The following is a 57,671-nucleotide window of genomic DNA, read 5'->3' on the forward strand; positions in this document are numbered from 1 at the left end:
TTATCACCGCCTCGAATTCCGGGGTGCAATATGATGCCGGGATGATCGCCTATGCGGTCACGAAACATGCCGCGGTCGCCATGGTGAAACAGATGGCGAAGGACTTCGCGAAAGACGGCATCCGGGTCAATGCGCTTTGCCCCGGTTTCATCGACACCCCGTTCAATGCCGGGTTTGAACGCCAGATGGGCGGGCGGGCCGGGCTTGAGGCCTATATCTCCACCGCGATCCCCGCCGGGCGTTTCGGCACGGTCGAAGAGGTCGCGGCGGCGGTGCTTTACCTCGCCTCCGACCAGTCGCGTTTCGTCACCGGCCTCGCGCTGGTCGCAGATGGGGGGAATGTCTCTGACAGGGCACTGAAGACATCGCTGAGCGGGACCGGTTTCCTGTTGCGGCTGCTTTCGGCATTCCGCTTCGGGTCCCGTGATGGCGGACGGATTGCTGTCAGACTGGTGTTTTCCTGTCATGCGGCCCGCCACCGGGGCAGTCGGACGATGGTGTTGGCAGTCATCGTCAGGATAAGCGCAAGCGCCCCCGTTCGATGCCGCGTCCGAGAGCCTGTACAATGCCGCCGACGATCATGGTTCGGCCCAGGGGCTCTTCGATCCGTTTGCGCGGCCTGACCGACAGAACACCGCTTTTGTGCCTGGACTTGCAGCCATCGTCGCCGCATATCGCGATCTCTGCGCGACATGCAGCCCGGCGCAGGTCGCGAGCGGTTCGGTAACGAACGCGGCCGCATCTTACCAGGGGCAGCCACTAGGCAGATCCGGGGCGAATGGCGGTGTCTCATCTCGCATGCCGCGCCTTTCCCCCTTCCACTGGCGCGGGTGGGGTCGCCCTCAAAGATCGGGCCCGGGCGCTTCTCCATCAGCACCGTCGTCGGGGGACCTCCTCGACAGCCGCGCATCCGGGCCGTGACCGGGCCATGGATTTCTTTCCCCGGCTTCTGGCCACGAAAGTCGGCTTCAGCATTGCGGCTCTTTCGGGTGGAGCGAGGCATTGGGGACCAGTCTGTTCGGCCTGTGGTCTGATGAGCCTGTCTGGGCCGGGTGGATTGCCCGGACCCTCATGGGGTTGACTATCATCCGCCCTGGACCGGAAAGGCTTCATCGCGGCCATTCGCCACCGGACCTGAACTGGCGGCGTCTCCCGGAACGCTTTCGGGAACGCCCAGGTATCCAGCCTGCCGCCAACCGATAAGGGATCGACCAATAGCAGCGGAGCGACCTCGTGGTGGCCCGGCTGAGGAAGATCAGCTACGGTTCGGGGCACTGTTTGCCTGAAGAGACGGCCATCCCCTTGCGCGACATCGCTTCCGACCTGAACAGGTTGCGGGTCTTCGTGCACACGGCGGGCACTCCTTCCGGAGCGTCGATGCCAGGGCCTGGGACCCAACGGAACAGAGGGTATACCATCTCCTCCACCAACGGCCGCTCAGAGCGTATCGGGACCAGGATCTGTATATGAATCGCGCGGGTTATGCCGGAGGCTCCTACGCGTGGGGAAGCTAAGGCATCATGAGCAAGCAATGAACAGGCTTTTTCGCAAAATGCGGGAAAGCGCCATGCGCCTGGTCCTCGATGATGAGGGGCAGCGTGGGTCGCGCTGACAGGCGGTCATGTCGATTGCCGCGAAGATCGGCTGTGCGCCTCAGATGTTGCATGACGGGGCCCAGAAGACCGAGGCTGATAGCGGCAAACGCCCGCGTGTACCCCGGCAGGAACGCCGGGCAGATGGTGGATTTGAAACGAGATCCTGATCAAGGCGTCAGCGTAATTTGCGATCGCGGAGCTCGACCGCAGGTCGAAGGGATGGTGGCGGTTCATTGACTCGCACCGGGATGCGCTCCGGGGGCGAGCCATGGTCACGCCATTGGTCCAGGAGACCATGGCGACGGCCGATCTGGGCGGTTCTGCAGGTCACGCCTTTCGCATGATACAATCACCCGGCCAATCATGCCAGGCCTCACTTGGCGCTCCTCCGTTTGAGCTTTCGTGACGAAAACCATTGGCGACAATCTCAGCCACTGGCTTCGATCTCCGATCCTGGCATTCATGTGTTCAGTCTCGCCATCTGGTGGATCAGGTTAAGGATGAATCTGTCAGGCTCTGATGTCCAGATCTTGCAGATGTGTTCGTAAGGTGTGAGTCCTCGGAAGGTATTGAGCCTGCGCGCGAAACTGTATGCCGCCATTTAGTCTGCGAGCTTCGTTCGCAGTTGGTTGTGACTGTCGTAATGAAAGCTTTTGACGGTGGCTTCCAAGATCGTGCGGTTCATCCCTTCGACCTGACCACTGGTCCATGGATGGTTGGGCCTGGTCGGCCTGTGCTCAATCCCGTTTGCCTCGCAAATCATGTCGAAGCGCACCGGCCTAGAATAGATGGTATTCCGGTTCCGCGGTAGCTCTGCGAACTGGATTCGGTTGTCGGTGAGAATGATATGGACCGAGGTCAGGGCACGACTTCGAGCATGTGCTGAAGGAATTCCCAGGCACTTTTTCTGTCGGCTTTGTCGAAGAGTTGGGTCACAGAGAACTTGCTCGTCCGGTCAATGCCAGCGAACAAATATAGTTTGCCTTCAGCGGCTTGCACCTCTGCGACGTTGATGTGGAAGAACCCTAAAGGGCAGCGCTTGAACTTCGATCGCTTCGGCTTGTCGCCCTCCATACCAGGGAGGCGCGAGATGCCATGCCGCTGCAGACAGCGGTGCAGTGCTGATCGCGTCAGGTGGGGGATCGAAGGCTGCAAAGGATAAAGGCAATCGTCTGTTGGCAGCAGCGTATGGCGCCGGAATGCCACGACTATCGCCTCCTCAGCCTCCGTCAGCACGGTGGATCGTGGCTCGGATAGCGTGCGTGGTCGTGGCGCTGCCATAGCGAACTTGTCCCAGAGGGCATCCTTCCATTCCAGAGAAACGATCACACCATCAAACCGTGGGATCAAACACCTGGGACCGGACCGTCTCATCGTCCACTTCCACCGCAGGCTTTTGCCGCCATGCTCGAAGATCTCCGCCGCCCTGTTGAGCAGCGATTTCTTTCCCTGATGGAACAACGCCGGATGCACCCGGTATTCGGCGGCCAGATCCGACACCGTGCACTCGCCTTTTACAGCACGCGCGCCTGGAAGACCGCGTCATGGTTCTTGCGCTTGCGCATGCCTGATCTCCTCGTCCTTCGAGACAAGCAAACGTCAGATGGTAGTTTTCGTCACTGTCCGGCTTTCGGCGCATAGTTCAGCGGGCGGTCAGTGCCGGAAGCGCGAACAGGAGTTGAATATAATTGAAGCAGTCATGAAAGCTTGCTCTTGTCAGACCCATGACGTTTTCGAAGATGAAGGCTTGCGGGCGGGCTTCCAGAGGCGAGATCCTCGCTTCCGTCGTAGACGGTGAAGTCAACGTAGCGCAGGTCGCCTTCAGTCAACGTCCAGTCTTCGCCACTCTTTGACAACGTGGATTGGTACGGCGGGACGGTAGCGCAACACCATTTTTTGAACCAGCAACTGCCCTTGGTCTGCGGCCGGCCTCAGCCATGCCGACGCCAGGGCCGCTGGCCCAACTGAAAAGTTCCAGTGGCAACCCCGACATGCTGATGCTCTTCCAGTCTGTCCCATATTTTGCAACATCCGACCGAAGCGTTCAGGATCCGTTATCCTTGACCAGTCTGTTGCTCGACTTTGCCGCATTGCTCCGGCCTCTGCCCTGCGGCAGGCAGGTTGACATGACACTGGCGGTACCGTGTATTGCGCCAAAATCTCCGGGGGCAACTCAATGGATCGCAGACGCCTGCCCCTTAACGCGCTTCGCGCCTTCGAGGAAGTCGCTCTTCAGGGCAGCTTCCGCGCCGCCGCCGACAGTCTGAACGTGGCCCAAAGCTCGTTGTCACGCCATGTTGCCACGCTCGAACATGCGGCGGGAGTGTCTTTGTTCGAACGCCATCCCCGCGGCATAGAATTGACCCCTGCGGCGGAAAAGCTGCTGAGTTCGGTGCGCAAGTCCTTTGACCGGCTGAGCCTGACGCTCGACGAGATTGGGGCCCAGAGCACCGAATTGCGCGTGTTGAGCGTCTACTTCGCCCCGAGTTTCGCGAGCCTTCTGGCGGTATCGGCGCTTAAGGATTTCAGGCAGCTCTGCCCGGGGATCACGCTGGATATCAGTTGCCTGACGCTGCCACAGCATCAGAACAACCCGCCCGATGCGGCCGTCATCTACTCCCGCCCGATCATCAGCGATAAAGTGATCAATCTGCTCTGGCAGGTAGAAAGCACGCTGATCTGTCATCCTGACCTGGTGAGCGACAGCCCGCTGGACAGCGCCGAAGCCCTGGATGCCTTTCTAGGCCGCAACGAACTTTTGCACGTCCGCGTCGATGACGGTGACCGCTTTTCGCTTTGGAAGCAGTTTGCCGGCGTGCACGGGCTGCGCGGCCCTGTCGCGCGTGGACTGACCTTTGACACAGCCGAGCTGGCGATCCGCTATGCGCAGAACGGCAATGGGATAGCCTTGCTGGACCCGACGCCGTTTCAGCCGGAAATCGTTGCGGGAAACCTGATCTGTCCCTCGCCGCTGCGTCTGACACCGGGCTACGGATACTACCTCGTCTGTGATGCCGAAGCGCTTGAGGATACAGCCGTTGTGCTGTTCAGGAACTGGCTGATCCAGCAATTCTGCAAGTCTGACCGGGTAGCAGGTCTCTGAGCGGAACCAGGCTACGGCTCGTCTGAACCAACTCCCGCTGCCACATCGCCGCCAGATCTGCCGCACGCCGGGCGGAGATATCAGCTCCTGATGTTGACGTGCTGCGCCCCTACCCTGCCGCCCGGGGAATATGGCAGGCCCGCGCATGCCTGAAATGAATGTAGTATATTGTTTTAAAAAACTTAAATCTGATGTGCTTTTTATAGATCCCCCGATCTCATTACTCTGCTTGTGGCTGCGCAAATGTTGCACCTAGGTTGCAGCAATAAGCGGTGCCGCTGCAGCCATCCCCGTTTTTGCAGCGGCAACCGACCCCAAATCAAAAAATAATTCGCCAACAGGAACGTCATGACCATTCTCAAAATGAACAGCGGAAAACCCCTTCACCCGGAAGTGGAAGATCTGTGTCAGAAATATACGAACAATGGCCTCGACCGGCGGGCCTTCCTGCGCACGATGTCCTGGCTCGGGGTCTCGGCGGCTTCTGCGGCGGCCTTTACCGGGATCGCCGGCGGGGTGGCACGCGCTGATGAGGCAAAGCTGCCGGTGGCGGGCGGCGAATTGCGCTTTGGGATGACGGTGCAGGAAATCACCGACCCGATGCTGACCAGCTGGACAGAGGCATCAAACCTCTTCCGCAACAGCCTTGAATACCTGACCTATGTTGACAGCGAGAATGTCACGCATCCCTATCTGGCCAAAAGCTGGACGCCGTCAGATGATCTGAAAACCTGGGATTTCGAGCTGGATGAGCGCGCAAAATGGTCAAATGGCGATGCATTCACCGCCGATGATGTGGTGTTCAACATCGCACGCTGGATCGCGCCGGAGTCGCAATCCTCGAATAAAACCGCCTTTTCGGCGATCGAAAAAGTCGAAAAGACCGGTGAGCACTCGCTGCGCCTGACGCTGTCACGCGGTGTCGTTTCGCTGCCCGAACAGCTTTACGCTTATAATTGCCCGATGCTGCATCGGGACTTTGAAAAAGACGGTGCCAACTGGCCGGCAAATCCGGTCGGCACCGGCCCCTTCGCGCTGAAAACCTATGAAGTCAGCCGTCAGGCGGTCTTTGAAAAGCGCGCCGATTACTGGGGAGAACCGGCCTATCTTGACCGTATCACCTATGTTGATGTCGGCGCCGATGTGACCACGCAGCTTGCGGCGCTGGCCAGCGATCAGATCGATGTGATCTTCAGGGCCGCAATCACCGATGTCGATATCATTTCCAAACTTCCCGGTGTCAGGCTGCTGCGGTCTGAACCCGCGCATACGATCGTGATGCGGATGAAGACCGATGAGAAACCTTTCGACGATATCAGGGTGCGCCAGGCGGTGCAGCTTGCCGCCGACAATGATCAGATGCTGGCAATTGCCTATCGTGGCGAAGGCGTGGTGGGCGGCAATTATCATGTCTCGCCCAAGCATCCCGATCATTTCCCGCTGCCCCCCATTGCGCGTGATGTCGAAAAGGCGCGGGCGCTGCTGGCCGATGCCGGCTACCCGAACGGCATCGATCTGGAACTGGTGCTGGGCAATACCCAGGGCAAATGGGAACAGGATACCGCCCAGGTTCTGCAGCAAAACCTGGCAGAGGCCGGGATCCGACTGACGCTGAATGTGCTGCCCTCGACCCAGTACTGGCCGGTCTGGAACAAGGTGCCCTTTGGTCTGACCTATTGGGCGCACCGGCCTTTGGGGGTGATGACGCTCAATCTTGCGTATCGCAGCGGCGGCGCCTGGAATGAGAGCGCCTTTGCCAGCCCCGAATTTGATGCCGCGCTCGACAGGGCCATGACGATCATCGACCCGGTTGAGCGCGCGGCCGCCATGCAGGAGGTCCAGACCATTCTGCGCGATGCCGCGGTAATCGTGCAGCCTTTCTGGCCCAAGGAATTCTCGGCCTGCACCGAGCGGGTGCAGGACTATGATTTCCACCCCTCGCATTACTACCGGATGGACCGGGTCTGGGTCACCTCCTGAGACCACCATGCCCGCATCAGACGCAATGATCTGAACCTCCGGAAAGAACAGGACGCGAATGACCGCTTTTTTATTCCGCAAGCTCGGCTGGGCTGCGGCAACAATGCTGACCGTCTCGATACTGGTCTACCTTGCGCTAGAGGTGAATGTCGACGATGTCGCCGCCAAGGTGCTGGGGCAGTTCTCGACCGAAGAACAGCGGGAGGCCTGGCTTTTGGCCAATGGCTATCGTGACCCGCTTGTGCTGCGCTATGGCCGCTGGCTTGTCGCGTTCCTGACCGGTGACTGGGGCCTCTCCAGTCACTTCCGGGCCCCGGTGATCGAGATCATTCCGGCAAGGCTGGGCGCCTCGCTGCTGCTGGGCGCCTGTGCCCTGCTGGTGATGGTCCCGACCGCACTGCTGCTGGGGGTGCTTGCCGGCATGCGGCCCAATTCGGTGATGGACCGCGTTGTTTCGGTATTTGCGATCCTCTCGACCTCGGTGCCCGATTTCGCCTCGGCGGCACTGCTCTCGGCCATCTTTGTGTTCTGGCTTGGGGTATTGCCCGGCACCAGCACCATGCTGACCGGATTTTCCCTCAGCGAGCTGGTGCTGCCGGTCACCGTTCTGGCGCTTTACTCGACCGGTTATCTTGCGCGCATCACCCGCGCCGCAATGGCCGAGGTCATGGCCTCGCATTATGTGCGCACCGCCCGGCTGAAAGGCGCGGGCACCTTCCGGATCGTGTTTCACCATGCGCTGCGCAATGCGCTGATCGTCCCTGCCACCGTGGTGATGATGCAGGTGCCCTGGCTGCTTTCGGGCGTGATCGTGGTCGAGGTTTTCTTTGCCTATAAAGGCTTCGGCTCGCTTCTCTATGATGCGGCGCTGAACAGCGATATCTATCTGATCGAGGCCTGCGCCATGGTCAGCGTCGTGGTTGTCGTGCTGTCTCAGATCCTCTCTGACCTCGCCTATGTCTGGCTCAATCCCCGCATCAGCCTCTCTGGTGCTGAACGCAGCGCGGGGGTGGCAGATGCCTGACAGCAAACTCAAAGCCTATCTCTGCCACCCTATGGTGCTGATCGGGGGCGGCATCTCGCTCGCCTGGCTGCTCATCGCCCTGCTGGCGCCTCTGATCGCCCCCTATGATCCGCTGCGCATGCTGAAGCCGCTGGCGCAGCCGCTGACCCCGGATCCGGCTGGCGGGATGTTCTGGCTGGGCACCGATCTCGTGGGACGCGATATCCTGTCGCGGCTGATCTACGGCGCCCGCACCGTGGTGGTCTATGCAACGCTGGCCACCCTGACCGCTTATGCAGTGGGGATCAGTGCCGGACTTGCCGCAGGCTATCAGCGCGGTCGCACCGATATGGTCCTGTCTTTCATCGCCAATGTCGTGCTCTCGTTCCCGGTTCTTGTGCTTTACATCCTGATCATCGTGGTCATCGGTCCCTCGCCGCTCAACATCATCCTCGCGGTGACATTTGCCAGCGCCCCGGCGATCTTTCGTATCGTGCGCGCGATCAGTCTCGATATCTCCAGCCGCGATTTCGTCGCCGCTGCCCGAACCCAGGGCGAAAGCCCCTGGCGGATCATGCTGGTGGATATTCTGCCCAATGCCACTGGGCCGCTTGCCGTCGATTTCTGCCTGCGGATCGGCTATACGGCGATCAAACTGGGGACCCTCGGGTTTCTCGGGCTTGGCCTGCCTCCTCCTACACCGGACTGGGGTTCCATGGTCAATGAAGGCCGCGCGATGGCGATGGCATTTCCCTATCTTATCATCTTTCCATGCCTCGCAATCTCTTCGCTGATGCTTGGTCTCAGCCTGCTGGCCGATGGTCTGAAAGACGTATCCGGCCGGATGGAGCGCCAGTCATGACCGATCCTGTCAATCCCGGCGCCATCACAGCTCCGCGGCCGGTTCTGAAGCTTGAAAACCTCAGCATCAGCCTGCCAAAGGGCGCAGACCGGTCACTGGCGGTCTCGGACGCCAGTCTTGAACTGCACCCGGGCGAGATCCTCTGTCTCGTCGGGGAATCCGGCTCCGGCAAATCGGTCCTTTCCGCCGCCGTGATGGGGGCGGTGCCGCGTGGTCTTGACGTTGTGACGGGGCATATCCTGCTGAATGGCACCGATCTGACCGGGCTGAGCGAGCCACAGCTGCGGCAAATGCGCGGCCGCGATATCGCGATGATCTTTCAGGAGCCGATGTCCTCGCTCAACCCTGCAATGACCGTCGGGGAACAGATCGAGGAAGTCTTTCTGCTGCATTCCGATATTGACGCAGCCGAGCGCCGCAAGCGCGCCCGCGCCCTGATCGAGGCAATGCATCTGCCGGATCCCGACCGCATCCTTGCCTCATTCCCGCATTGCCTGTCCGGCGGCCAGTGTCAGCGGGTGGTGATTGCGATGGCCCTGGCGCTTAACCCCAAAGTGCTGGTCGCCGATGAGCCGACCACCGCGCTTGATGTGACCACACAGGCGCAGGTGCTGAAACTGATCCGTGAATTGCGTGACGTCTATAACCACGGGATCCTCTTTATCACCCATGATTTCGGCGTGGTTGCCGATATCGCGGATCGTATCGCCGTGATGAAAGACGGGGTGATCGTCGAGCTTGGCCCGGCGCGCGCTGTGCTGGAGGCGGCAAGTCATCCCTATACGCGCAGTCTGATTGCCGCGATCCCGGGCCTGGCGCCGCGCCTGCGCCCGGCGCCGGAACGCAGCCAGATCGCGCTGAAAGCCGCCGGGCTCTGCCACAGCTTCGGGGCCATGCGCGCGCTTGATGAGATCAGCCTTACCCTGTTTCGCGGTACCGTGCTCTCGGTTGTCGGAGAATCCGGCTCGGGCAAATCCACGCTGGCAAAGGCGCTGATCCGCCTTATCGAACCAAAAGCGGGCCGGGTCGAGGTCGGCGGCACCGACATCCTTGCGCTGCCCCCGCGTGATCTGGCGCAGTGCCGGCGCCGCATCCAGATGATCTTTCAGGATCCTTTCGAATCCCTCAACCCCGACGGCGGGTCGGTGATATGATCGCGCGGGCGGCCATTCTCGCCGGCACGCCACCGCGTGAGGCGCGCGGCGTTGCCGAAGAGCTTCTGACCCTCGTGGGCCTGCAACCCTCGACTTACACGCGGCGTCCGGCGGCCTTTTCCGGCGGGCAGCGGCAAAGGATCGGTATTGCCCGGGCGCTGGCGATGCGGCCCGATGTTCTGATCGCCGATGAAAGCCTCTCGGCGCTGGATGTATCGGTGCAGGCGAAGGTGCTGGACCTGCTGCGCGATCTCCAGGCCCGGCTGGATCTGGCGATTCTCTTCATCACCCATGATCTGCGTGTCGCGGCCCAGATCAGCGATGACATCATCGTCATGCAAAAGGGCCGCATCGTCGAGCAGGGGCGGGCCGCCGCGATCCTCAGCGATCCGCAGCATCCCTATACAAGGGAGCTGCTGGCGGCAGCGCCGGGTCGCACCACGCTAAGCACTCTTTCTGCCGCAAACTGACCCCCAGGACCGAAATGCTCAATATTACCTTCATTCAGCCCGATGGAAGCCGCCGCGAGATCGAAGCCATGCCGCATGAAAGTGCTATGGAGGCGGCGATGCGGCATGATGTCGGGGGGATCGTGGCGGAATGCGGCGGCTCCTGCATGTGTGCCACCTGCCATGTCTATGTCGATGCAGCCTTTCTCGGCATCGCCGGTGCTGCCGGTGATATGGAACAGGGTATGCTGGAAATGGCGGCGGCAGAGCTGCGGCCCGAAAGCCGGCTGGCCTGTCAGCTGATCATGGCGCCTGAAATGGACGGGCTGATCCTGCATGTCGCGGAAAGGCAGATCTGATGACAGCCGGGACGATCATCATCGGCGCCGGTCATGCCGGCATTCAGGCCGCCGCAAGCCTGCGGCTCGAAGGCTATGACGGGCCCATCCGGGTGATGACCGATGAAAGCAGCCTGCCCTATCACAAGCCACCGCTGTCAAAGGCCTTTCTGAAGCAGCCCGAGCCCCGGCCCCAGCTTTTGCGGGCGGAAAGCTTCTATAGTTCAAATAAGATCACGCTGGAGCGTGATGTCCGTGTCGCAGAGATCCGGCCGATGCCCATCGGATACGGCTGCGCTGCGGCCGGGAAGAGGCCTATGACAAGCTGATCCTCGCCACCGGCGCCAGGCCTCGCCCGCTCGTATTGCCGGAAGGTTCCGGCCTTCAGGACGCGCAGATCGCAGCGTTGCGCACGCTTGCCGATGCCGAAGCGCTGCGTGCGCAGATCGCCGCCAGCCGCAGTCTCGTGATTGTCGGGGCCGGGTTCATCGGGCTGGAACTGGCGGCTACCCTGGTCGCTCTGGGCAAGACCGTCACTGTGACCGAAATGTCCGACCGGGTGCTGGGCCGGGTCGTGGCACCGGCGGTTTCGTTCCATATCCTGGAAACGCTGCGGGCCGCAGGCGTGACCATCCATCTGAACTCGGGCCTGAGCATGATCGGCCCGGGTCGCGGGCATCGTCACGAAGTGCATCTCACGGGCGGGGAAAGGATCGGGGCCGATCTGATCCTGAGCAGCATCGGGGTCGAGCCTGATACCGGCCTGGCCCACGCGGCGGGCCTGCGCTGTGACAACGGCATCCTGGTGGACGGGCTGATGCAGACCTCTGACCCCGACATCCTCGCGATCGGTGACTGCGCCCGATTTCCGCACAAGGCCAGCGGCCGGCTGCTGCGGCTGGAATCGGTTCAGGCGGCGACCGATCAGGCCAAAACCGCAGCCGCAACCCTCTGCGGGCGCGCAGCGCCCTATGCGGCCCTGCCATGGTTCTGGTCGGATATCGGCGATCAGAAACTGCAGATGGCAGGCCTTTCGGCCGGGGCTGACCAGCAGTTCCTGCTCCGCTCGGGTGAGGATGGCGCGTTTTCCGTCTGCCACTTCGCGGGCCGCCGGCTGCTGGCGGTCGACTCGGTCAACCGGCCTGCCGACCATCTTCTCGCGCGCAAGATGCTGAACGCGGGCTTCTCGCCACGCCCCGAAGATATCGCCGCAAACCGCCTCGCCGAAGCCTTTGCCGCCTGGCAAAGCACGCCGGCCATATCGGCAGATCAGTAGACATTTCGGAAATACGAAAGAGAGTTCGACGCTCATGACTGAGGTTCACCCCCGGCAAAGCCGCTTCCGCCTGAAAGCGTGGATTGTGATGTTCATCATCCCAACCCGACCACCGCCGATCTGCTGCCCTATCTGCCCGAGGTCTGGCAGGATCTGATAACGGCGCGGGGAATTCTGCAATTCGACAGCATCGCCTATCCGAACAATGCCCCCTGACCTGCCGCCCGGACTGGCGCGACAGCACGGGCGGGCTGCGCAATGATGCCGCGCGGCTTGGCGCGACTGTACTGGGAGAATTCGGGGCCGGAACCGCAATCCTGAACAATCTCTGCGGTGTGCATATGGTCTATGACACCGATATGGCGATTGCCCTGACCCGCGCCATCAACGACTGGACTCGCGCTGAATGGCTGGACCGCCATCCCGGACTGCGCGCCTCGATGCTGATCCCGCTGCAGGACATGGAGGCCGCTGAGGCTGAAATCGAGCGTTGTGCCGCCGATCCGCGCTTTGTGCAGATCCTGCTGCCGGCGGCAGCGCATGTGCCCTATGGCAACCGCTCGTTCCGCCCGCTGTACCGCGCTGCCGTCCGTCACCGGCTGCCGGTGGGCATCCATGCCGGCAGCGCCTATCACCACCCGGTGACCTCGGTCGGCTGGCCGAATACGGTGATCGAGGACTACGCCGCCCAGGCGCAGATCCTGCAATCGCAGTTGGCAAGCCTGGTGTCAGAAGGCGTTTTCACCGAATTCCCCGCGCTCAGAGTGGTGTTTCTGGAATCCGGTGTGAGCTGGCTTCCGGCCTTCATGTGGCGCTTCGGGAAATTCTGGAAGGGCCTGCGCTTTGAGACGCCCTGGGTCGACCGGCTGCCCGCTGAAATCATCCGCGACCATATCCGCTTTACCACCCAGCCTTTCGATGCGCCGGATGATCCGGACATCCTCGCCCGGCTGATCGACCAGATCGGCTCGGATCAGGTCCTGCTCTATGCCTCGGACTATCCGCACTGGCAGTTCGACGGCAGTAACCCGCTGCCGAAATCCTTCGATGCGGCGCTGATCCGCAAGATCGCTTTGGAAAATCCCCTTGCCACCTATCCCCGCCTTTCGGAGAAAAGCTCATGACCGCGCCGGCTGGAATTACGACAAAAGATCAGGCCGTTGTGCAGAAGGTGATCGACTGCGACGTGCATCCGAAACTGTCATCGGCTGAGGATCTGAAGCCATTTCTCAGTGCCGAATGGGGGGCGCATCTCTCCACCTATGGGCTGCGCTACCGTATGGGCTATCAGGACGGCAATCCGTTTCCCAAGGCGGCGCCTGCCTCATCGCGCCGCGACACCTGGCCCGAACAGGGGCTGCCCGGGTCTGATGTCGGGCTGCTGCAAAGCCAGCTGCTCGATCTTTACAATATGGAATTTGGTATCATGAATCCGCTCTGGCCCACCGGCCAGGGGGTGCTGGGCGATGCCTTTTCCGCCGCGCTCTGCCGTGCCACCAACCTGTGGCAGCTGGAACTTTACAATCGTCCTGAGCCGCGGCTGAAATGCTCGATCTGCGTGCCTTATGAGAATGGGGATCTGGCCCGCAAGGAGATCGAACATTACGCCGGGGATCAGCGTTTCGCCCAGGTGCTTCTGCTCAGCCGCACGGCGGAACTGCTGGGCCAGCGTCGCTACTGGCCGATCTTTGCCGCAGCCGAAGCGGCGAACCTGCCGGTCGGCATCCATGTGTTTGGCTATTCCGGCCATGCGATCACCCCGACCGGGTGGCCATCCTATTACATGGAAGAAATGACCGAACATGCGCCCTCGGCCCAGGCCATGCTGTCGAGCATGATCTTTGAAGGTCTGTTCGAGGCTTATCCCGGCACAAGAATCGTGCTGCTTGAAGCCGGTTTCGCCTGGCTTCCGGCTCTCGGCTGGCGGCTTGACCGGCTTTGGGAGCGGATGCGCAGTGAGGTCCCGCATGTGAAACGGCCGCCCTCTGAATACCTGCGCCAGCATGTCTGGGTTGCCACCCAGCCGATGGAAGAGCCGGAAAACCGGCGCCAGCTCGTCGATGTGCTCGACTGGATCGGACATGACCGGGTTGTTTTCTCATCGGATTATCCGCATTGGGATTTCGATGACCCCCGCTTTTCGCTGCCGCCGCATCTGAGCCCGGAGCTGAAACGTGCCATTCTTTATGAGAATGCAAAATCCCTCTACGGAGCGCGCGGATGACACGTTTCAGGGTTGGCACAACCGACTGCATTGCTGAAGGCGGCCGTCTGAAGATCGAAATCAATGGCAGGCCAGTGGTGATCTTCAATGTCGAAGGGCGCTTCTATGCCCTCTCGGATCGCTGTCCGCATCAGGGCGGGCCGCTGTCCGGCGGCGATCAGATTGGCGAGCTGCGGGCAGAGCGGGTGGGCGAGCATCAGTATTGCCGGCGCAATATGACGGTGCGCTGCCCCTGGCATCACTGGGAATTCGATATCGAGACCGGCCGCTCACGGATTGACCCCGCCCGACTGAAAGTGCGCTCGTTTGAGACGGCGGTGGAGAGCGGCCCGGACTGCGATGAGAATGAGGTGCCCAACGCGACCACCTATCAGACAGTTGCGGATCAGGGCGTGCTTTACGTGATCATGTAAACAGTCGCGCGCAGTCAGAGATCCGCCGCAGCGGAGATTGCGCGCGTCATCTCAAACGCGCACCGGCACGGGCGGCCCCCTGAACCATAAATCTGCGGATGGTCAGCCCGTCCTCCGGTCATACCTGGTGCAACAGCACAGCGCTGCCCGGCTTGCGCTCTTGCTCGGCAACTGCACAGTCCCACAGAACGGCCCACAGAACGGCCCGCAGTACAGCCTGACTGCCAGCGACGTATATCGTATCATCAGCATCCGGGGGCAAACCCCTGTCACGGGTGATCTCAGCAGTCTGCCACTCCCACTCGCCCAGAGCCTTCCTGCACTTTCTGCAATGGCGGCATTTGATAAATGAATTATGCGCCCTGGCATCCCTGCGGCTACGGAAAGGTGTAAGTAGGGAGTAGATTATGACAGGCACTACGACTGGCACCTGGGTCATTGCGGTTTCTGTTGCCGAGCTGGATGACGGCGACGCAATGCGTTTCGATCATGAAGGCCGCTGTGTCGCGGTCTATAATGCTGGCGGCACGTTTTACGCTTCGGCCGGCATTTGCAGCCATGAACATGCCTTCATGTCAGAGGGCTATCTCGATGGTCATATCATCGAATGCCCCCTGCATCAGGCGCTGTTTGATATCCGTACCGGCGCCAACCTGTCACCTCCTGCGACGAAATCCCTGCAGACCTATCCGACCCGGGTGGAAAACGGCCAGGTGATGGTTCTGCTGGGCTGATGAGGCACGGTGCTGCGTCGGAGGAGACGCGCAGCGCCGCAAAGAAAAATCAAGGGAGGAACGAATGAAACTGACACGCCGCAGCGTGCTTGGCAGCGCATTGGCATCGACGGCTCTTGCAGTCATACCCACCGGAATTCTGCCGCATCTCGCGCAGGCTCAGACTGGCGGGGGGGTGCACAGCGTCCTGAACGCCCTGATCGCGCAATATGCAGCGGCCGCCGCCGAAGGGATGAAGAACGCCTCTGTCGCCGCCCTTTATGACCGCGACGCTTTCGCCGATTACCTCGACGTCTATCCGGTGGCCGATCTGGTCGATGGCTTTGACTGGAAGCCGGGCATGGGTGCAACCTTTACCGGGCCCTATAGCAAGCTCGAGATCAAGGCCCCGTTCACGGATTACATTCCGCTTCCCGAGGGGCCGGTGCTGGACCCGGCGAAGACCTATAAGATCGGCTTCGTCTTCCACGGCTTCAACCATCCCTGGCTGATTGCGCTTGCAGATACCGCAGCCTGGGAGGCGGCGCGTCACCCGAATATCGAGATCGAAGTCGTCGATGCAGAATTCGATGACAACAAGATGGGCCAGATCATTGATACCTGGGTGACGCGCAAGTTTGACGGGATCGTCCTCTGGCCCTCGCGCGAGGCGCCGATGGGGCCGCCGGTGGATCGTGCCATTGATGCCGGCATTCCGGTGGTCAGCGTTGACCGCCGCACCTCGTCGCAGAAGATCAGCTCGGAAGTTCTGGGGAATTTTTACGCGAATGGTCTGCAACAGGGGCTTTATCTCAAGCATTCCGGCCGGACCGGCAAGATCATCCTCAACCGCAAGGATCTGGGCAGCACCGCCGATTCCATCCGCACCGGCGCATTCCTCCAGGTGATCGGCCAGGAAGAAGGCTTTGAGATTGCGGGGAATTACCACACCAACAGCCAGCGTTCGCTTGCGTTCCAGTCAACCGTGGATGCGCTTCAGGCGATCCGCGATGTTGCGGTCAGCTTCAATACCGGCGGCGAAGAGGCAATGGGCGCACTCGATGCGATCCGCGAAGGCAACCGGCTCGATTCCGCGCCTGACGGCAAGCGTATCGCCATCCTCGCCAATGATGATGCGAAAGAGGTGCTGCATGAGGTGGAACAGGGCAATATCGCCATGGTTTCCCCCTACACGCCGCTGATCGGTGATATCGGGATCCGGACGGTCCTTCTGCATATCGGGGCGAAAGAGGGGCTGAATGATGCGCCGCCGCGCCTGGTGCTGACCCCGAACCTGCCGATGATCACCCGTGAAAAGATGACCATCGAAGGGGTCGAAACCATGACGCCGGCCGAATGGCCCTATGCTTACGGTCCGGCCGTCGCCTGAGCGGGCCCGGATCCGACGGCGGCTTCTGGCTGGCTTTGCCACCCGGAAGCCGCCGGTTTCCTCCGCAGCCCTTGCCAACGGAGACTTCCTTTGTCTGATATCCAGAAAACTCACAGCCCCGCAGTTTTTATGCGGGCCGGGCCCCGTCTTGCCCGGGCCTTCGGGAGCGCTGGCGGTGACCTGAACCGCCTTTTCGTGCTGATCGCGCTGCTGGTGAGTGGCGCGCTGCTGTTTCCCGGATTTGCCAGCCCCGGCAATGCAATGGTGATCCTGACCTCGGTTGCCGGGGTCGGGATCCTGGCCCTTGGCATGACCATGGTGATCATCACCGGCGAAATTGACCTTTCTGTCGCGGGGATTGCGGTGCTTTCGACCGTGATCGGCGGCGTCCTGCTGCCAGGGGGCTCGCCGGTGATGGTGATCGGAGCGGTTTTGCTGACCGGGCTCGTCCTCGGGCTGATCAACGGGATCCTCGTGGCCGCGCTGCGGCTGTCTTCACTGATCGTGACCCTGGCCACTATGGGGATCGCCAGCGCGCTGGCGAATATCATCTCACGCGGACAGGCAAGCTACCCGAATGCGATGCCGGAATTCCTCTGGTTCGGGCGCGGCGCAATCGCCGGCCTGCCGGTGCCGGTTGCCCTCTTCCTGCTGGCGGCAGCTGTCGCGCTGGTGCTCACCGGATCGGCCAGCTTCGGGCGCAGGCTTTATGCCACCGGCGGCAATGCACGGGCCGCGGAACTGTCCGGTGTTCAGACCTGGAAAGTCCGGCTGACGGTTTTCGCCTTGTCAGGCCTTGCGGCAGCGCTGGTCGGCCTGATCGAAAGCGCGCGTCTGGGCTATATCAATCCTGCCGGTTTTGTGGGGCTGGAGCTGAAGGTTCTGGCGGTCGCGGTCCTTGGCGGAGCAGCGCTTTCCGGCGGCGTCGGCTCGGTCCGGGGGGCGGTTCTTGCCACGCTGATCATCGGCTGCATCAACAATCTGCTGAACCAGGCCGGGGTCAGTTTCTACATGCAGCAGGTGGTGACCGGGCTGGTGATCCTTGCGGTCGTGGCCCCTGGTTTCAGCAAAAGGATTGATGTTCGATGAGCATTGCAACGACGCCCCGCCACAGGGGGCCTGCGATCATACCCCAGCTGATCGGCAACCCGCTTTTGTGGCTGCTGGTGCTGATCCTGGCCCTGGGCCTGATGACCAGCCCGGTCTTTCTCAGTGGCAATAACATCGCCAATGTCCTGCGCAATGCCGCAGTGGTCGGGCTGCTGGCCACCGGTTTTTCGGTGGTGCTGCTGACCGGGCGGATCGATCTGTCGATTGCCTCGGTCATGGTCTTTTCGGTGATTGCAGGTGTGCTGCTGACAACCGAAGCCGGGCGATATCTCGGATTTCGCTGGATGGTGCGCGGCAATACATTTGCCGGTCCGGAAGCGCTGGCCATCGGTCTCTGCCTGGCAAGCGGGGCGCTGCTCGGGTTGCTGAACGGGCTTGGCTCCGTCGGGCTGAAGATCACCTCTTTCATCTTCACCCTGATCACCATGACCGCGCTGCGCGGCGTCAGCTATCTGATCACCAATGGCGCGCCGGTCTATTATTCGGAAGGGCTGATGCGCTGGCTGGGCGAGGCCGTGTTCTTCGGCCTGCCGGTGGGCTTCATTCTGTTCCTTGCCATGGCGGTTCTGCTGCATCTGACCCTCAGCGGAACGGTTTTCGGCCGCAGGCTGATGGCTATAGGCGGCAATGAAAAAGCCGCGCGTTACAGCGGCATCAATACCGGGCTGATCGTGATTGCGGCCTTTGTGATCAGCGGATTTTGCGCGGCACTGGCGGGTGTGCTGTTCACTGCCCGGCTGATGTCGGTCGAGCCGGCCCTGGCGCAGGGCTATGAGCTGATCGCCATCACCATCGCCGTCATCGGCGGGATCAGCCTCGCGGGCGGCACCGGGTCGATCCCGAATGTCCTGCTCTCGGCGGTGACATTTTCGGCGGGGCTCAATCTGCTCGCGATCTGGGGGATCGCGACATGGTATCAGAACCTTGCCATTGGCATAGCCCTGATCGCAACCGTGATCCTGACGCGGGTGCTGAACAAGGCAAAACCGTCCTGAGCGGCGGAGATAACGGGAGGAGACAGTAATGAACGGACATCTGACGCTTGGCGTCGATATCGGCACGACCAATGTCAAAGCATCCATCCTTGACACCCAGAGCGGCAGGATCGTCGCTTTCGGCTCACAGGAACATCCGCTTTTTCACCCGCGTCCGGGCTGGGCCGAGCAGGAGGCCGATAATTACTGGTCGGCTGTGGTCTCGGCGATCCGGCAATGTCTGGAACAGGGAAATTTCGCAGACCGGATCGCGGGGGTCGCGATCTCGGGTCTGGTTGGCGTCACCCTGCCCGTGAATGACAAGGGCCAGCCACTGCGCCCGGCGATGATCTGGATGGACAGCCGGTCAGAGGCCGAATGCGACGACATCCGCCGCCGCGTGGGCGAAAGCGAGATCAACCGTATCAACGGCAATCGCGTGGCGCCCTGGTTCATCGACCCCAAGGCGCTGTGGATGGCGAAACATGAGCCGCATATCTTTGCGGCCACGCATAAATTCCTCTCGCCATCGGGCTATTGCACCTTCCGCATGTCGGGCGCCTTTACCATGAACACAGGCGATGCGGGTCTCTGCTATGCCTATGAATATCAGAAAGCCGCCTGGAACGCCAAAGCCGCCGAGGCGATCGGCATTCCGATCGAAAAGCTGCCCCGTCTCTATCAGAGCCATGAGGTGGTCGGCGAAGTGACGCGCCGCGCTGCCGAGGAAACCGGTTTGCGGGCGGGCACCCCGGTCGCGGCGGGCGGCACCGATATCAGCTCTGCGGCGCTCGGGGTCGGGGTCACGCGGCCCGGTCAGGCCTTTTATTCGATGGGGACCGGATCGAACCTCGGGGTCATCATTCCGACCGAGCAGCGCCTTGATGAATTCCGCGTCCTGAAATGGCCGCATGTGCTGCCGGGGCTGACGATGTTCGATGCGCCGATGGCCTTTACCGGCGCCTCGCTGAAATGGTTCCGCGATCAGTGGGGCGACAGTGAATGGCAGCTGGCCGAGCGGATGGGCGAGAATGTCTTCGACCTCTTTACCGCCCAGGCCCGCCATGTGCCGCCCGGCGCGAACGGGCTTTTGTATCTGCCCTATCTGGGCAATTCGCTTGCCCCGAACTGGAACAGCAATGCGACCGGCGTCTTCTTCGGTGTGCGTCCGACCACCGGCCGCGCCGATATGATCCGCGCCCTGATCGAGGGTGTGGCCTTTGATCTGCTGTCGAACTTCCGCATCGCCACCGAAGCCGGGGCCGAGATCGACACGCTGGTGCTGAATGGCGGCCCGACCAAAAGCCGGTTCTGGAACCAGATCACCGCCAATGTGGTGAACCGCCCGCTGCAGGTGCCGGATATCGGCGAGGCCGCGCCCGTAGGCGATGCGGTTCTGGCAGCGGTTGCTGCCGGGATCTACCCCGATCCGGTCACGCCGCTCGCCGATATCGTCCGCATCCGCGAGACCATCGACCCCGACCCCGCCGCCCATGAACGCTATTTGGAGTTCTTCTCGATCTGGCAGGAGGTGTACCAGAACCTGCGCCCGACCATGGACCGCCATCGCGGCCTCATGGAACGGCTGGAGGGCTGAGCATGGATATGTCTGCGCCCTTGCTGGAACTGCGCGGGATCGGCAAGTCCTTTCCCGGCGTGCGTGCGCTCCATGATGTCAGCCTTGATCTGCAGGCGGGCGAGGTCCATGCGCTGCTTGGCGAGAACGGCGCAGGCAAATCGACACTGCTCTCCTGCATGAACGGGTTGTTGCGCCCGGATGAGGGCAAGATCCTGATCGCAGGCCGCGAGGTGCAGTTCGCGCGCCCTGCGGCCGCGATTGCGGCGCGGCTGGCTATGGTTCACCAGGAGCTGGTGCTGTGCGGCAATCTGAGCGTGGCGCAGAATATTTGGCTGGGCCGTGAGATCCGGCGGGCCGGCGGCAGGATCGACCGCGCCGCTACCCGGGACCGCACCCGCGAGCTGCTGGCCATGGTCGGACTGGATCTGGATCCGGACTGCATCCTGGGCACTCTGGGCCTGGCCGAACAGCAGATCGTCGAAATCTGCAAGGCGCTGGCCAGCGATCCGCGCATCATCGTGCTGGATGAACCAACCGCCTCTCTGGATGACGACCAGGTGCAGCGCCTGCTTGGGGTGGTGCGCCGCCTCAGAGATCGCGGGCTGGGCATCATCTATGTCTCGCATCGTCTGAACGAGGTGCTGGAGCTTGCCGACCGCATGACCGTGCTGCGCGACGGGCGTCATGTCGTCACCCGTGACCTGAACGGTATGACCGAAGAGGGGATCGTCTCTTACATGGTTGGCACCAACCGCGCGGGTGACGGGTTCGCCTGGTCAGCCCGACCGATCGGCGCCCCGGTGCTGGAGGTCGAGCGCGCCGTAACACGCGGCAGGCTGAAAGATGTCTCATTGCGGGTCCATGCCGGCGAAATCGTCGGGGTCGCGGGGCTTCTGGGCTGCCACCGCGAGGAACTGGCCCAGGCGATTTTCGGCACTGTGCCGTTGCAAAGCGGGGCGATCCGCATTGACGGCAACAGCCCCCGCCTCACCTCGCCTATGGCGGCGATCCGGGCGGGCGTGGCCTATATGCCGGCGGACCGCAAGGAACAGGGGCTCGTCCTGGGCATGTCGGTCGGCGAGAATATCACCATGACCGAACTTGACCGCCTGTCGCGGCTCGGCCTGATCCGGCGCAGTGCGGCGCGACGGATGAGCCTTGATCTGATGCGCCGTCTTGGCATCCGCGCCAGCGGACCGGGTCAGCGCGCGGGGCAGCTTTCGGGCGGCAATCAGCAAAAGATCGTCATCGCGAAATGGATGACGAAGCCCGGCCGCGTGGTGATCGCCGAAGATCCCACGCGCGGTGTCGATATTGGCGCGAAAAGTGAGATCTGGGGCGCCCTGCGCAGCCTTGCCGAAGAGGGGCGCGGGCTGCTGGTTATGACAACCGAGCTGCAGGAAATGATGCAGGTCTGCGACCGTATTGTTGTGATGAGCCGCGGCCGCATCACCGGCGAATTCACCCGCGATGCCTTTGATGTGGAACGGATCACGGCCTGCTTCTTCTCGTGAAACATGCCGGGCAGATGCCCGGTCGGGGTGAAAGCAATAACCCCATGCAGAACATGAATTTAACGCCTGAAAGCCGGCCCTGTAGCCTGACAGAGGCTTAGTCTGAGAGGAGGATTCTCGAATGGATGGAAACGGCTCTGCCAGCTATGCTGGCATTGGCGGGATCGGCAGCAATGTCTGGCCGCTCACTGGCGCGGAAATGATTTCGCGCAGCAAACTCAAAGAGTTGCGGGCACGCAGCAATGGGCCTGGACTGGTCAACCTTGCGGTGCATATCTCGGCGCTGGCGGTAACCGGTTTTCTGGTCTGGCTGGCCTCGGGCAATCTCTGGCTGCAGATCCCGGCCATGGTGCTTTACGGCACGATTATCGTGCTGACTTTTGCGCCACTGCATGAATGTTCGCATGGCACGGCCTTCAGATCGCGCTGGCTGAACTACCTCGTCGGCATCGCCATTGCGACGGCGACGCTCAGGCCCTTCCTTTACTTCAAATACCGCCATGCCGCGCATCACACCTATACGCAGCATGATGATCTCGACCCAGATATCGTGCCCTTCCCCACCTCGCTGCGCGAGTATTTCCGTCTGGTACTGGGCGCGTCTTTCTGGCCGAAACTGCTGGGCACTTTGTGGCGCGGCGCGACCGGGCGCTATAATGAGGAAGAGAAAAGCTTCCTGCCCGAAAGCGTGCGCGGCCGTGTTTCGCTGGAAATCCGGCTTGATGTTCTGCTTTACATCACGATTGCTGCGGCCTCGGTCTATTACGGCAGCATGATTGCGCTGACCTACTGGCTGATCCCGCGCTTTCTGGGCGAGCCCGTTCTGCGCGCCATCCGCATGGCCGAACATACCGGTGCCGAGGAAAGCCCGGACCTGCTGGCAAATACCCGCACCACGCTGGCCAATCCGATCTTCCGCAAGCTCTACTGGAACATGCCCTTCCATGCCGAACATCACCTGGCATCCTCGGTCCCGTTCCATGCGCTTGGCCAGTTGCATGACCATGTGCAGCCGCATCTGAAACATGTCAGCCGCGGCTATATCCAGGTCCATCGCGAGATCCTGGCCGAAGTGCTGCGCCTTCAGCGCGAGAAAAGGCAAGCACGATGAGCATGGATGCGGGCCGGATTGCCGGAACTGCCAGAATTGTCGTCATCGGGTCCGGCCATTCGGCCGGGCGGCTGATCGGACAGCTGAAATCTCTGGGGCACAGGGGTCAGATGGTGCTGGTCGGCGAAGAGGCCCATCCGCCCTATGAGCGGCCCTGGCTCTCGAAATCGATGCTGACCGAGCCGGTGGAACCAGCGCTGCCCTCTATTCTGCCTGATCTGGAGGGCGTGGAGTTCCGCCCTTTGCGTCAGGCGGTCGCGATTGACCGCAATGCGGGGCGGGTGCGGCTGGAGGATGGCAGCGACGAGGCCTATGACATTCTCGTCCTCGCCACCGGTCTGGCCCCACGCAGGCTGGCCCTGTTTGACGGAATGGAAGACCGTGTGCTCTGCCTGCACAAACTGGACGAGGCGCGCGCATTGCGTGCCCGTCTGCGCCAGGAAACCGGCGCGGGCAGTGTCGCGCTGATCGGGGCAGGCTTTATCGGACTGGAAGTGGCCTCATCCGCCCGTCAGCTGGGCTGCGCCGTCGATATCATCGAAAAGGCACCCCTGCCGCTGATGCGCGCCCTGCCAGAGGCCCTTGGCCGACAGATCGCCACCTTGCATGAGGCAGAGGGTTCACGCCTGCATCTCGGGACCGGGGTGGCTGACGTCGCAGCAGAGGGCGACGGCGTCCGGCTGAGTCTGGAGAATGGCAGCCATATCTCGGCAAAAACCGTTGTTCTGGGCATGGGCGGCACACCGCGTGACACGCTGGCCCGGGAGGCAGGGCTTGATCTTGCCGACGGGATCCTGACCGACGCGGCTGGCCGCAGCTCTGACCCGCAGATCTTCGCAATCGGCGATGTTGCCCGCCAGCGCTCCGGCACGGCAGAAATGGCCGGCATCAGGCTGGAATCCTGGCGCAACGCCGAAGACAGCGCCATTGCCGCCGCCGCTGCTATCCTTGATGCGCCCCCGCCCCCGCCCCCGGGCGCACCGTCTTTCTGGACCGAGCAACTGGGTCAGCGCATCCAGTTCATCGGGCAGCCGGTCGCAGATGGCGAGCTCTGGCAGTCGGGTGAGGCCTTCCGCCCCGGCTATGGGGCCTTTCTCATGCGCGACGATTGCCTGCATCAGGCGGTTTTCGTCAATGCCCCCAAGGTCATGCGCGCCGCCCGCGAGGCCTTTCGCCGGGATGGCAGAATTGCCGCCGACACCCTCTCTGCGCTTGGTTTCCGGCGCATCTGATCCCTTCCAGTTCTTTACGGAGACGCAAAGATGATCCGTTCATCCGCAGCGATTTGCACTGCGGCGGGCCGCCCGCTGGAGATTGCCGAAGTCATGGTCGCCCCGCCCCGCGCTGGCGAGGTTCTGGTCGAGATCGACTATACCGGCCTCTGCCATACCGATCTGACTGCGCTTGAAGGCGCGAATGCCACGGCGGTCTATCCGCTGATCCCCGGCCATGAAGGCGCGGGACGGGTGGTGGAAACCGGCCCGGGCGTCACCGGGCTGAAGCCTGGCGACCATGTCATCCCGCTTTACGGGCCTGAATGCGGTGACTGCACCATGTGCCGGTCAGACCGCACCAATCTGTGCTGGACGATCAAACCCACCCGTGACCGCGGCGTGATGCCCGAGGGCAGCGCGCGCTTCAGCCGCGATGGTGAGGTCATCCACCATTTCATGGGCACCTCGACCTTCTCGCGTTATACGGTCGTGCCGGAAATCGCCCTGTGCCGGATCCGCCAGGATGCCCCCCTGAATGAGGTCTGCCTGTTCGGCTGCGGCGTCACCACGGGTGTCGGGGCCGCGCTGTCTGAGGTGCGGCCAGGCGACCGCGTTGCGGTTTTCGGGCTGGGCGGTATCGGCATTAATATCATTCAGGGCGCGCGTATCGCCGGCGCCAGCCAGATCATCGGCATCGACCTGTCCGACAGCAAGACCCCCTCGCCCAGAGCTATGGCATGACCCATTTCATCCGCCCGGACCCGGCTGGCCGCGACACGGTCACCGAGATCCGCGACCTGACCGGGGGCGGCGTCGACGTGGCGTTTGAATGTACCGGCGTGCTTTCCGTCATGCGCCAGGCCCTCGATGCGGCGGTGCCGGCCTGGGGCAAGGCGGTGCTTCTGGGGGTAGAGCCGCCCGGGTCTGCCCTTTCCGTGCCGCCGGTCCAGGTGCGTTACGGCAAATCGCTGCTGGGAAGCTATTTCGGCGGCATCAAAGGCCGGAGCGGGCTGGGCGCGCTGATCGACCGCTATATGGCGGGTGAGATCGACCTGAAAGGACAGATCACCCACCGGATGCCCCTCGCCCGGATCAATGAGGGGTTTGATCTGATGCGCGCCGGGGCATCCGTGCGCTCTGTCGTCAGTCTGGTCTGAACCATGGCACACGAAGATGAAGCGGATTGGGTGTTTCGTGACCGCCATCCCGAGCGCGGCGAGGTCTATGCCCGGATGGACAGCGAAAGCGAGCGGGCCTATGCGACGCTGAAAGTACAGCGCGGCCTGCACTATGGTGACCATCCGCGTGAAGCGCTCGACCTTTTTCCCGGCCAGCCGGGGGCGCCGCTGGTGGTCTTTTTTCATGGCGGGTACTGGCAGTCTCTTTCTCGCGAACGCTTTGCCTTTGTTGCAGACCCCCTGGTCCGCGCCGGATTCAATGTCGCCCTGCCCGGCTATCCATTGGCGCCAGAGGCTTCGCTGAGCGCAATTGTTGCCGCAGCCAGTATCGCAGTGAAAGCCGCCACAGAGGCCGCAACTGCGGCTGGCCTTGCCCCCTCGGGCTGGATCGCCGCAGGTCATTCTGCGGGGGCACATCTGGCACTGATGACCGCGCTTTCACCGCAATCTGTTCCCTTGCGTGGTGTGGTCGCCATCAGCCCGATCTGTGATCTTGATCCCTTGCGCGGCACCAGCCTCGACAACGCGCTGAAGCTGACCCGCCAGGATGTCCGGAGCCTGAGCCCTGCGCGGCTGCCGCTGCCATCCGCAAGGGTGCAGATGATTGTCGGGGCGGATGAAAGCGCAGGGTTCCGGGGTCAGACCTTCAGCCACACCGCCCGCATGGTGCAAGCCGGCCATGATTGTTCCTGTCGTGAGCTGCCCGGCCTCAATCACTACACGATTCCCCTTGAGATTCGTCGCCCTTACTCGTCGATCATGGCTGCAGTCATCGAGCTGACCGGAACACCGGCAGGCCAGGGAGGAACAGGACTATGCTTACAAGGGAACGTCTGAATTACATCAACTTCAACCAGCTGCGCTCTTTCTTTGCGGTGGGGCGCGAGCTGAGCTTCACCAAAGCGGCGGATCTGCTGTGCATCGGGCAGCCGACGGTCACCACCCAGGTGAAATCGCTTGAAGAGACATATGGCAGGCAGCTTTTCTTGCGAACCCCTTCCGGCGTCGAGCTGACGACAGAGGGCGATGCACTGATGCTGATCGCCCGCCAGATCTTTGCGCTGGAACAAAGAGCCCATGCATTGCTGACCAGCCGGCCCGAGATCGCCGGAAGACTGCATATCGGGACTGTGGGGCCGTTTTTCGTGATGAAGCTGCTGGCAGGCTACAGTGACAGGTTCCCGCTGGTCCATGTCACGCTGGAAAGCGGCAGCTCGGACCGGATTTACCGTAAGCTGATCGACTACAAGGTGGATGTTGCGATCCTCGGGCGCGATTACGCGGATCCCCGGCTTGATGATGTGGCTCTGGGCGAACATGAGGTCATGCTGCTGCTGCCGGTCGCGCATCCCTGGGCACAGCGGCAGAAGATCATGGTCGAAGAGCTCGACGGGGTGCGCATGATCTGGCGCGAAAGCGGCTCCATGACCCGGCGTGCCTTTGAGGGGATCCTCGAAAAGCGCAGTGTCCGGCCCTCGGTGGTTATGGAACTTGCGCGGGATTCCATGATCGAGGCCACCGCTGCCGGTCTGGGCATCGGGATTATTTCGCGCACCGAATTCGACAGCGATCCGCGGCTGGTGAGCCTGCCGCTCGCCGGAGAAAAGCCGGTGACCCATTCCTATGCCGCCTGCCTGAAAGAGCGCCGGTCGATCGGGTCGATCGATGCCTTCATGACCATGGCGCGCAGTGCCGCCGACACTGCGCAATCGGCACCGGCCGAGACCAATACAGACCGCCCGCAAGGCAATCTCGTCGACATCAGGCGGGCGAAGCAGAAAACAGGATGACAGATGGCGAAGCCGATAGCGGATATGTTGATTGTGGGCGGTGGTGTGAACGGCTGCGGCATCGCGCGGGACGCTGCGGGGCGTGGCCTGAAGGTTATCCTTTGCGAAAAGAACGATCTCGCTGAAGGCACGTCGTCGCGCTCGACCAAGCTGTTCCATGGTGGGCTTCGCTATCTGGAATATTTCGAATTCCGTCTCGTGCGCGAAGCCCTGCGCGAAAGGGAGACCCTGCTGGCGGCCATGCCCCATATCGCGCGGCCGATGCGCTTCGTCCTGCCCTTTCACCCGTCGATGCGGTTCGAGGGGGGCACGCCAGCGTCGCGTTTGCTGGGCCGGTTCATGCCATGGCTCAGGGATCGTCGCCCCGCCTTTGTGATACGACTGGGCCTTTTCCTCTATGACCATATGGGCGGGCGCAAGATCCTGCCACCGACCCGTCGGCTTAATCTGCGAAAGGATGAGGCGGGCGAGGCGCTGAACGGCGCGTTCCGGAAAGGATGGGAATATTCGGATGCGGCGGTCGATGATGCCCGGCTGGTCGTGCTGAATGCGCGCGATGCCCAAAGGCTGGGCGCGGACATCCGGACCCGCAGCGAGGTCGTCGCCGCAAGGCGTCAGGCCAATTTCTGGGAGGTCGATGTTATTGGCCCGAAAGGGCCGGAAACACTGCGCGCGCGGCTGGTTGTCAATGCCGCCGGGCCTTGGGTCGCCGGGATCAGTGCAAAACTGTCTCCGAGGTCCGAGCGCGGGGTGCGGCTGGTGCGCGGCAGCCATATCGTGGTGCCCCGCATCTTCGGCCATGACCGCGCCTATATCTTGCAGGGCCCTGACGGCCGCATCGTCTTTGCCATTCCCTATCATGAGGATTTCACGCTGATCGGCACGACGGATGTCGATCACCGAGGCTCGCCTGATCAGGTGGACTGCTCGGATGAAGAGGTCCGCTATCTGTGCGATTTTGTCAGCCGTTGTTTCGAAAAGCCGGTCCTGCCCTCGGATGTGGTCTGGCGTTATGCCGGGCTGCGGCCGCTGCTGGATGATGGTGCGGGTGACGCCCGATCCGCCACCCGGGACTATTCGCTCGACCTGGAACAGAATGACCGCGCCCCGCTGCTCACCGTTCTGGGCGGCAAGATTACCACCTATCGAAAGCTCTCCGAGGCTGCGGTCGATCTGATCGCGCCCCTCTTCACCAGCTGCAAGGCCGCCTGGACTGCCAGGGCGCCGCTGCCGGGTGGAGATTTCGACCCGCAAAAAGCGGGTGCCATGGCACAGGCCCTGACCCGGCGGCATCCGCAGCTTGCACCCGCCACTGCCCGAAGACTGATCCGGGCCTATGGCACCGAGGCCGGGGCGATAATGGAAAAGGGACCGGGCACCGATCTCGGGGGCGGCCTGCATGAGGCTGAACTGCGCTGGATGGTTGAGCATGAATTTGCCACGACACTTGATGATGTCATCTGGCGTCGAAGCAAACTCGGCCTGCGTGTCGCACCTGATGCGCGCCGCGAAATCCAGGCCTGCCTCGAGCGATTGATCCTGGAACAGAACCGGTGTCGCAGACAGTAGCCTCTGCCAGGTGATGACTGTCAAAACCTGCACATGTGTCTGATGACAGCGCGGCGCGGCCTGCGCCGTGCCCAGCATTTCAGGTCAGGCAACACCGCGCGGATCTGACCCAGATGGCCGATCTGGACTCTGATGATGGGTTGGGCGGGATAATTCCGCGACGGAGAACTTCTGCAACCCGCGTCGGCGTCACTCGAAACTGGGCTAGCTCAGCCCAATGGAGTTCAAAGCCAGCGCTATGCTAACTTGCCCTGCTGTCCACTAAACCGGTAGCAGGTCATAAAGTCAGAGCCCTCGGCGATCATTCAAAGGCGCCTGTGTGAGCCGAGTGATCAGGAAGCCGCTTGCCAGATCATAGCCTTCAAAAAGATCATCAACAGCCGCTGGGTTTGTGTGTGCCGTTGTCGCCAGAAGGTATCCGTGTGCGTGGTCAACGACAATATCGCGCATGATCCTGGCATCCCGGGCATTTTGCCCTTCTTCGATCAGTATTGCGACCATTCGATCTGACAGGCGTTCCGCTTCAGCACTTTTGGCATTCTGATCGCCTATATATGCGATGAAAACCTGTGGATTGCACATCACCAGGGCTCCGTATGAACGCGCAAGGGTCTGAAATGATACTTCTTCCTGGTTTGCCTCCAGCCTGTTGACGTGCTCACTCAGCACCAGATCGACGACAAGCCCCAGGAGGCGCGAGCGATCCCCTGTGTGCCGATAAAGCGCCATCGGACTTACTTCTAAAGCGCTTGCGAGCGTCCTGATGCTGAAAGAACTCGCGCCATGAGTTTCAATACTGGCCCGCGCGGCTTCAACAATCTTTGAGGAGGACAGCCGGCCCTTCATGTTCAATCCCTTATAATCACGAGCCAATCTGGTAATGCGACTGGACCAGCCCGGAAGCGAAGCTTTTGCTGTGCAAGTGCTTCAGTGCTTTCATGCCTGGAAGATCCCCGAAAAGCGGCAAACCGGCGCCAAGCAAAACTGGTACGCGGGTCAGAATGATGTCCTGGATCAGATCCTCGGCAAGGCACGACTGGATGAGTTTCCCACCATCGATATAAGCTTTCTTCCACCCCTCGGCGGCAAGCTTTTTCATCGCCTCGCGCGGGGGCATATTCCAGATGCGCACGCCGCTGCGCAACATATCCGGAACATCGTCCTGCGTCAGAGATCCGGACAGAACAATGACTGGTTTGTCGAACGGCCAGGGGTCAAAGCGCGATACCACTGCCCATGTCCCGCGTCCCATGATGATACCATCAATGCTGGCATAGAAGGCGCTGTAGCCGTGATCTTCACTTTCGGCACCATTCGGGGTCAGCCAGCTTACATCACCCTCACGAGTAGCAATAAAGCCATCCAGGCTTGCCGCAATGAAGACATGTCCCGTAACCATAGATTTCCCTCGGAGTATACGCCGTATACTTTCGCATCGACTTAAGCTTGTCAATGACCGCTGCTCTAATCGGCCTTTCGGACAGGCTGAGCGATGGGGAGGGCTCGCTTCATCGCTCACCGTTCAGGCTTTCTTTTGCCGGCCATGCACATAGGATCCGTGTCGCTCAACCGGGCCCCTTCTCTTTGCAATCTGACCTGGGTCATGGGTTTTTGGGGCCGTTGCATCAATTGGCGGGCACTTCAAATGGCTTCCGGGCCGCGATCAGGCCACATGACTGTCAGGCGCGCGCGGCAGCCAGGGGCGGATCAGACGCTGGAAGCCATCGATATAGGTCAGCAGCACCGGCACCACGACCAGCGTGAGGATCGAAGACGAGATCAGCCCCCGATCACCGCATGGGCCATGGGCGCATTCTGCGAGGTGCCGCCATGCAGGTTCACCGCAAGCGGGATCATTCCGAAGATCATCGCAAGCGTGGTCATCACGATAGGCCGGAAGCGGGTAGCGCCTGCCTCTATCAGCGCCTCGCGCACTTCCATCCCGTCGCGGCGATGGTGATTGGCATTGTCGACGAGCAGGATTGCGTTCTTCACCACCAGCCCCATCAGCATGATGAACCCGATCACCGAGAATATGTTCAGCGTGCTGCCGCCGATCAGCAGACCCAGCATCACCCCCACCAGCGCCAGCGGCAGTGAGGACATGATGGCAATCGGCTGCAGGAAACTGCCGAATTGCGAGGCGAGCACGAGGTAGATGAAGATGATGGCGAGCAAAAGCGCCACCAGCGCCGAGACCGCCGATTCCATAATGCTTTCGGCATCGCCACCGGTGCCGATCCGGTAGCCCGGCGGCAGATCAAGCGCATCCTGCGCCGCCTGAATGCCGGTGGATGCAGTCAGAATGTCGATGCCATCAAGCCCCGCCGTGACACTGACCGAGCGGCTCCCATCCTCGCGGGTAATCTCGCCTGCGCTTTGCGAGGGTTCGACCGTTGCGATCTGGTCCAGGCGGACGATACCGCTGCCATCCGCTGTCGCGGTGATCGGCAGGCTGCTGAGGCTGGTGATATCCTCGCGATACTCGGATGGCAGCCGCACGACCACATCATAGCTGTCGCCATTCGGCGCGGTCCATTCCGAGACGGTCTCGCCCGCGATCATCGGCGACAGGGCCTGACCGACCTGCGACAGCGTGACACCCAGATCCGAGGCCGCCTCGCGATGGACCTGGATCCCCAGCGTGGGCTGCGGCTCATCAAGCGAGGTGCGCACATCGACAAGCCCCGGCACCTCTTCAAATTTTTCGGCCAGTTCATCCGCGAGACGTTTGAGAACATTCAGATCGGGGCCGAACAGCTTCACTTCGACCGGGGCGCTCACGCCGCCGCCCATGCCGCCACCCGCGCCGACCCGGAACCGCGCGCCAGGGATCTGTTCCAGCGCCGCGCGCATGGGCGCTGCCAGGGCCGTAGGATCACGCTCGCGCGTGGTGGGGGCCGAGAGGCGCGCGGTGATCGTTGCCTGGTTCTGCCCGGCTGCCCCGCTGGAGCCAACGGTTGCATAGGTGCCGATCACCTCGGGGAATTGCCGCAAAACCGAATCGACCTGGGCGATCTTGGCCTCGGTGCGCAAAAGCGGCGTGCCGATGGGCAGTTCCATCTCGACCTGCACCTCGGAATTGTCCGAAGGGGGCGCGAATTCCGCGCCGATAAAGGGAAACAGCATCAGCCCGCCGATAAAAGTCAGCCCCGCCACCGAAAGCGTGGTCTTGCGCCAGGAGAGCGCCCAGGCCAGCACGCCGCGATATCTCAAAATCAGCCCCTCGAACCAGATGTCGAAGCGGGCCACTGCACGGCCAATGGGGCCGCGTTTCGCGCCAGGCTCGGATGCCGGGTCATACCAGACCGCCGACATCATCGGATCGAGCGTGAAAGAGACGAACATCGAGATCATCACCGCGACCGAGACCGTCACCCCGAATTGCAGGAAGAAGCGGCCAAGAATACCCTCCATGAACGCCACTGGCAGGAAGACCGCGACGATCGAGAGCGTGGTCGCAAGCACCGCAAGGCCGATCTCGCTGGTGCCATCGAGCGCCGCCTGTTCGTGGCTTTTGCCCATATGCAGATGGCGCATGATGTTTTCGCGCACAACGATGGCGTCATCAATCAGGATGCCGATGGACAAAGACAGCGCCATCATCGTCATCATATTGAGGGTGAACCCCATGAAATAGACCGCCGCCATGGTGCCGATGATCGAAATCGGCAGCGTCAGCCCGGTGATCACGGTCGAACGCCAGGAATTCAGGAACAGGAACACGATCACCGTGGCAAGGATCGCGCCCTCGATCAGCATGCTCTGCACGGCGGCGAAGCTTTGTTCCACCGGCACCGCATTGTCGCGGATCAGGGCGATTTCGATCCCTTCATATGCCGGATCGGCCTGCATCGCGGCGATATCTTTGCGCACGGCCTCGGCCACGGCCACGGTGTTCGTGCCTTGCGTCTTCAGCACATCGATGGTGATCGCGCGGCGTCCGTCGATCATGGCAAGGCTCTCGGCCTCGGCCAGATCGGTGCCAACCATCGCCAGATCGCCAAGCCGGATCGGGAAACCGCCGCGCTGGCCGATGATCAGATCCTCGAACCCGGCAAGATCGGGGATCCGCCCTTCGACCTGGACCGACTGGCTGGTGGACGCATCGGTGACCGATCCCGCCGGCAGATCGACATTGGCATCGCGCAGAACTGAGGTCACCTGCACGGCGCCCACCGCCAGCGCGGTCTGGCGCAAAGGATCAAGGCGGATCTGCACTTCATTCGGGAGCCCGCCCACCACGGTCGCCTGGCCCACGCCCCTGATATTCGAGATGCGGGTTGAAATCTCATCTTCCGCAATCGTGGTCAGCGTGCCTGCACTCAGCGTCTGCGAGGAAAGGCCGATCGACAGGATCGGCATCTCGGACGGGTCAAAGCGCAGGATACGCGGGTCGGTCGCAGTGTCGGGCAGGCTCGCCGCGATCTGCGAGACGCGGTCGCGCACATCCTGGGCGGCACTGGCGCTGTCGACCTCCAGATCGAACATGATCAGCACCATCGCCGACCCGGTCTGCGCGGTCGAGGTGATGGTGTCGATCCCGGAAAGCGTCGAGACAGAGTCCTCGATCGGCTCGATAATGTCTTTTTCCACCGCCTCGGGGGTCGCCCCCGGATACGAGGTCACAACAGCCACGACCGGGAAGTCAACTTCCGGAAGTTCGTCAATCGGCAGGCGGCTGTAGGAAAAGATGCCAATCACACAGATCGCCACCATGATCATGGTGGCAAAGACAGGCTGGCGGACGGCGATGCGGGTCAGAAACATCGCTCAGCGCCCCACCAGCGAGACCGTTGCGCCGGCCTGCAACCGCTCCATATTCAAGGCCACGATCGTATCGCCGGGGCTGAGACCCGCAGATATCTCGACCACGCGCCCCCGGTTCCAGCTGCGGCCCACTTCAACCGCCTGGCGGCTCGCTTTGTCGCCGGTGATTTTCAGGACATAGTTGCCCGCCTCATCTTCGCGAAGCGCGTCAGCGGGAATGCCGATCCCGTCAGTCGCTTCTTCGAGCACCAGCGTGCCGGAGGCGAACATGCCACCTTTCAGCAGCCCATCGGCATTCTCGATCCGCGCGAAAACCGGCAGCACGCGCGTGCCTGAGACGGCGACAGGGGCGATCCGGTCGATGACGCCCTCGAAATGATGATCCGCAAGACCGTCAACCACCAGATCGACCCGCTGCCCGATGCGCAGCCGTGGCGCATGAACCGCTGGCACGCCGCCCTCCAGATCCAGCGCTGTCATGTCGACCAGCCCCAGAAGCTCGGTGCCAAGGGTGACATAGGTGCCGGGATCGACGGAACGCGCCGAGATCACACCCGAGAAAGGGGCCGTGATCTTTGCCTTGGAGAGGTCATCTTCCGCGGTCTCGACCTGACGCATCAGTGCGGTGTAATTCGCCTCGATCTGGCTGAGATTGGCCGCTTCGGTCTCAAGCGCAGAGGTCGAGGAAACACCCCGCCGCACCAGATCGGTGGTGCGTTGCAGCTGCGCCTCGGCCAGCACCAGCTGGGCGCGGGTCGCCTCGGCGGTGGCACGGCTTTGTTCGAGCCGGTTGCGCAGCGTTTCCACGTCAATCGTTGCCAGTTCAGCGCCTTCCGCAACCTGGTCGCCGACGCGGAACTTCACCGTGTCGATCCGCCCGGAGACTTCGGCCGGGATGGAAAGCGCACGTGCGGGGACCAGCGACCCGGTGACCTGCACCGTATCGCTGAGCGTACCGGTCCTCACATCATAAAGCTCGGAGGGCAGAAGCTGCATCACCAGAGCGGCAGGCGTCTCCGCTGACACTTCCTGCGCAGCTGTGACCTCGGCCGACGGGCGCAGAAAGAACAGGCCGGCGCCAGCAGCAATCACGAACGCCCCCAGCCAGATGTAGACCTTACCCCGGCGCGGCGATGCTGCTGCCCCCGACCCCGACCCGTCATTCAGCGCCATGCTGTGCCCGTTCCTCATCCGGTTGCAGGGCTTCCTGAACTGCGCCCCGCAAGAGATTTCTGATCCTGTTGCACGCTGTTAGCGCATAAACAGGGATTTGCATGTGCTTCTGCCCCGCCAGACCGGTGCCCCCGGCGGAAACCCGCACAAAGGCAGACCCGTAACCAACCTGAGCAACAGAGTTAAGCACTATAATGGTGCGCCCCTTTCCGGGTTACCAGAGAGACCCTCGCGCGCCTCATAGCGCAGGATTTCCGCCCCCAGGCAGCGGTCTTCGTCACTGCGGCCAGACTTCGCCCCCGAGAAACGCGAAGGCCTGTATGGGGCCACCCGGCCATGGCTTGGCCACTGCCACAGGGCAGCAGCGCAGATAGCACGCATCGCGGGCAGAAGGTTCAGCGCGAAGAACTGCGGCGAAGGCCTCTGTAGCCGAAGCCCTGGCGGCCGGACAGATCTGCACCAAAGATCACTTGACAAACTATAGTATATATTAATAATCTTTTGCTATTCTATGACAGGATCAGTTGCAGGGACACCCGGTCAATGGCGATTTTTCCTCTGATGTGGCTCGCGGGCGCGGTAATCGCTGCTATCTGTTTTCTGACCGGCTTCGATCAGGTTCTGCTGATTCAGGGGATCGTAACCTGTCTGTATCTGCTGACCCTCATTCGCTGGCGCCGCCGTAGCCGTACCAGGCGTATATCGGGCTCGCCCCCCCGGCCGCCGGAAGAGCACGACCTGACGGATCCGGAGAGCCAGGTTGAGTTTCACGAGACCTGCCGCAAGTTCGGCGGGGGCGCTCCGGATGATCTTCAGCCGAGGCTCCTGCGCAAGGCCATGCAGATGGAACAGCGCAAGCTTCGTCTCCAGGTCTCAACCCTCTGATCTGTAGAGGATTTAACCCGGGCGCCCCCGAGATCAGACCCCGCCTGACCAGTTGAAATCCGCGTCTCTTTCAAGTTTGAGCAGCGCCATCAGGCAATGCTGAACATTATCCACCCGGATTTCGTTGTTATAGGCCTCGGTGCGCAATCCTCCCATGACCGCCTCGGGCCGGCTGATGTAGAACCCGTCAACCCTCCTGTCGCGGAACTGGAGCTGCCGGATCGCGCGCAAGCCGCGCCGCAAGGCTGTGGCGTAACGCTCTGCGCGCGCAGCATCGCCGAGGCGCTGCGCCAGGCGCCAGGCGTCGGCAAGCCCTTCCATATAGACCCCGGTCGAGGAGGCATGTGGCGGCCCGAAATCCGGGCGGTCCGGATTGTAGAACCGCCCCTGAAAATCCGGATGCAGCCGACCGCCCCATTGCTGCATCTGCAAGATCCAGTCATTCCGACTGAACACGAACTCCGCCAGCTCCGATGCACCGAGATCTTCCCAGAGCATCACACAGGCCTGGCTGTGCCAGGGAACAAAGGCCGGGTTCGGATCCGCCAGATGCCAGTCGCGATAATAGCGGAAACTGGCCATACAGCGGCGGGCCAGATCCGGATCGCGGGTCTTACGGTGCAGCGTCGCCAGAAACAGCAGCGCCTCGCCCGGGTAGAAATTCTGATTGTCGTTGCGATCCGGCGGCTTCAGGAAGGTGCGAAAGGCGCCATCCTCCTGCCAGAGATGAAAAAGGCCGGCGCAAAGGGCGGCAAAGGGCACCTCATACCCCGCCGGCTCGATGAGGCCGGCCTCGCGAAACTCAAGGATCGCCAGTGCCGCCAGCGCCATGGCCCCGAGCTTTGCCTTGCCTTCGAAAATGATCATGCCGAGACCATCTTCTTCCGCGTAAAACCGGTCGAGGTTATAGGCCAGGCTGGCCTGCGCGCCGCTGGCATCCGCAGCCGATCCGCTGCGCATCGCAATCCGGCCGAGCGCCACGGTGGCCATGAACTGGCGTATTGTATTATCCGCTTTCGACTCGGCGCCCCGGCTCGGCCAGTATTTATAGGTCATCCGGCCATCGGGGTGCAGATTTTGCCGCATCCATCCGATCAGCCCGTCAATCGTCTGCTGCAACAGAGGCGCATCGACTTTTTCCGCCGGCTGAATATGCCCGCCGCGCCAAAGCCTGACACATCTGTCTTCGGGAATAAGCAGCAGGAACTGATCGGCGCTGAAACGGCGGATCCGGGCGGACTGCGCATAGGCCTCGGGCGTGATGCGTTTCAGTTTCGCAAGCCGTTCAATCTCGCGAAAAGGCGCGCGGTTTGTGGCAATCGCACGGGTTGGCGCGACCCGCGTCAGCTTGCCGCCTGACAGGATCTCCATGCCGACCAGCCCGCGCAGGCTGTTGGGAAATGACGTGGTCAAAGTCTCGGGCGTGACGGGTTGCCAGTCACGCGTCACGCAGATCTCCAGCGCATCCGGCTGCGGCATCCCGGGAAGATCGGACCGCGCCAGAGCGATGGCGGCCGCCAGATCCTCGGCCTCATACCAACCGGCTGCGATCTGACGTCCCGCGCAACGCCAGGCCAGCCAGACCGGCGCGCCTGGAACAAGGCCAAAGGTATCCCTGCCATGGAAACTGTCGAGGACCTGGAGGTCAGACACCGTCGCGCTGGCCTGCATCATTTCTGTCACGAGAACGGTCCCTGTATTCTGTGTCGTCGCATTCTGTGCCTTCTGCGTCAGAAGTCTTCCGACAAAATCCCGCCGGCTACAAATAAAATGAGCTGCCGCATGGGGGTGCGGCAGCTCAGTATCAGAAACGGGGGGTTGTTCCGCTCCTGAGGGTGCTCCCGGTTACGAGAGCAGGGCGCCTGCGTGGCTGTCATCTTCCAGGAGGGTGCTGCTACCCCCGAAGAGACCGCCCAGAAGGCCACCATTCCCACCCAGCAGGCCGCCGACAAGGCCGCCAACCAGACCATTATCTCCCAGCAAGCCGCCAACCAGGCCATCGTCGCCCAGCAGACCACCAACGAGGCCGTTGTCACCGAGGATCGGCTCCAGAAGGCCGCCGAGGAGATCACCGTCGCCACCGAGGAGACCGCCGACCAGGCCATTGTCACCAAGAACCGGCTCCAGAAGCCCGCCGAGGAGATCACCGTCGCCGCCGAGGAGACCGCCAATCAGGCCATTGTCACCAAGGACCGGCTCCAGAAGCCCGCCGAGGAGATCACCGTCGCCACCGAGGAGACCGCCAATCAGGCCATTGTCACCAAGGACCGGCTCCAGAAGACCACCGAGGAGATCACCTTCACCGCCGAGGAGACCGCCCAGCAGGCCATTGTCACCAAGGACCGGCTCCAGAAGCCCGCCGAGGAGATCACCTTCACCGCCGAGGAGACCGCCCAGCAGGCCATTGTCACCAAGGACCGGATCCAGAAGACCGCCGAGGAGATCACCTTCACCGCCGAGGAGACCGCCAAGCAGGCCATTGTCACCAAGGATCGGATCCAGGAGGCCACCCAGGAGATCGCCTTCGCCCCCGAGGAGACCGCCGACCAGGCCGTGGTCTCCAAGGATGCCGTCCAGGAGACCGCCGCTTGCGCCACCCAACAGCCCGCCGAGGAGGCCACCGCCGCCCAGAAGACCGCCAAGCAGGCCGTTATCTCCGAGCAGACCACCCAGCAGGCCGCCGTCACTGCCGAGCAGGCCACCGAGAAGACCGTCATCGCCGAGAACTGCGTCAAGGAGACCGCCACCCTCGCCACCGAGAAGACCGCCCAGCAGACCGCCACCTTCGCCGCCAAGGAGACCCCCCAGCAGGCCGCCTTCACCGCCCAGGAGACCACCAAGCAGGCCGTTCTCTCCGATGAGGCCGCCGAGCAGGCCACCATTGCCGCCAACGATACCGCCAAGCAGGCCACCCAGCAGACCGTCATCCCCCAACAGATCGCCCAGAAGGCCGTCGAGCAAGCCGGTCAGCAATCCGCCGCCGCCGCCTTCACCGCCCCCGAGGACACCTGCGAGCAGACCGTCGACCAGGGTCGAGACCGCACCAAGCACATCGCCGCTGGTCAGATCCGTGACTGCGCCGTCAAGGCCGCCGAGCAGGTTCTCAAGCAGATCCTGCACCCCTTCCAGGGCCTCGCCAACCAGGGCGCCTTCCTGCAACAGGGCCGCATCAACCGCGGTGAGGACCGCGCCGAGCGCTCCGGCAACGTCGAGGCTGTCCAAAGCACCCAGGGCTTCGGCAAGACCAGCTGCCAGAGCCGCAGCTGCCACCGCAGTGCCGCCTTCCAGATGCGGGATCAGGCCGCCGGCTTCGCCGCTTGCCGGATCACCGCCCAGGATACCTTCGACCAATGCGGCCAGAAGGTTGCCTGCACCGGCCAGAGGCGTGCCGCTTTCAAGCCCCTCAAGCAGAGCCGCCAGCCCGGCTTCGACGCTGGAGACCAGCTCACCCACCGCGTCTCCGGCAGTGTCGAGCAGGCCATTCTCACCACCCAGAACGGTTGCCACGGTGTCAAGCAGACCATTCACCGTCGCACTGACATCCGCATTGCCGAGATTGGTCAGAGCGTCGCTGATGCCGTTCAGCAGGGCTGGAGCGATTGTGCTGACGCCTTCGAGAACTTCGCCGAGAACGGAGTTGTGTTCGCCATCGCCATCGCCGTCGCCGTCGCCGTCGCCATCGCCGTCGCCATCGCCGTCGCCGTCGCCATCGCCGTCGCCATCGCCGTCGCCATCGCCGTCGCCATCGCCATCGCCGTCGCCATCGCCATCGCCGTCGCCGTCGCCATCGCCGTCGCCATCGCCATCGCCATCGCCGTCGCCATCGCCGTCGCCATCGCCGTCGCCGTCGCCGTCGCCATCGCCGTCGCCATCGCCATCGCCATCGCCGTCGCCATCGCCGTCGCCATCGCCGTCGCCGTCGCCGTCGCCATCGCCATCGCCATCGCCATCGCCATCGCCGTCGCCATCGCCATCGCCGTCGCCATCGCCGTCGCCGTCGCCATCGCCGTCGCCATCGCCGTCGCCATCGCCGTCGCCATCGCCATCGCCATCGCCATCGCCGTCGCCATCGCCGTCGCCATCGCCGTCGCCGTCGCCATCGCCGTCGCCATCGCCATCGCCATCGCCGTCGCCATCGCCGTCGCCATCGCCGTCGCCATCGCCGTCGCCATCGCCATCGCCGTCGCCATCGCCATCGCCGTCGCCATCGCCGTCGCCATCGCCATCGCCATCGCCGTCGCCATCGCCATCGCCGTCGCCATCGCCATCGCCGTCGCCGTCGCCATCGCCGTCGCCATCGCCGTCGCCATCGCCGTCGCCATCGCCGTCGCCATCGCCATCGCCGTCGCCGTCGCCATCGCCGTCGCCATCGCCAGGCGCGGCATCGCTGCTGCCCGATGAGGCGAGGATCCCGATGCCAGCCAGGCCGGCGGCACCAAGAGCAATCATTTCCTCATTGGTCATGGCCGTGCCGATGCCATCAACAGCTTCTTCGACGGTCTGCGAATTTCCATCAACACCGCTGAACGTGCCATCTTCATAGAGCAGGCGGCTCACTTCGCCATCCGGTCCTTTGACGAAGAAGTCAGTGATAATGATGCTTTTGCCGTCCACCAGCCGAACAACCAGGTTGTCGCCCTCGCGGACGAACTTCTGTACCTGGTCCTGCCGGGCGGTCACCCGGAAGTCAGTGGGCTTGTCGGCGTTGATGCGAATGGGTCCCATCGTTCTTCGTCCTAGATTGGTTTGTTACGTTTGTTGGATCAGGCGGCGCTTTCTGCGCCCGCTGTCTCATGGATGTGCCGCAGCCCACTTCCGACTAGTGCGGCCCCAGAACCGCAGCACATCCCGCCCCCTGGGCGATGAAGAGGGCGAGCAACCAGCCCCCGCCCAAAGCAAAAACAACCCCTGCCACAAGAATTTCCGTAAGCACTGCGAGAGCGAGTATAAAAATTATCATCTCATCACACCCTTGGTTGATTACGGCATCGTAGGGGTTAGCATGACGCTACGAAAGTATGTATGATTGATATTGGGTAGGTATGTCAATCAGGATGAGGGCAAGGACCCTGGCCGGGCAGCACCTGGTGCCATCGGAATGCCCCCGATTTCCCTGCTCTGGTGGACATCTCTTGAAAATCGCCCGCATCCAGGGGTTCCTGGTTGTGATTTGCCTGATAAAACAACCTCAGGAAGAACAGTGCTTCCCGAAAAAGGAAACAATTAACCCCTTGTCATTCGGTATTTTGCTGACACAAGCCGCCTGCAAGGGCCTGAGCGTTGAAGACTGAACCACGAAGAAACACATTCGGCAGATCTTAAGGAGTATGACGTGATTCCTCCCAAAGTGGCGCACCAGCCGGCACAGACCAAAGCGGATTGCGCCGGCAACATCCTGGATCTGCTTGCTGCGGTTATCGCGACCGACAGCCGCGCCACGGCAATATTTGCGGATAGTGGAGACCTCCTGCTTGCAAATGCTGTGGCCGGAGCCGCGAAAGTCGCGCAATGGCACAGGTTCGGCAGGTCGGCGGATTGGGCAGGCGCGCGCGATGAAGCGCAGGCACGCGGAAGCTGCAGCGTCAGCCCCGGCCATGAAGAGACTGCGGATCTGCACGTCATTCCGGCGGAAACCGGGCTCGCCCGCTATTATCTGATGCGCGTCACCAGTGGCGCCATGTCTGCCGAGGACCGCTCGCTTTCAGAACGCATCACCGATATGGCCCATGATCTGCGCGCCCCTTTGCAATCGCTGATCATTGCGGCGGATGGTCTTACAGACGCCAAAACGCAGGATGGCCGAGAGGCCGAGCTTGGCGCCCTCGCGCAGCTTGCCATTGATCAGGTCGCCAATCTGCTGGAAACGGTGCGGATGGACGGGGTATCGGCAGATACGGAACCGCGGGTCGATTTCGACCTGGTCGCCGTCGTGCGCGATACGGTCCGTTTGCTCGACCCGATCTGCCGGCGCAGCAATAACTTTATCCTGGCCGAGCTGCCCGAAGGTGAGGCCTGGCATAGCGGCGGACCGCATCTGTTGCGCGCGGTGTTGCAAAACCTGATCACAAACGCGAACCGTTTCAATATGAACGGCCCGATTACCGTAAGGCTGAAAATCGCGGCCACCGAAGGCAGCTTTGAAAGTCTTGTAACGCTGGAAGTCGAAGATGTCGGGCCGGGCTTTTCTGAGGCCGAGCGCAAGCTGGTGCTCAGCCCCGGCACCGCTGGACGGCCCCTCCAACCGGGCAGCAAAGACGGGTATGGGCTTGGGCTTGGCATTGTGTCCCGCGCGGTCAGCCGCCTGCGCGGCCGGATCGAGCTGGGACAGGGCAAAGAACGTGGCGCCCTTTTCCGCATCACCTTTCCGCTTACCGGCGCCAGGGCACGGGACGATCAGCGCGGGGATCAGAACACGGACCGTCCGGAATTTATCAGCCTTGCCGGGCTCAGGATCCTTGTCGTCGAGGACAATCCCGTAAATCTCGCAATCCTGTTGCGGACATTGACCGATGCCGGCGCGGAAGTCGAAGGCGTCGTCAACGGTATGGATGCGCTGCTGCGGGTCAGATCAAAGAAAGATCAGATCGATGTTGTTCTGCTGGACGTCACTTTGCCCGATATCGACGGGATCGAAGTCGCGCGCCAGATCCGCAGCGAGGAAAGTGCCGAAGAACATCTTCTTATCGTCGGGCTTACGGCACATGTCGGCTCGGTGATCCACGGATCCGGCCTCGCCGCGGGGATGGATCATATTCTTATCAAACCCGTTCGCCCGTCGGAATTACGCCTCGCTCTCAGGGATGCGAAAGAAGGGACACGGCCCCGCCAACAGGCCATCAACAGAATGCAGACGCCCGAAACCATGCTGAACAACGCACTTGTCCTTGAACTGACCGGAGAGATGGGACGCCCTGCAACGCTTGTCTTCATGCAACGCGCGCTTGAAGAGGCGCGCGAGGTCTTTGACCTCGCCCGCAGCCCGGAAATCCCCGACAATCTGCGGGCACGGATCCATTCAGCGATCGGGTCTGCCGGTCTTACCGGGCTGGCAGGGGTCGAATATGCACTCCGGCGCCTGCAGATCGACGCCCGCGTGGGGCTATGCGATGCCGCGACGCTGGATCTTGCGGAAGAGATGGCACATAGTACGGAAGTTCGGCTGCAGCAGTATGCGGCCGAAAGCTGACTGTAATCCCGATCATAAGTCTTAAGTTTTGTTCGACCGGCGAGGTCTCTGCCCAAAAGGAGAAGCTGTTGAACCGCTGGGCCGGATCCCTGCTTAAAGTCTTGACAATTCCATCTTCTGAGCATGTGATTTTTATGGACGTTTATCCAATCGTCGCAGTCGGCGGTATTCACCTGACAGGGCAACTCTGACAGGGCAACGAGAGAGACATGATGAGTGAAAACAATCCGGCACCTGCGCCGCTCAGCGTGCTCATCGCCGATGACCATACCCTGATCCTCGAAATCATCGGCCTCGTGCTGGAGAACAGCCCGGATATCAGGCTCAGCACCGCGATCTCAGTCGACGGCGCGATAGAACAACTGAAGAAAAACGGCGAATTCGACCTCATCCTGCTGGATCTCGACATGCCCGGGATGCATGGGGTCGAAACGCTGAAGCAGATTACCGCATTGAATGCGGGGAAGCCGGTCGGCATCATCACCGGGGCCCTACCCCGCGTGTTGTCGATGAGATGACCCGGAATGGGGCGGCCGGTCTGGTTCCGAAGACAACCTCGATGAAAAGCCTCACAAATGCCATTCGCTTCATGGCGGCAGGAGAGCGCTACTTCCCGCTTGAGCTGATCCAGGAGAACAAAGCCACACAGAAGGCTTTCGTCTCGCCCCTTTCAGACCGCGAGGTCTCGGTTCTCAACCTGCTAGCCGATGGCATGCCCAATCGGGAAATCGGCGAAAATCTGGGGCTGGCCGAAGCGACCGTCAAAATGCATGTGAAATCGATCTGCCGCAAGCTGGGCGTCACAAACCGGACCCAGGCGGTTATCCAGGCGCGCAATCTTAAACTGGCCTGAACGCATCCTGCCCGGCTGCGGCAGACCTGCTGCCGCAGCCGGATCTCTCAGAATGACGTGCTGAAACTGATACCGAAGCTCTGCCTGTCATCGCCATCCCGGTAATCGACCGGTTTGGCCACAAAGAGCGACACCGGTATATTGCCCAGATCGAGTGTCAGCGAAACGCCGACCGAGCTGCGGATATATTTCCCGTCATCGACTGTGCCGCCCAGCGTATCATCCAGCCCCCAGGCCGACCCGATATCCGCAAAGACGCCGACGCGCCCGGTGGTGCCGAGCAGCTGGTCGATCTCACGCTGCAACTCGACACTGGTCACATAGTAATTGTTGGCGCCGAGGAACCAGTCGCCGTCTTTCGGGCCGATGCCGCGCGGCGCGAAGCCCCTGAAATCGGCCCCACCGACAAAGAAACGGTCAACGCGCGTGTGTTATGACCATTCTGGCCGGAAACAATACCGCCGCGCAGACCGACGAGCAGCGATGTCTTCTCGGCCAGCGCAAAGCGCGCATCTGCCTCGATCCGGGTCTCATATGTCTTCTGATCGGTGCCAAGCCCCCAGAAATACTGGTCCAGTGACAGTGAAAGCCCGGTCACAAAGCCAGCCCCGCCATTTTTCGAGGGGTTGGACGAAAAGCTGACGCCAAGGCGGACATAGGGGGCGTCAATGACCCCCATCTCACGGCCAAAAAGCACGCTGGAGCCCGCGGCCACATCCGTCATATCGTCGCGGCGATAGCCGACCCCCAGTTCCGCCCTGCCGCCCGAGGCAAAGGGAAGTGCCAGATATGGCTCGACCAGCACCCGCTTTGCGGTGAAACCCTGATCGCTGTAGCTGGTCTTGCGTATCTCGGTATCAATCCCGAAATCCAGATCGCCAAAGGCATCCGCGCGATAAAGCGATGTGCGGAAAGACTGCACCTCTTCGGCGAACCGCAGATCAATTGAGCCAAAGGTGCCCGGAAAAAGGTTGTAACGCTCGAAGTAAAGGTTAAGCGTCGCGCCATCGCGGCTGTCATAAGCCAGACCGACCTCAACCCGGCCGGGGCGGTCATTCAGCTCGCTGACCTCGACCACAAGGGTCGCGCCCTCGCCCCGAACCTCAACGCTGCGAAACTGGCCGCTGCTCATCAGGCATTCCCGGACCGCGCTCATATCGGAGGAGTCATACTCGCCCGCTACGACCTCACAGGCAGCCGCAATATCATCAGCTGCAATGAATTCGGCACCCCGAACCTCGACCGCCGAATAGGGCCGTGCCTGAAGGCTGCCGACAAAAACGGATCCGGCAGCAGCCGCGATCAGAACAGCAGGCGCGGCACGGTGCAGGTTCAGGAAGACAGCCATCAGATATTCCCCTCAGTGGCAGCTGAAGATGAGATCGGGAATCGGCAGAGGGGATTCCCGCAATCCGACGTCTGATAAATCAATCATACGTTGCATGCACCCGATTCCTGCCGCGTTTCAGGTGCAAATTGTCAGATCGTCAGAGTTTGATGGCAGAAATACGGGTGATGATCCCCAGATCAACGCCAAAGGTCTGCCCCAGCGACTGCACAAAGCTTCCCGCGAAATTATACGTCACCTGCACGGTGACAAAGCCGTTCGCATCCGGAGCACCAGGGCAAGGCAGAACCGTCAGATCCGCCGGGTCAAGCAGCACCGATTGCCCGATCAGAACCCCCATCAGGATCTCGTCATCGGCCAGGGACTTGCAAACATCTGCGGGCGGCGTTGCGCGGCTCAGACGGCCAATGGATTGTCGCGCAAGTTCATGCGCCAGTTGCTGCACATCGCTTGCGGTCGCAATCAGAAAACTCACGAAGACAATAAGGAACAGAAAGGCGAGAAACAGCGGGAAAATGATCACAAATTCGATGGTAATCGCGCCATCTTCGCGCTTCGCCCAGGACCTGACAGCTCTGAAGAGATCCGGTTTCACGGTGCAAACCCTGCCTGCGGTGTTTTTGCCGGAGGCAAATATCTTGCCCCCTTATCCGGCATGAAAACATCTGCCGGATAGGCAATCATGGCGGCAAGATTTCTGGCGGAGGCGCATCCCGCCTCGCCCGTGCCGCCTTTACACGTCACATTTACCCCCGTCACCCGAACCACCCGGATGATCCCCTGCGGCTCTGATTGCGGCAATTCGCGCAGATCATCGTCCTGGATAAAGCGGACCCGCGCAGGATAGGCGGCAAAAATCTGGCTGAGCGTCTTACGCCGGCCTGCATCGCGTTCAGGCAGGCGGTTTTTGGGCACAGAGACCACCAGAGTATCCTGGCTGGTCAGACCCAGCTTATCCAGGAAGCTGCGGATCCGCTTCTGCTCGGCCGCACCGATATCGGTCGAGCAGGACAGGAAGGAATAGGGCAGAACGGCCTCATGCGTCTGCGCAGAAAGGCGCTCGGTCGGGCCTTGCGGCAATGGGGCGCCACAGGCTGCCAGAAGCCCTGCTGTCAGCAAGGGCACGAAAATGCGGGTGACTCTGATCTGCACTGTCGGTTCCTATTGCAGCATGAACCCACCCCGGCGGACCTTTGACTGGCCCTTTTCGCCGGGACGGATCGTTTTGCTCATTTGTCCGGTCACAAGCTGCTCAATGGCGCCACTTGCGGGCTTCACCTCATCGACCGGCGTGCGCAGGTTGTTCGGGCTGGTGGGCTTCACCAGATAGGGGGTCACGATGATGACCAGTTCGGTTTCGCCCTTCTTAAAGCTTGAGGATCTGAACAGCGCGCCGAGGATCGGAAGATTGACGAGACCGGGGATACCGCTCAGCGATTGTGCGGTATCCGCCTGGAACATGCCTGCAATGGCAAAGCTCTGACCGCTGCCGAGTTCCACCGTGGTTGTCGCGCTGCGCTCGGACAAGGCGCGCCCGTCCGGTGTGGAATTGGCCTCATCAACTGCGCGCACCCGGGTGTTGATCTGCAGCTGGATCTGGTTCTGATCAAATACGGTCGGGGTGAATTCAAGCTCTACACCGATGGATTCGAAGGTCGTCGAAATCTTTCCGTCCGCGTCAGTGTTCCTGTAGGGGATCCGTCCCCCGGCCAGAAAGGTCGCCGCCTCGCCGGAACGGGCCGTCAGGTTCGGCTCGGACAGGATGGTGACCAGCCCGTTGCGCGCGAGGGCGTCCAGCACCAGGTTGATATTGCGGTTGCCTGCACCGACATTGATGTCGACGCCTCCGGAGCGCGAAGAAACACGCGGCTGCCCGACATCACGCGCAGCGGTCAGGCTGAGGCCAAGATCCTCGCTGATGGTGCGGGAGACTTCGGCGATCCGGACCTGGAGATTGACCTGCGACGCCGCTTCAACTTCGAGCCGGTTGACGATGATTGCACCATCGCCAAGCAACGCCGCCACCACATCGGCGGCGGTTTCGGCATCATCGATGCTGCGCACGCGGCCGCTGAGAAACACCGCACCTTCGACCGTTTTCACCGAGACCGAGCCACCGCTGATCGCACTTTGCGCGGCCGAGGCAAGCCGGGCGGAATCGATGCCGACAGAAATGGTGGTGCTGAGAATCTGTTCGTCATTCTCTCCCAGGACGAACAGATTTGACTCACCGATATTGCGGCCAACGATGTAGAGATAGCGGGCCGATTGCAGATCGATCTCGGCAACGTCTGGATTGGAAAGAAAAACTGCGGTCGCAGGCTCTTCGAGCTTGATGAATTTCGCCTCGGAGACATTCAGGGAAAGCCCCCCGCGCCCGGCGCTCCAGACTTCCTGGGCAAAGCTCGGCGCCACTGCGGCAACGGTCAGAAAAAACGACATCACGGCCGAGAGCCCCATGCCTGCCATTAATCTTTCTCCCCCGCAGTCGCGTTATTACGCCGTTGTCTGTCACATCGTATCGGCTACTGCGCGATACGCGAATACCATAACGCGATATCCAGCGGGATTACAAATACCACTGGTTGTATTACCTACAATTTAATCAACGCAGCTGAGCGCGCAAAATCGGCCGCGTCAGATAGCTCAGCACCGAACGCCGACCGGATTCAATGTCGACCTGCGCCACCATGCCGGGGCGGATCGGCAGTTCCTCACCATTTCGTTCAAGATAGCTTTTCTCGGTGGTGACCATCACCCGGTAATAGGCCTGAACACCGTTTGCCGTTTGTTCATCGACCGTATCACCACTGATCTGCGAGACCGTCCCTCTGAGATCCCCATAGGTCGAGAAATCATAGGCGGTGATCTTGACGCTGGCAGGCATTCCGGGTGCGATAAAGGCCACGTCCCGCGGAGAAACCTTTGTCTCGATCATCAGCTGATCGTCGATGGGGGTCACCTCCATGATGGATTCCCCGGGCTGCACAACACCGCCCAGCGTGGTGATATTGACATTATTGACGCGCCCCGAAACCGGCGATCTGATCTCGGTCCGGTCAAGCTGGTCCTGTTTCTGGATCATCTGCTGTTCCAGCACCACAAGCCGCCCCTTTTTCGCAACCAGATCGCGATAGGCTTCCTGCACATAGTTGTTGCGCAACTCGCTGATCCGCCCCTGCAGCTCCGCCTCCTGCTGCTGAAGCCGCAGCAGATCGACTTTGCTCACAGATCCCTGTTTCGCCAGCGGCTCGGTGATGTCGATCTGACCGATGATCGCGGCGCGCTCGGCCTCGGCCGCGCCGATAGATTCATTCAGCTTGGTGCGGCGGGCCTGAAACAGCCGCAGCTCATTGGCCCGGGCTTCACCATCCGCATCACCGCTGAATTCAATCTTGTCGCTTTCCATCACCTCGGCTTCGAGACGGGCGATTTCGGCGCGCAGCGTATCGATCTCGGCAGTGGTTTCCAGAAAGGCCGAGCGAAACCGTGTCGCATCGATCTTTGCGATGGCCTGCCCTTCCCGGACGATGTCACCTTCATGCACCAGCAATTCCGACAGAATGCCGCCTTCGAGGCTCTGGATCGTCTGCATCCGGCGCAGAGGAACCACGGTTCCGTCGCCACGGGTGATTTCATTGATCTGCGCAAAAGCGGACCAGATCACCGCGATCAGCAGCGATGCCGAAACAATCCAGACCGTATGGCGGGCCGTTACCATGGATTTACGACGGAAACTTCCGTCGAGATAATCCGGCTGTAAATCTGTCTGTGTCATTTGACAGCCTTCACCTGCTGGGTCGAAGAGGCGCGTGCAAGATCCATGATCTTGCCAAGCGCATCATCATGCGCGATTGCGCCGTCTTTCAGAACAACCGCGCGCTCTGTCAGAGCCAGCAGTTCGCGCTTATGCGTTGCGATGATCGCGGTGCGGCCTGCCAGCCAGGTTTTCAGGAATTGCACGACATGCTGTTCGGTCATGTGATCAAAGGCGGCCGTGGGTTCGTCCAGGATCACCACCCTCGGATCCTGCAAAATGATCCGGGCAAGGCCGATGGCCTGACGCTGCCCGCCCGAGACATTGGCATTGCTGTAAAGCGCCATATCGAGACCGCGGACATGGCGCCGGACATGGCGTCCCAGCCCAACGGCATCCAGCGCCTCGAACAGCTCGTCATCACTGTGAAGTCCGTGATCAAGCTGGAGATTTTCGCGCAAGGTGCCCTGAAAGAGGGCCGCGCTTTGCGGCAGATAGCCGATCTGGCGACGGCGGTCGATCGGATCAATCTGGGCCAGTGACAGGTTATCAAGCAGAACCGAGCCCGATGCCGGATCTGTCAGCCCGGCGATCAGCCGCAGGAAGGTCGATTTGCCTGCCCCGTTGCCTCCCAGAAGCGCGATATGTTCGCCCGCTCTGATGGTGAGGCTTTTGATGTTCAGAACCTCGCCGCTTTCCTTGTCATGGGCATAGGTGGCATCCGTCACCTGATAGCTGCCGCCAATCTGCTGGGCGCGCAGATAATGGCGGTCCGCCGGGCGTTCGACCGGCATTTCCATAATCTTGTCCAGGTTGTCCATCGCGGCCCGAACCTGCTGCCAGCGGGTCAGAAGCCCGGCCACCTGGCCGAGCGGCGCCAGCGTCCGGCTGGTCAGAAGCGTGCAGGCGATCAGACTGCCGGTCGTCATATTACCGGCCGAGATCTGATAAACCCCGACCACCACGACCAACCCGTAGCAAAGCTGCTGCGTGGAAGCCGCAATCTGCATCAGGAACGTGGTCTGCTCGCGGGCCTTAACGCCGGTTTCGGCCATGGTCGCCGTCAGCTGCACATAGGCACGATGCAGCCGCCCCTCGGCACGCGCCGCCTTCACCGTTTCCAGATTAGAAACCGCCTCCAGCAGAAGGCCGTTCAGGGCAGCGCTTTCCCGGGTATTCTGGCGGGAAAGCGTTGCCAGCTTGCGCTGCATCAGAAGCCCCGGCCCAACCATCAGCACGCCCCCGAACAATACGACAAAGGCAACCGGGCCACCGATATAGGCGATGATGCCGATAAAGATCAGCACGAAGGGAATGTCACAGATCGCCGACGCTGTGCCCGAGGTGAAAAACTCGCGTACAGTCGAGAAATCCCGCACCTGGTTGGCAAAGACCCCGGTCGAACGCGGCTGGTGCGACAGGCGAAGATTTGCGACCTGTTCAAACAGCCGTGCCGAGAGCGTCAGATCGAGATCACGCCCCGACAGGTCGATCAGCCGCGAGCGCATCATCCGCAGGACAAATTCCAGCAGAATGGCAAGACCGACACCGCTGGCCAGGATCCACAACGTATCGAACACCTGGTTCGGCACGACACGGTCATAGACCTGCATCGAGAACATCGCGGTCGTGACCGCCAGGAGCGAGGCCACAAAGCTCGCAAGGAAAACATCCCGGTAGATGGACATGTTTCCAAGCACCGCACCGATGATCCAGTGCCGCCTGTCGGGATCGGTCTCACCAAGCCGCTGCGAGACCACATCAACCGGTTTAGAAGCAAGGAAACGACCGCCATAGGCCTCTTCCAGTTCGGCCCGGCTTTTATGCACGCGGCCGCCACCCGTCTCCGGCAGCACGAGAACAGCGCTGGTCTCATCCAGCTGTTCGAGCAGCGCGACTTCATTATCCTTGCCAAAGACAAGAACCGGCAGCGCTTCTGGCGGGATCGAGGAAAGCGGGCCGGTGGCAATCCGGCAGCTCAGATTCACGCGGCGCAGCGCCCGCGCACTTGCGGTGATGCTGAGGCCGCCATGCGCCTCTCGCGGCAGGCCATCGCTCAGTCTTTCGACCGAGGCCGCAATACCATGTGCCCGACAAAGCTCTATCAGGCCGAGAACGAGCGCGTCCCTGTTGTCGCTGGCAGCCATAATGTCCCGCCTGAGTGCTGGAGGTCTTTAACGTTGGATCAACGGGTACCAAACAAAAGAGAGCCTAACATACCAACGGAGTGTGCGGCAGCATATTCCGTATGTTTGCGTTCTTTGTATGTCTCAATTTTGTCCATTTCGGCTTCGTAGTGATCGCGCCCCGTGGTCAGAAGGTCGATCAACTCTCTCTTTCCGCCGATAAACTGCTGCTCATAGGCGTCCAGAACCTCAGCCGCCCGGTCGAGCTGGCGCTGCTGCGAGGCCTCATTGCCCTGCAAAACGCGAATCTGTTCGACGTAAACCCGAACCGTATTCTGAAGATCGCGCTCTGCCGCTTTCAGCCGGGCTTCGGCTGCGGCCTTGTCCTGTTCAGCCGCGACCACTGCGCGTCCGCTGAAACTGCTGGAATTCAGGTCGACGCCCGCCGTGATCCCCACCGCGCCGCTGCGACCGCGCCCGCCGGTCAGGTCCTGGCGGCCCTGAGCCTGAAGGGTGATCTTCGGCTTGTTGGACGCCTTGGCTGCCTTGATCCCCTGAATTGCTATATCGAGATCGGCTTTCGCCTCGACATAGGCCGGAGCAATCACGACTGCCGCAATAATATTCGCGCTGGATGCAAACTGATCGGTGAAGGCAAGGTTCGGCGGAATGCCCGGATTGGCCACCGGCTTACCCAGCAGGTATTCCAGCTGTGACGATGTGATCGTGCGATCCGCCTGCAGCTGCGTCATCCGCTCTTCCGCGCGGGCGATCTCCAGCAGCGCGCGTGCAATTTCGGAACTGTCAGAAAGCCCCGCCGAGACCCGGCTGCGCGAGAAGCCTTCAATCCGGTTTGCGAAGTCGATATAGACCTGCGTTTTCGCGATTTTGAGATCGAGCGTTTCAAGTTCCAGATACAGTTCAGAGATCTCGAGGCTGAGATCCTCAACCGCCATTTTCAGCTGCGCCACGACCTTGATCCGGCTCAGCGAGGCGGCCGCGATCCTGCTTTTGACCAGCCCCCAGTCGATCAGAACCTGCGAGACAGTCACTGTCAGAGCCGGATCATCATCAGTCGTGCTGGTGGCCCCCGAAACACTGAGCTGCGGCCGCTTGCCGTCTTTCGCGATCTCGATATTGGTGGTTTCGCGCGCAACGGCGTGTTGCAGCGCCTCGACCGTCGGGTCGCGCTCCGTCCCGATCCTGACCGCCTCTTTCAGAGACTGAGCCAGAACCGGTGACACCAGAAACGCACCAACAAAAAGTGCGAGAGCACCGGAATGGGCAAGCCGAAACGAGGAGGAAGCAAGGACCATATGCAAATGCGCCGGTCAGCCTTCCGGCGGGGTGTAGAGCAGATCACCCATCAATGCCGAAAGAAGGTCCGGGCCTGCGTCATGCAATGCGCTGCCAGCCGCCGCGTCGGCCAGCAGGGAGACAGGCGCGGCAGACGTGTCGCCGGCAAACAGATCGGGCCCAGCCTGGCCGTGATCAAGAATGGCCGTAAGAAGAGACACAACATCAGGGTCTGCTGGCGCAGCAGCATCGACCGGGGCGGGAACATCTTCCGCAACGGTTTCTGCCTGCGGCGCCGCAGGTGCAGGTGCAGGTGCAGGTGCAGGTGCGACATGGTCGTCATTGCCGCCGCGAATCATAATCCCCACGGCCGGGAACATAGATGCCCCGAAAATTGCGCTGTCCAACGGCATACCGGCAAAGTAAGTGCCGGCGCCGGCGTCTCCGCCTGCGGAGGATCCGGCATCTGCCGAAGCCGCGCCCGTCGGTTCACCGCCCCCGACATCGACCTCGACCACGGTCTCACCTTCCCGAAATGCGCCCGAAGGTTCCACGGTCTGGGGTTTTGCCTCAACATCTGCGACGGCGGTCTGCGCCGTGGGATCTGCGGGGACAAAGGGTTCCGGCGCAATCAGCCCGGTCACTTCGATCGCGCCTGCCGATCCGCCATCGCGCAGCCGGCTGTATTCTCCGGCAGGACCGATGACGAAGAAATCCCTGACCATGACCTCCTGCCCGTCCAGGAGTGTAACTTTCAGATCCGCCCCGGATTTCTCGTAGAAGGCGACTCCCGCAGCACCGCTTCCGAAGTAGACTTCGGACGGAACAGAGAGCCTGACATCATTCGAAACGCTGCGGGTCGCAGCACCGGACTGGCCGCTTGCCGCCGTAAATATCTCAACCATGGGTATGGCCCTCCGGGGATTTTGTCACTGGCATAGGTCAGTCGGTCGATTCCCGCAATGCCATATAGAACGCAAACCCGACACGCCTCACACCCCGGTTCGCCTGATAAAAAGGCTGCCGCAAAGAGCGGCAGCCAAGAGCCGGAAACAGTAAGGCGGTTCCGCTTCCGGTAGATTCACTGCTTACCAACACCTATGGCCCGGTCATATACGTCCGACCCACTTCAGGTTCAGACACTGCTACCGACAGTTGTTTCTGCCAGATCTCGCTTAGCTTTTACCTGCATGATACAAACCTAAGAACTGATAACGTAACTTTCGTATATGTTACTCGTTCGGACTTTGCAATATCCATCGACTCGAGGTGATGGACGTTCTGAAATCCGGCGACTAAACCTATAGTGGAATACAACTTATGAGGGCGGACATGTTTTCACGCTTGGCTGCGCTTCCGGCCATCCTGAGTGCATTGCTTGTGCTATCCGGCTGCAGCCTGCCCGCTGTCATGGAAAAGCAACCGCAAGGCGAAACCGAACAGGTCGCCGAGGCTGCCTGGTCCATCGGGGATTATGATGAAGCCGCCCGCCTGTTCGAGCTCGCCTCTGCCAGAAATCCGAAATCGGTGACCGCCCTTGTCGGGCTTGGAAAGTCCTATACTGCACTGGCCCAGTACAACCGCGCGCAGAATGCGCTTTTCAGGGCACGCGATCTGAACCGGCGCAATCCCGAGGTTCACAACCAGCTCGGCAATCTCGCGCTCCAGGAGATGCACCCCAAGACCGCCATCGAACATTTCGATGCGGCTCTGCGGATCGACCGGACCAATCTCGCTGCGCTCACCGGGAAAGCTGTCTCCCTTGACTACCTGTCCCGCCATGCAGAAGCGCAGGAGGTCTACACGCGCGCCCTGCAGACCTGGCCGACCAACTTCCCCTTGCTGAGCAACTACGCCCTTTCCCAGGTGCTGGGCGGCAATATCGGCGCCGGGATGAAACTGATGGAAGAACTGCTGCGCGATCCTGCAAATGGCGACACCGTGCGCGCCAATCTGGCCATCGCCTATGCCCTGGACGGGCGCAGCCGGGATGCGAAAGCAATGTTGTCGGGCCTTATGTCGGACGCCGATATCGAGAAGAGCCTGCGCCACTACGCGGCCGCGCGGCAGGATTACCTCGCCGGTAAGCCGATCGGATACATGATCTTTCAGTAGAACAAGAGTTGCGTGACCTTACTTAGTATGTACCGTACAGACGACTGATCGGAATACTGCGCGAAGTGATGTTTGCGCCTTCCGGAAACGTGAGGAGGGCCAGGTGACAAGATCAGTAAGATTTGCGACCGGCCAGAGCGGTGCCATCTCTGTCGACTGGCTGGTGCTGAGTGCTGCCGCGTTCGCGCTGGCAGCTGCTGCAATGGCGATGGTGAACAGCGGCGTTCTGGATCTGGCATCGGAAAAGCTTGCTCAGATCGTAGAGCGCGCGGTTGACGAAGTCGGAAATGACACCACAGATAGAAAACTTAACTATACCCAAGGTTGCACGAAGCAATGCACGTCAAAATAATCGCACTGATCGCTTGCGGGATCGTCCTGGCGCTCGGCGGGGCGTTCGGCACCTTTCATTATACAAGAGCCCTGGAGCTCGAGCTCGCCGCGGCACGCAGCAGCTTACGCGCCTTTGGTGAGACTGTTGAGATACCGCTGGCGGCACGCGACATTGCTCCCGGCACCGTGCTGACTGCGGAAAGCCTTGTTACAGCAAAAGTGCCGGTCAGCTATCTGCCTGGCAACATCCTGCAAGGTCTGCCCGTGGCCGCCGCGGGCGAAAGCTTTGTGGCGCTGACCGCGCTGAAAGCCGGAAACGCGATATTCGATACTGACATTGCGAAAACGGGCACCACGCCGGCAGGGGTGCTGCTGCCGGTCGGGAACGGCCGGATTTTTGCCATCACGCCGCGCAATCTGGCCGATTACAGCGGCAAGCTTGCAGATGGGACAAGGGTCGACATCGTCTGGACCCAGGATATCGGCGCCGGGAAATCCGAGACCAGACTGATCGCGACCGGATTGCGCGTCAGGACACCGCCCGCAAACGGGCAGCCTGCCGGGGCAGTTTCAGCGCTTGCTGACAAGCTGTTGCTGGAAGGAGAGTTCACGGACGCCATTCGCGGTGTCGTGGCCAATCATCAGAGCGGCTTCATGAGCATCATCCTGTCGGATGGCAGCCGCAGCCTTGACGGTGATTTTGTGGTGTTTGGCCCGACCGACCTTGAGAAACTGCCGCTGGCGGTGCGCGCATCCGGCACCCAGGACACAGGCGGCTCATCCATACTCGGCAAGATCACCGGCGGGAACTCTTCCCGGGAGCGCTGTCCGACCGCAGTCATCAGGGGCGGTTCCAGATCGATTGCCGAAGTCCCATGCTGAGCAAACGTCGGGCCACACAAGAAACGCGCCTTTGCTCGATCTGCGATGGCGTTGACGCCGTGATGCTTTTTGCGGCCTGGTTCTCGCGCATTCCACCCGGTGCGGTTCGCACGGATCTGTCTATGTCCGAGGCGCTCGACCATCTGCAACTGCATCGGGAAGACCGCTTCGACACCGTCGTTCTGGTCCCGAATGCCAGTAAGACGGCGCTGCCGCGCCTTTTGCAGGCGCTTGTGGAAGAGGCAGGCAGGCACACGGGCGAAGTGCTGGTCCTGCTGCCGCTGAAGTCGCGGTTGCAGATCCCGGATGCCGCGCGCAAAGGGTTTAAGGTTCTCTACGGCCCCCCCTTTACCGATACTGCCCCACCTGCCGGAGAGGACACCTCCCCTGACAGGACAGCCGGGCCCGGATCAGACAGCGCAGCCGGTTCTGCGCCGGCTTCAGGATTCTGGGAAGGTTCCTCCCGCGCAAGGGGAAGAACAGGATATCCGTTCCCGCGCCGTCCGTTCCTATAGTGCCGCCACCCGGACGCGACCTGCCTGACGCGCTGAAGACAATCATGGTGCTCCCCATCTGCGGCGGGGCGGGTGCGACGACAATCGCCGTCAATCTTGCTGCCGAACTGGCCCAGGCGCAGCAAGACCGCACTGTCTGCCTGATTGATCTCCACCTGCAATATGGCAATGTCGCAACCTATGCGGGCCTCACGGCGAATTCGCGCATTCTTGACGCCTATCGCGGCATCGAGGCGCTCGACTCCGATGCCTTCGACATGTGCCTGCGCAGCACCGCCCCAAACCTCCATATTTTCTCGGACCCGGGCGAGATCCTCCCGGTCGATGGGATCAATGCCGCGCATCTGCGCCGCCTTATCGGGCTCGCCCGCAACAAGGCGGATCTGGTGATTGTCGATCTGCCGCATCAGCTTCCGGACTGGAGCGGGGCCGCCTTCGACCAGGCCTCTGTCATTCTGGCCCCTGCCCTGCTCGACGTTCGTTCCGCGCAGAACCTGGCGAAGCTGCAGGATCTTATCCGCTCCGAAGGGCTGCCCGGAGGCAAATTCCGCTGCCTGCTCAACCGCGCGCCGCTGCGGCGGTCCCAGCTGTGGGAAGACGCCCGCGCCCGGTTTGAAAAGCATAATGAGTTCGGCGTGTTCAAAACCCTGCCCGATGGGGGAGATCCGGTTTCCATGGCCTGCAATGCCGGAATTCCCCTGGCCAGGCATGCGCCGGCGAATGTCTTTCGACTGGCGGTCCGCGACCTGGCCGCAGACATCCTTGCCAAGGCAGGGCCCCGAGAGCTGACCACGGCGGAGGCTGGCTGATGTTCCGTAAATTTCGCGACAGCAGACTTGCAGAGCAAAGCGAGGCTCCCCAGGAGAACCCGCTCAGCCATTTTCAGCCTGAAGCCGCGCTGCCGGCGGAAATCCCCTCGGCAGAGAACCAGGCCGCGCGCCAGCGGCGGCGCAAGCTGACCGAGATCCGGCAGCAGGCCCATCAGCAATTGCTGGAGGTTCTCAACCTTTCCGCTTTGGTGCAGGCCTCGGAGGCAGATATCAAAGCCGAGATTGCCTCGGTTCTGAAAGCGGTCATCCCGTCGCAAAGTGTTGCGGTCAGCCGGTCCGACCGCGACAGCCTGGTCAATGATCTCTATTATGAGGTCATGGGGCTGGGGCCGCTGGAAATCCTGCTCAATGACGAGACCGTCTCGGATATTCTCATCAACGGCCCGGAACAGGTTTTCATCGAACAGGGCGGGCTTCTTGAACTGACCGATGTGCAATTCCAGGACGAGGCCCATCTGCGCCGCATCCTGCAAAAGATTGTCGGCATGGTCGGGCGCCGGCTGGACGAATCCACCCCCTATGTCGATGCCCGGCTTCAGGATGGCTCACGCCTCAATGCCGTGATTTCCCCGATTGCGCTTGATGGCACGCTGGTTTCCATCCGCAAATTCCGCAAGGACAAGCTCAGCCTCGAACAGCTGACCTTTCTGGGCGCCATGAGCGAGAAGATGGCGATCTATCTGCGCGCCGCCGTTGCCTGCAGGCTGAATATCGTGATCTCGGGCGGGACCGGCTCGGGCAAGACCACGCTGATGAATGCGCTTTCGGCCTATATCGGCAAGCGCGAACGGATCATCACCGTCGAAGACACTGCCGAATTGCAGCTCCAGCAAAAACATGTCGGCCGGATGGAAAGCCGCCCGCCCAATATCGAAGGCAAAGGCGCCGTCACGCAGCGGGATTGTCTGCGCAATGCCCTCAGGATGCGCCCCGACCGGATCATCGTGGGCGAGACCCGTGGCGATGAAGTGATCGACATGCTGCAGGCGATGAACACCGGGCATGACGGCTCGATGACGACAATCCACGCCAACTCTGCCCGCGACGCCACCAGCAGGCTGGA

At 61.6% G+C, this 57,671-nt stretch carries 51 protein-coding genes and 2 pseudogenes (2 of these 53 only partly in view); 38 read left to right on the forward strand and 15 right to left on the reverse strand.

What is annotated here, in order from left to right; all coding sequences use genetic code 11:
- Positions 1–623 carry the 3' portion of an SDR family oxidoreductase gene (locus QNO18_RS19190; RefSeq protein WP_283179139.1) on the forward strand. It extends 409 nt beyond the left edge of the window, so 623 of the gene's 1,032 nt are visible here — the last part of the coding sequence; its start codon lies off the left edge, out of view; it ends in the stop codon at positions 621–623.
- Positions 624–2,055: 1,432 nt separating this feature from the next.
- Here QNO18_RS19190 and QNO18_RS19195 read toward each other — a convergent pair.
- Positions 2,056–2,892: pseudogene (locus QNO18_RS19195) on the reverse strand (DDE-type integrase/transposase/recombinase).
- Between the two features lie 879 nt (positions 2,893–3,771).
- On the opposite strand from QNO18_RS19195, the gene QNO18_RS19200 reads away from it, so the two are divergent.
- From QNO18_RS19200 to glpD, 25 genes and pseudogenes are all read left to right on the forward strand, one after another.
- Positions 3,772–4,698 (forward strand): LysR family transcriptional regulator, encoded by a 927-nt coding sequence (locus QNO18_RS19200; RefSeq protein ID WP_283179140.1) that lies wholly within the window; start codon positions 3,772–3,774, stop codon positions 4,696–4,698.
- A 348-nt stretch (positions 4,699–5,046) separates the two neighbouring features.
- Positions 5,047–6,678: an ABC transporter substrate-binding protein gene (locus QNO18_RS19205; protein ID WP_283179141.1), complete on the forward strand. Its 1,632-nt coding sequence runs from the start codon at positions 5,047–5,049 to the stop codon at positions 6,676–6,678.
- 58 nt (positions 6,679–6,736) lie between these two features.
- Entirely contained in the window at positions 6,737–7,702 is a 966-nt protein-coding gene (locus QNO18_RS19210; protein WP_283179142.1) for an ABC transporter permease, read from the forward strand.
- Complete coding sequence (locus QNO18_RS19215; protein WP_283179143.1) at positions 7,695–8,543, forward strand: ABC transporter permease; 849 nt, start codon at positions 7,695–7,697, stop codon at positions 8,541–8,543. Before QNO18_RS19210 ends, QNO18_RS19215 begins: the two co-directional genes overlap by 8 nt.
- Positions 8,540–9,697, forward strand: coding sequence for an ABC transporter ATP-binding protein (locus tag QNO18_RS19220; protein ID WP_349293896.1), 1,158 nt, complete (start codon positions 8,540–8,542; stop codon positions 9,695–9,697). The genes QNO18_RS19215 and QNO18_RS19220 overlap by 4 nt, the downstream gene beginning before the upstream one ends.
- Positions 9,694–10,167: an ABC transporter ATP-binding protein gene (locus QNO18_RS25740; RefSeq protein ID WP_349293897.1), complete on the forward strand. Its 474-nt coding sequence runs from the start codon at positions 9,694–9,696 to the stop codon at positions 10,165–10,167. The genes QNO18_RS19220 and QNO18_RS25740 overlap by 4 nt, the downstream gene beginning before the upstream one ends.
- A 14-nt stretch (positions 10,168–10,181) precedes the next feature.
- Positions 10,182–10,505 (forward strand): 2Fe-2S iron-sulfur cluster-binding protein, encoded by a 324-nt coding sequence (locus QNO18_RS19225; RefSeq protein WP_283179144.1) that lies wholly within the window; start codon positions 10,182–10,184, stop codon positions 10,503–10,505.
- Complete coding sequence (locus QNO18_RS19230) at positions 10,505–10,813, forward strand: FAD-dependent oxidoreductase (RefSeq protein ID WP_283179145.1); 309 nt, start codon at positions 10,505–10,507, stop codon at positions 10,811–10,813. Before QNO18_RS19225 ends, QNO18_RS19230 begins: the two co-directional genes overlap by 1 nt.
- Complete coding sequence (locus tag QNO18_RS19235) at positions 10,813–11,760, forward strand: FAD-dependent oxidoreductase (protein WP_283179279.1); 948 nt, start codon at positions 10,813–10,815, stop codon at positions 11,758–11,760. Before QNO18_RS19230 ends, QNO18_RS19235 begins: the two co-directional genes overlap by 1 nt.
- Before the next feature lie 78 nt (positions 11,761–11,838).
- Positions 11,839–11,976, forward strand: coding sequence for a hypothetical protein (locus QNO18_RS19240; RefSeq protein ID WP_283179146.1), 138 nt, complete (start codon positions 11,839–11,841; stop codon positions 11,974–11,976).
- Positions 11,977–12,074: 98 nt separating this feature from the next.
- On the forward strand, positions 12,075–12,884 hold the full coding sequence (locus QNO18_RS19245) for an amidohydrolase family protein (protein WP_349293908.1): 810 nt from the start codon (positions 12,075–12,077) through the stop codon (positions 12,882–12,884).
- On the forward strand, positions 12,881–13,984 hold the full coding sequence (locus tag QNO18_RS19250; protein ID WP_283179147.1) for an amidohydrolase family protein: 1,104 nt from the start codon (positions 12,881–12,883) through the stop codon (positions 13,982–13,984). The genes QNO18_RS19245 and QNO18_RS19250 overlap by 4 nt, the downstream gene beginning before the upstream one ends.
- The gene (locus tag QNO18_RS19255) at positions 13,981–14,397 is read left to right on the forward strand and encodes a Rieske (2Fe-2S) protein (RefSeq protein WP_283179148.1); all 417 of its coding nucleotides are present in this window, start codon (positions 13,981–13,983) and stop codon (positions 14,395–14,397) included. The genes QNO18_RS19250 and QNO18_RS19255 overlap by 4 nt, the downstream gene beginning before the upstream one ends.
- A 407-nt stretch (positions 14,398–14,804) precedes the next feature.
- Positions 14,805–15,131: a non-heme iron oxygenase ferredoxin subunit gene (locus QNO18_RS19260; RefSeq protein ID WP_283179149.1), complete on the forward strand. Its 327-nt coding sequence runs from the start codon at positions 14,805–14,807 to the stop codon at positions 15,129–15,131.
- Positions 15,132–15,195: 64 nt separating this feature from the next.
- Positions 15,196–16,500 (forward strand): sugar ABC transporter substrate-binding protein, encoded by a 1,305-nt coding sequence (locus tag QNO18_RS19265; RefSeq protein WP_283179150.1) that lies wholly within the window; start codon positions 15,196–15,198, stop codon positions 16,498–16,500.
- 129 nt (positions 16,501–16,629) lie between these two features.
- Positions 16,630–17,589, forward strand: a complete 960-nt coding sequence (locus QNO18_RS19270) for an ABC transporter permease (protein WP_283179151.1) — start codon at positions 16,630–16,632, stop codon at positions 17,587–17,589.
- Positions 17,586–18,605, forward strand: a complete 1,020-nt coding sequence (locus QNO18_RS19275) for an ABC transporter permease (protein WP_283179152.1) — start codon at positions 17,586–17,588, stop codon at positions 18,603–18,605. The genes QNO18_RS19270 and QNO18_RS19275 overlap by 4 nt, the downstream gene beginning before the upstream one ends.
- A gap of 28 nt (positions 18,606–18,633) precedes the next feature.
- Positions 18,634–20,181: an FGGY family carbohydrate kinase gene (locus tag QNO18_RS19280; RefSeq protein WP_283179153.1), complete on the forward strand. Its 1,548-nt coding sequence runs from the start codon at positions 18,634–18,636 to the stop codon at positions 20,179–20,181.
- Between the two features lie 2 nt (positions 20,182–20,183).
- Positions 20,184–21,677 carry a sugar ABC transporter ATP-binding protein gene (locus QNO18_RS19285; RefSeq protein WP_283179154.1) on the forward strand — a complete coding sequence of 498 codons (1,494 nt, stop codon included), beginning with the start codon at positions 20,184–20,186 and terminating at the stop codon, positions 21,675–21,677.
- 121 nt (positions 21,678–21,798) lie between these two features.
- Positions 21,799–22,788 carry a fatty acid desaturase gene (locus QNO18_RS19290; protein ID WP_092903036.1) on the forward strand — a complete coding sequence of 330 codons (990 nt, stop codon included), beginning with the start codon at positions 21,799–21,801 and terminating at the stop codon, positions 22,786–22,788.
- A complete protein-coding gene (locus tag QNO18_RS19295) occupies positions 22,785–24,020 on the forward strand; it encodes an FAD-dependent oxidoreductase (RefSeq protein WP_283179155.1) in 1,236 nt (411 codons plus the stop codon). Before QNO18_RS19290 ends, QNO18_RS19295 begins: the two co-directional genes overlap by 4 nt.
- A gap of 33 nt (positions 24,021–24,053) precedes the next feature.
- Positions 24,054–25,159 (forward strand): annotated as a pseudogene (locus tag QNO18_RS19300) (alcohol dehydrogenase catalytic domain-containing protein).
- A gap of 3 nt (positions 25,160–25,162) precedes the next feature.
- Positions 25,163–26,017, forward strand: coding sequence for an alpha/beta hydrolase (locus QNO18_RS19305; protein WP_283179156.1), 855 nt, complete (start codon positions 25,163–25,165; stop codon positions 26,015–26,017).
- Positions 25,996–26,970, forward strand: a complete 975-nt coding sequence (locus tag QNO18_RS19310; RefSeq protein WP_283179157.1) for a LysR substrate-binding domain-containing protein — start codon at positions 25,996–25,998, stop codon at positions 26,968–26,970. Before QNO18_RS19305 ends, QNO18_RS19310 begins: the two co-directional genes overlap by 22 nt.
- A gap of 3 nt (positions 26,971–26,973) precedes the next feature.
- Entirely contained in the window at positions 26,974–28,539 is a 1,566-nt protein-coding gene (glpD, locus tag QNO18_RS19315; protein WP_283179158.1) for a glycerol-3-phosphate dehydrogenase, read from the forward strand.
- Between the two features lie 285 nt (positions 28,540–28,824).
- On the opposite strand, the gene QNO18_RS19320 is transcribed toward glpD, so the two are convergent.
- The 4 genes from QNO18_RS19320 to QNO18_RS19335 form a co-directional block, all read right to left on the reverse strand.
- Positions 28,825–29,385: a TetR family transcriptional regulator gene (locus QNO18_RS19320; RefSeq protein WP_283179159.1), complete on the reverse strand. Its 561-nt coding sequence runs from the start codon at positions 29,383–29,385 to the stop codon at positions 28,825–28,827.
- 16 nt (positions 29,386–29,401) lie between these two features.
- On the reverse strand, positions 29,402–29,938 hold the full coding sequence (locus tag QNO18_RS19325; RefSeq protein WP_283179160.1) for a dihydrofolate reductase family protein: 537 nt from the start codon (positions 29,936–29,938) through the stop codon (positions 29,402–29,404).
- 380 nt (positions 29,939–30,318) lie between these two features.
- Positions 30,319–33,309, reverse strand: coding sequence for an efflux RND transporter permease subunit (locus QNO18_RS19330; RefSeq protein ID WP_283179161.1), 2,991 nt, complete (start codon positions 33,307–33,309; stop codon positions 30,319–30,321).
- Positions 33,310–33,312: 3 nt separating this feature from the next.
- Complete coding sequence (locus QNO18_RS19335) at positions 33,313–34,482, reverse strand: efflux RND transporter periplasmic adaptor subunit (RefSeq protein ID WP_283179162.1); 1,170 nt, start codon at positions 34,480–34,482, stop codon at positions 33,313–33,315.
- A 561-nt stretch (positions 34,483–35,043) separates the two neighbouring features.
- Here QNO18_RS19335 and QNO18_RS19340 point away from each other — a divergent pair.
- The gene (locus QNO18_RS19340; RefSeq protein ID WP_283179163.1) at positions 35,044–35,367 is read left to right on the forward strand and encodes a hypothetical protein; all 324 of its coding nucleotides are present in this window, start codon (positions 35,044–35,046) and stop codon (positions 35,365–35,367) included.
- Between the two features lie 33 nt (positions 35,368–35,400).
- On the opposite strand, the gene QNO18_RS19345 is transcribed toward QNO18_RS19340, so the two are convergent.
- Positions 35,401–37,050 (reverse strand): hypothetical protein, encoded by a 1,650-nt coding sequence (locus tag QNO18_RS19345; protein ID WP_283179164.1) that lies wholly within the window; start codon positions 37,048–37,050, stop codon positions 35,401–35,403.
- A 183-nt stretch (positions 37,051–37,233) separates the two neighbouring features.
- On the opposite strand from QNO18_RS19345, the gene QNO18_RS19350 reads away from it, so the two are divergent.
- The 5 genes from QNO18_RS19350 to QNO18_RS19370 all read left to right on the forward strand — a co-directional run bounded on the left by QNO18_RS19350 (position 37,234) and on the right by QNO18_RS19370 (position 43,406).
- Positions 37,234–39,768 carry a hypothetical protein gene (locus tag QNO18_RS19350; RefSeq protein WP_283179165.1) on the forward strand — a complete coding sequence of 845 codons (2,535 nt, stop codon included), beginning with the start codon at positions 37,234–37,236 and terminating at the stop codon, positions 39,766–39,768.
- 731 nt (positions 39,769–40,499) lie between these two features.
- Positions 40,500–40,658: a hypothetical protein gene (locus tag QNO18_RS19355; RefSeq protein WP_283179166.1), complete on the forward strand. Its 159-nt coding sequence runs from the start codon at positions 40,500–40,502 to the stop codon at positions 40,656–40,658.
- A 41-nt stretch (positions 40,659–40,699) separates the two neighbouring features.
- Positions 40,700–42,553, forward strand: coding sequence for a hybrid sensor histidine kinase/response regulator (locus tag QNO18_RS19360; RefSeq protein WP_283179167.1), 1,854 nt, complete (start codon positions 40,700–40,702; stop codon positions 42,551–42,553).
- 212 nt (positions 42,554–42,765) lie between these two features.
- Complete coding sequence (locus tag QNO18_RS19365) at positions 42,766–43,071, forward strand: response regulator (protein WP_283179168.1); 306 nt, start codon at positions 42,766–42,768, stop codon at positions 43,069–43,071.
- A gap of 41 nt (positions 43,072–43,112) precedes the next feature.
- Positions 43,113–43,406: a response regulator transcription factor gene (locus QNO18_RS19370; RefSeq protein WP_283179169.1), complete on the forward strand. Its 294-nt coding sequence runs from the start codon at positions 43,113–43,115 to the stop codon at positions 43,404–43,406.
- Between the two features lie 47 nt (positions 43,407–43,453).
- On the opposite strand, the gene QNO18_RS19375 is transcribed toward QNO18_RS19370, so the two are convergent.
- The 9 genes from QNO18_RS19375 to QNO18_RS19415 form a co-directional block, all read right to left on the reverse strand.
- Entirely contained in the window at positions 43,454–43,774 is a 321-nt protein-coding gene (locus tag QNO18_RS19375; RefSeq protein ID WP_283179281.1) for a BamA/TamA family outer membrane protein, read from the reverse strand.
- Positions 43,723–44,754, reverse strand: coding sequence for a hypothetical protein (locus QNO18_RS19380; protein ID WP_283179170.1), 1,032 nt, complete (start codon positions 44,752–44,754; stop codon positions 43,723–43,725). Before QNO18_RS19380 ends, QNO18_RS19375 begins: the two co-directional genes overlap by 52 nt.
- A 139-nt stretch (positions 44,755–44,893) precedes the next feature.
- Complete coding sequence (locus QNO18_RS19385) at positions 44,894–45,349, reverse strand: TadE/TadG family type IV pilus assembly protein (protein WP_283179171.1); 456 nt, start codon at positions 45,347–45,349, stop codon at positions 44,894–44,896.
- Positions 45,346–45,906: a hypothetical protein gene (locus tag QNO18_RS19390; RefSeq protein ID WP_283179172.1), complete on the reverse strand. Its 561-nt coding sequence runs from the start codon at positions 45,904–45,906 to the stop codon at positions 45,346–45,348. The genes QNO18_RS19385 and QNO18_RS19390 overlap by 4 nt, the downstream gene beginning before the upstream one ends.
- 9 nt (positions 45,907–45,915) lie before the next feature.
- Positions 45,916–47,223 (reverse strand): type II and III secretion system protein family protein, encoded by a 1,308-nt coding sequence (locus tag QNO18_RS19395; RefSeq protein ID WP_283179173.1) that lies wholly within the window; start codon positions 47,221–47,223, stop codon positions 45,916–45,918.
- A 136-nt stretch (positions 47,224–47,359) separates the two neighbouring features.
- Positions 47,360–48,532, reverse strand: a complete 1,173-nt coding sequence (locus QNO18_RS19400; RefSeq protein ID WP_092902998.1) for an HlyD family efflux transporter periplasmic adaptor subunit — start codon at positions 48,530–48,532, stop codon at positions 47,360–47,362.
- A complete protein-coding gene (locus QNO18_RS19405) occupies positions 48,529–50,658 on the reverse strand; it encodes a type I secretion system permease/ATPase (protein ID WP_283179174.1) in 2,130 nt (709 codons plus the stop codon). The genes QNO18_RS19400 and QNO18_RS19405 overlap by 4 nt, the downstream gene beginning before the upstream one ends.
- Before the next feature lie 38 nt (positions 50,659–50,696).
- Positions 50,697–51,953 carry a TolC family protein gene (locus QNO18_RS19410; RefSeq protein ID WP_283179175.1) on the reverse strand — a complete coding sequence of 419 codons (1,257 nt, stop codon included), beginning with the start codon at positions 51,951–51,953 and terminating at the stop codon, positions 50,697–50,699.
- Between the two features lie 15 nt (positions 51,954–51,968).
- A complete protein-coding gene (locus QNO18_RS19415; protein WP_283179176.1) occupies positions 51,969–52,838 on the reverse strand; it encodes a hypothetical protein in 870 nt (289 codons plus the stop codon).
- 427 nt (positions 52,839–53,265) lie between these two features.
- Here QNO18_RS19415 and QNO18_RS19420 point away from each other — a divergent pair, with 427 nt between their 5' ends.
- The 6 genes from QNO18_RS19420 to QNO18_RS19445 all read left to right on the forward strand — a co-directional run.
- Entirely contained in the window at positions 53,266–54,048 is a 783-nt protein-coding gene (locus tag QNO18_RS19420) for a tetratricopeptide repeat protein (protein ID WP_283179177.1), read from the forward strand.
- A 103-nt stretch (positions 54,049–54,151) separates the two neighbouring features.
- Positions 54,152–54,400: a hypothetical protein gene (locus tag QNO18_RS19425; protein ID WP_283179178.1), complete on the forward strand. Its 249-nt coding sequence runs from the start codon at positions 54,152–54,154 to the stop codon at positions 54,398–54,400.
- A complete protein-coding gene (locus QNO18_RS19430; protein WP_283179179.1) occupies positions 54,385–55,263 on the forward strand; it encodes an SAF domain-containing protein in 879 nt (292 codons plus the stop codon). The genes QNO18_RS19425 and QNO18_RS19430 overlap by 16 nt, the downstream gene beginning before the upstream one ends.
- On the forward strand, positions 55,257–55,778 hold the full coding sequence (locus QNO18_RS19435) for a hypothetical protein (RefSeq protein ID WP_283179180.1): 522 nt from the start codon (positions 55,257–55,259) through the stop codon (positions 55,776–55,778). The genes QNO18_RS19430 and QNO18_RS19435 overlap by 7 nt, the downstream gene beginning before the upstream one ends.
- 44 nt (positions 55,779–55,822) lie before the next feature.
- Positions 55,823–56,587, forward strand: a complete 765-nt coding sequence (locus tag QNO18_RS19440; protein WP_283179181.1) for an AAA family ATPase — start codon at positions 55,823–55,825, stop codon at positions 56,585–56,587.
- Positions 56,587–57,671: the 5' portion of a CpaF family protein gene (locus tag QNO18_RS19445; RefSeq protein WP_198834990.1), read on the forward strand. The gene runs 313 nt beyond the window's last position; the window shows 1,085 of its 1,398 coding nt (coding positions 1–1,085); the start codon lies at positions 56,587–56,589; its stop codon lies off the right edge, out of view. Before QNO18_RS19440 ends, QNO18_RS19445 begins: the two co-directional genes overlap by 1 nt.

This window comes from Gemmobacter sp. 24YEA27, from assembly GCF_030052995.1.
In the GTDB taxonomy this organism is placed as follows: Bacteria; Pseudomonadota; Alphaproteobacteria; order Rhodobacterales; family Rhodobacteraceae; genus Pseudogemmobacter.

Bases quoted from the DNA above. Each gene is read 5' to 3' on its own strand.
- QNO18_RS19340 (WP_283179163.1), top strand. From the start codon at position 35,044: ATGTGGCTCGCGGGCGCGGTAATCGCTGCTATCTGTTTTCTGACCGGC.
- QNO18_RS19260 (WP_283179149.1), top strand. From the start codon at position 14,805: ATGACAGGCACTACGACTGGCACCTGGGTCATTGCGGTTTCTGTTGCC.
- QNO18_RS19215 (WP_283179143.1), top strand. From the start codon at position 7,695: ATGCCTGACAGCAAACTCAAAGCCTATCTCTGCCACCCTATGGTGCTG.
- QNO18_RS19225 (WP_283179144.1), top strand. From the start codon at position 10,182: ATGCTCAATATTACCTTCATTCAGCCCGATGGAAGCCGCCGCGAGATC.
- QNO18_RS19285 (WP_283179154.1), top strand. From the start codon at position 20,184: ATGGATATGTCTGCGCCCTTGCTGGAACTGCGCGGGATCGGCAAGTCC.
- QNO18_RS19255 (WP_283179148.1), top strand. From the start codon at position 13,981: ATGACACGTTTCAGGGTTGGCACAACCGACTGCATTGCTGAAGGCGGC.
- QNO18_RS19205 (WP_283179141.1), top strand. From the start codon at position 5,047: ATGACCATTCTCAAAATGAACAGCGGAAAACCCCTTCACCCGGAAGTG.
- QNO18_RS19405 (WP_283179174.1), bottom strand. From the start codon at position 50,658: ATGGCTGCCAGCGACAACAGGGACGCGCTCGTTCTCGGCCTGATAGAG.
- QNO18_RS19370 (WP_283179169.1), top strand. From the start codon at position 43,113: ATGAAAAGCCTCACAAATGCCATTCGCTTCATGGCGGCAGGAGAGCGC.
- QNO18_RS19395 (WP_283179173.1), bottom strand. From the start codon at position 47,223: ATGGCAGGCATGGGGCTCTCGGCCGTGATGTCGTTTTTTCTGACCGTT.
- QNO18_RS19220 (WP_349293896.1), top strand. From the start codon at position 8,540: ATGACCGATCCTGTCAATCCCGGCGCCATCACAGCTCCGCGGCCGGTT.
- QNO18_RS19380 (WP_283179170.1), bottom strand. From the start codon at position 44,754: ATGGCTGTCTTCCTGAACCTGCACCGTGCCGCGCCTGCTGTTCTGATC.
- QNO18_RS19410 (WP_283179175.1), bottom strand. From the start codon at position 51,953: ATGGTCCTTGCTTCCTCCTCGTTTCGGCTTGCCCATTCCGGTGCTCTC.
- QNO18_RS19440 (WP_283179181.1), top strand. From the start codon at position 55,823: ATGGTGCTCCCCATCTGCGGCGGGGCGGGTGCGACGACAATCGCCGTC.
- QNO18_RS19275 (WP_283179152.1), top strand. From the start codon at position 17,586: ATGAGCATTGCAACGACGCCCCGCCACAGGGGGCCTGCGATCATACCC.
- QNO18_RS19335 (WP_283179162.1), bottom strand. From the start codon at position 34,482: ATGGCGCTGAATGACGGGTCGGGGTCGGGGGCAGCAGCATCGCCGCGC.
- QNO18_RS19210 (WP_283179142.1), top strand. From the start codon at position 6,737: ATGACCGCTTTTTTATTCCGCAAGCTCGGCTGGGCTGCGGCAACAATG.
- QNO18_RS19270 (WP_283179151.1), top strand. From the start codon at position 16,630: ATGCGGGCCGGGCCCCGTCTTGCCCGGGCCTTCGGGAGCGCTGGCGGT.
- QNO18_RS25740 (WP_349293897.1), top strand. From the start codon at position 9,694: ATGATCGCGCGGGCGGCCATTCTCGCCGGCACGCCACCGCGTGAGGCG.
- QNO18_RS19320 (WP_283179159.1), bottom strand. From the start codon at position 29,385: ATGAAGGGCCGGCTGTCCTCCTCAAAGATTGTTGAAGCCGCGCGGGCC.
- QNO18_RS19280 (WP_283179153.1), top strand. From the start codon at position 18,634: ATGAACGGACATCTGACGCTTGGCGTCGATATCGGCACGACCAATGTC.
- QNO18_RS19330 (WP_283179161.1), bottom strand. From the start codon at position 33,309: ATGTTTCTGACCCGCATCGCCGTCCGCCAGCCTGTCTTTGCCACCATG.
- QNO18_RS19400 (WP_092902998.1), bottom strand. From the start codon at position 48,532: ATGACACAGACAGATTTACAGCCGGATTATCTCGACGGAAGTTTCCGT.
- QNO18_RS19200 (WP_283179140.1), top strand. From the start codon at position 3,772: ATGGATCGCAGACGCCTGCCCCTTAACGCGCTTCGCGCCTTCGAGGAA.
- QNO18_RS19295 (WP_283179155.1), top strand. From the start codon at position 22,785: ATGAGCATGGATGCGGGCCGGATTGCCGGAACTGCCAGAATTGTCGTC.
- QNO18_RS19310 (WP_283179157.1), top strand. From the start codon at position 25,996: ATGCTTACAAGGGAACGTCTGAATTACATCAACTTCAACCAGCTGCGC.
- QNO18_RS19265 (WP_283179150.1), top strand. From the start codon at position 15,196: ATGAAACTGACACGCCGCAGCGTGCTTGGCAGCGCATTGGCATCGACG.
- QNO18_RS19435 (WP_283179180.1), top strand. From the start codon at position 55,257: ATGCTGAGCAAACGTCGGGCCACACAAGAAACGCGCCTTTGCTCGATC.
- QNO18_RS19420 (WP_283179177.1), top strand. From the start codon at position 53,266: ATGTTTTCACGCTTGGCTGCGCTTCCGGCCATCCTGAGTGCATTGCTT.
- QNO18_RS19230 (WP_283179145.1), top strand. From the start codon at position 10,505: ATGACAGCCGGGACGATCATCATCGGCGCCGGTCATGCCGGCATTCAG.
- glpD (WP_283179158.1), top strand. From the start codon at position 26,974: ATGGCGAAGCCGATAGCGGATATGTTGATTGTGGGCGGTGGTGTGAAC.
- QNO18_RS19365 (WP_283179168.1), top strand. From the start codon at position 42,766: ATGAGTGAAAACAATCCGGCACCTGCGCCGCTCAGCGTGCTCATCGCC.
- QNO18_RS19290 (WP_092903036.1), top strand. From the start codon at position 21,799: ATGGATGGAAACGGCTCTGCCAGCTATGCTGGCATTGGCGGGATCGGC.
- QNO18_RS19430 (WP_283179179.1), top strand. From the start codon at position 54,385: ATGCACGTCAAAATAATCGCACTGATCGCTTGCGGGATCGTCCTGGCG.
- QNO18_RS19305 (WP_283179156.1), top strand. From the start codon at position 25,163: ATGGCACACGAAGATGAAGCGGATTGGGTGTTTCGTGACCGCCATCCC.
- QNO18_RS19250 (WP_283179147.1), top strand. From the start codon at position 12,881: ATGACCGCGCCGGCTGGAATTACGACAAAAGATCAGGCCGTTGTGCAG.
- QNO18_RS19415 (WP_283179176.1), bottom strand. From the start codon at position 52,838: ATGGTTGAGATATTTACGGCGGCAAGCGGCCAGTCCGGTGCTGCGACC.
- QNO18_RS19325 (WP_283179160.1), bottom strand. From the start codon at position 29,938: ATGGTTACGGGACATGTCTTCATTGCGGCAAGCCTGGATGGCTTTATT.